This is a genomic window from Bradyrhizobium manausense (assembly GCF_018129685.1).
GTDB classification, from domain to species: domain Bacteria; phylum Pseudomonadota; class Alphaproteobacteria; order Rhizobiales; family Xanthobacteraceae; genus Bradyrhizobium; species Bradyrhizobium manausense_D.
This window is the reverse complement of the sequence record NZ_JAFCLG010000001.1, coordinates 391,487-446,853: the sequence shown is the minus strand read 5'-3', so window position 1 is coordinate 446,853 and position 55,367 is coordinate 391,487. Positions and strand designations below refer to the sequence as shown.

At 64.1% G+C, this 55,367-nt stretch carries 54 protein-coding genes and 1 tRNA gene (2 of these 55 running past the window's edge); 24 read left to right on the top strand and 31 right to left on the bottom strand.

The window, feature by feature from the left end:
- Positions 1–610 carry the 3' end of a tetratricopeptide repeat protein gene (locus JQ621_RS02205; protein ID WP_409334167.1) on the top strand. It extends 1,874 nt beyond the left edge of the window, so the window shows 610 of its 2,484 coding nt (coding positions 1,875–2,484); its start codon lies off the left edge, out of view; it ends in the stop codon at positions 608–610.
- A 402-nt stretch (positions 611–1,012) separates the two neighbouring features.
- On the opposite strand, the gene JQ621_RS02200 is transcribed toward JQ621_RS02205, so the two are convergent.
- Positions 1,013–1,102, bottom strand: a tRNA-Ser gene (locus tag JQ621_RS02200).
- A gap of 356 nt (positions 1,103–1,458) precedes the next feature.
- On the opposite strand from JQ621_RS02200, the gene JQ621_RS02195 reads away from it, so the two are divergent.
- The gene (locus tag JQ621_RS02195; protein WP_212232777.1) at positions 1,459–2,235 is read left to right on the top strand and encodes an outer membrane protein; all 777 of its coding nucleotides are present in this window, start codon (positions 1,459–1,461) and stop codon (positions 2,233–2,235) included.
- A 110-nt stretch (positions 2,236–2,345) separates the two neighbouring features.
- On the opposite strand, the gene JQ621_RS02190 is transcribed toward JQ621_RS02195, so the two are convergent.
- The 12 genes from JQ621_RS02190 to pncA form a co-directional block, all read right to left on the bottom strand.
- Positions 2,346–2,579 (bottom strand): hypothetical protein, encoded by a 234-nt coding sequence (locus JQ621_RS02190; protein WP_212232776.1) that lies wholly within the window; start codon positions 2,577–2,579, stop codon positions 2,346–2,348.
- 379 nt (positions 2,580–2,958) lie between these two features.
- A complete protein-coding gene (locus JQ621_RS02185) occupies positions 2,959–3,285 on the bottom strand; it encodes a hypothetical protein (protein WP_212233772.1) in 327 nt (108 codons plus the stop codon).
- 228 nt (positions 3,286–3,513) lie between these two features.
- On the bottom strand, positions 3,514–5,364 hold the full coding sequence (gene ilvD / locus JQ621_RS02180) for a dihydroxy-acid dehydratase (RefSeq protein ID WP_212232775.1): 1,851 nt from the start codon (positions 5,362–5,364) through the stop codon (positions 3,514–3,516).
- 142 nt (positions 5,365–5,506) lie between these two features.
- The gene (locus JQ621_RS02175) at positions 5,507–6,367 is read right to left on the bottom strand and encodes an ABC transporter permease (protein ID WP_212232774.1); all 861 of its coding nucleotides are present in this window, start codon (positions 6,365–6,367) and stop codon (positions 5,507–5,509) included.
- Positions 6,364–7,293, bottom strand: coding sequence for an ABC transporter permease (locus JQ621_RS02170; protein WP_212232773.1), 930 nt, complete (start codon positions 7,291–7,293; stop codon positions 6,364–6,366). The genes JQ621_RS02175 and JQ621_RS02170 overlap by 4 nt, the downstream gene beginning before the upstream one ends.
- Positions 7,293–8,285, bottom strand: coding sequence for an ABC transporter ATP-binding protein (locus JQ621_RS02165; protein WP_212232772.1), 993 nt, complete (start codon positions 8,283–8,285; stop codon positions 7,293–7,295). The genes JQ621_RS02170 and JQ621_RS02165 overlap by 1 nt, the downstream gene beginning before the upstream one ends.
- Positions 8,282–9,265 (bottom strand): ABC transporter ATP-binding protein, encoded by a 984-nt coding sequence (locus JQ621_RS02160; RefSeq protein WP_212232771.1) that lies wholly within the window; start codon positions 9,263–9,265, stop codon positions 8,282–8,284. The genes JQ621_RS02165 and JQ621_RS02160 overlap by 4 nt, the downstream gene beginning before the upstream one ends.
- Positions 9,266–9,268: 3 nt before the next feature.
- Positions 9,269–10,906 (bottom strand): ABC transporter substrate-binding protein, encoded by a 1,638-nt coding sequence (locus tag JQ621_RS02155; protein ID WP_212232770.1) that lies wholly within the window; start codon positions 10,904–10,906, stop codon positions 9,269–9,271.
- A 28-nt stretch (positions 10,907–10,934) separates the two neighbouring features.
- On the bottom strand, positions 10,935–11,750 hold the full coding sequence (locus JQ621_RS02150) for a sugar phosphate isomerase/epimerase family protein (protein WP_212232769.1): 816 nt from the start codon (positions 11,748–11,750) through the stop codon (positions 10,935–10,937).
- A 481-nt stretch (positions 11,751–12,231) separates the two neighbouring features.
- On the bottom strand, positions 12,232–14,265 hold the full coding sequence (locus JQ621_RS02145) for an NAD(+) synthase (RefSeq protein WP_212232768.1): 2,034 nt from the start codon (positions 14,263–14,265) through the stop codon (positions 12,232–12,234).
- Positions 14,266–14,391: 126 nt separating this feature from the next.
- Positions 14,392–15,510 (bottom strand): alpha/beta fold hydrolase, encoded by a 1,119-nt coding sequence (locus JQ621_RS02140; protein WP_249124594.1) that lies wholly within the window; start codon positions 15,508–15,510, stop codon positions 14,392–14,394.
- A 13-nt stretch (positions 15,511–15,523) separates the two neighbouring features.
- Complete coding sequence (pncA, locus tag JQ621_RS02135) at positions 15,524–16,150, bottom strand: bifunctional nicotinamidase/pyrazinamidase (protein ID WP_212232767.1); 627 nt, start codon at positions 16,148–16,150, stop codon at positions 15,524–15,526.
- Positions 16,151–16,388: 238 nt separating this feature from the next.
- On the opposite strand from pncA, the gene glk reads away from it, so the two are divergent.
- The 3 genes from glk (at position 16,389) to JQ621_RS02120 (ending at position 18,010) form a co-directional block, all read left to right on the top strand.
- On the top strand, positions 16,389–17,357 hold the full coding sequence (gene glk, locus JQ621_RS02130; RefSeq protein ID WP_212233770.1) for a glucokinase: 969 nt from the start codon (positions 16,389–16,391) through the stop codon (positions 17,355–17,357).
- A 147-nt stretch (positions 17,358–17,504) separates the two neighbouring features.
- Positions 17,505–17,708: a hypothetical protein gene (locus JQ621_RS02125; protein WP_212232766.1), complete on the top strand. Its 204-nt coding sequence runs from the start codon at positions 17,505–17,507 to the stop codon at positions 17,706–17,708.
- A gap of 146 nt (positions 17,709–17,854) precedes the next feature.
- The gene (locus JQ621_RS02120; RefSeq protein ID WP_212232765.1) at positions 17,855–18,010 is read left to right on the top strand and encodes a hypothetical protein; all 156 of its coding nucleotides are present in this window, start codon (positions 17,855–17,857) and stop codon (positions 18,008–18,010) included.
- Positions 18,011–18,110: 100 nt separating this feature from the next.
- Here the strand turns inward: JQ621_RS02120 and JQ621_RS02115 are convergent, their stop codons facing one another.
- Together JQ621_RS02115 and JQ621_RS02110 are read right to left on the bottom strand one after the other, a co-directional pair.
- Positions 18,111–18,488 (bottom strand): response regulator, encoded by a 378-nt coding sequence (locus JQ621_RS02115; RefSeq protein ID WP_212232764.1) that lies wholly within the window; start codon positions 18,486–18,488, stop codon positions 18,111–18,113.
- A 124-nt stretch (positions 18,489–18,612) separates the two neighbouring features.
- The gene (locus JQ621_RS02110; RefSeq protein WP_212232763.1) at positions 18,613–19,458 is read right to left on the bottom strand and encodes a Spy/CpxP family protein refolding chaperone; all 846 of its coding nucleotides are present in this window, start codon (positions 19,456–19,458) and stop codon (positions 18,613–18,615) included.
- A 486-nt stretch (positions 19,459–19,944) separates the two neighbouring features.
- On the opposite strand from JQ621_RS02110, the gene JQ621_RS02105 reads away from it, so the two are divergent.
- From JQ621_RS02105 to JQ621_RS02080, 6 genes are all read left to right on the top strand, one after another.
- On the top strand, positions 19,945–21,285 hold the full coding sequence (locus JQ621_RS02105) for an ABC transporter substrate-binding protein (protein WP_212232762.1): 1,341 nt from the start codon (positions 19,945–19,947) through the stop codon (positions 21,283–21,285).
- Positions 21,286–21,427: 142 nt separating this feature from the next.
- Positions 21,428–22,366 (top strand): carbohydrate ABC transporter permease, encoded by a 939-nt coding sequence (locus JQ621_RS02100; RefSeq protein WP_212232761.1) that lies wholly within the window; start codon positions 21,428–21,430, stop codon positions 22,364–22,366.
- A complete protein-coding gene (locus JQ621_RS02095; protein ID WP_212232760.1) occupies positions 22,366–23,271 on the top strand; it encodes a carbohydrate ABC transporter permease in 906 nt (301 codons plus the stop codon). Before JQ621_RS02100 ends, JQ621_RS02095 begins: the two co-directional genes overlap by 1 nt.
- Before the next feature lie 6 nt (positions 23,272–23,277).
- Positions 23,278–24,378 (top strand): ABC transporter ATP-binding protein, encoded by a 1,101-nt coding sequence (locus JQ621_RS02090; protein WP_212232759.1) that lies wholly within the window; start codon positions 23,278–23,280, stop codon positions 24,376–24,378.
- Positions 24,379–24,412: 34 nt separating this feature from the next.
- Positions 24,413–25,402 (top strand): hydroxyacid dehydrogenase, encoded by a 990-nt coding sequence (locus JQ621_RS02085; protein WP_212232758.1) that lies wholly within the window; start codon positions 24,413–24,415, stop codon positions 25,400–25,402.
- A 167-nt stretch (positions 25,403–25,569) separates the two neighbouring features.
- On the top strand, positions 25,570–26,040 hold the full coding sequence (locus tag JQ621_RS02080) for a hypothetical protein (protein ID WP_212232757.1): 471 nt from the start codon (positions 25,570–25,572) through the stop codon (positions 26,038–26,040).
- On the opposite strand, the gene JQ621_RS02075 is transcribed toward JQ621_RS02080, so the two are convergent.
- A complete protein-coding gene (locus JQ621_RS02075; RefSeq protein ID WP_212233769.1) occupies positions 26,041–26,538 on the bottom strand; it encodes a DUF1993 domain-containing protein in 498 nt (165 codons plus the stop codon).
- 129 nt (positions 26,539–26,667) lie between these two features.
- On the opposite strand from JQ621_RS02075, the gene JQ621_RS02070 reads away from it, so the two are divergent.
- The 3 genes from JQ621_RS02070 (at position 26,668) to JQ621_RS02060 (ending at position 29,057) form a co-directional block, all read left to right on the top strand.
- Entirely contained in the window at positions 26,668–27,450 is a 783-nt protein-coding gene (locus tag JQ621_RS02070) for a transporter substrate-binding domain-containing protein (RefSeq protein WP_212232756.1), read from the top strand.
- A gap of 158 nt (positions 27,451–27,608) precedes the next feature.
- Positions 27,609–28,520, top strand: a complete 912-nt coding sequence (locus JQ621_RS02065; protein ID WP_212232755.1) for a DUF2147 domain-containing protein — start codon at positions 27,609–27,611, stop codon at positions 28,518–28,520.
- A 180-nt stretch (positions 28,521–28,700) separates the two neighbouring features.
- Positions 28,701–29,057, top strand: coding sequence for a hypothetical protein (locus JQ621_RS02060; protein ID WP_212232754.1), 357 nt, complete (start codon positions 28,701–28,703; stop codon positions 29,055–29,057).
- Between the two features lie 3 nt (positions 29,058–29,060).
- Here the strand turns inward: JQ621_RS02060 and JQ621_RS02055 are convergent, their stop codons facing one another.
- Both JQ621_RS02055 and JQ621_RS02050 read right to left on the bottom strand, forming a co-directional pair.
- Positions 29,061–29,465 carry a (R)-mandelonitrile lyase gene (locus JQ621_RS02055; protein ID WP_212232753.1) on the bottom strand — a complete coding sequence of 135 codons (405 nt, stop codon included), beginning with the start codon at positions 29,463–29,465 and terminating at the stop codon, positions 29,061–29,063.
- 18 nt (positions 29,466–29,483) lie between these two features.
- The gene (locus tag JQ621_RS02050; RefSeq protein ID WP_212232752.1) at positions 29,484–30,182 is read right to left on the bottom strand and encodes a ribonuclease activity regulator RraA; all 699 of its coding nucleotides are present in this window, start codon (positions 30,180–30,182) and stop codon (positions 29,484–29,486) included.
- 246 nt (positions 30,183–30,428) lie between these two features.
- Between JQ621_RS02050 and pxpB the strand changes: the two genes are divergently transcribed.
- From pxpB to JQ621_RS02035, 3 genes are read left to right on the top strand one after another with little or no spacing between them, the layout of a single operon-like run.
- Positions 30,429–31,160 (top strand): 5-oxoprolinase subunit PxpB, encoded by a 732-nt coding sequence (gene pxpB, locus JQ621_RS02045; RefSeq protein ID WP_212232751.1) that lies wholly within the window; start codon positions 30,429–30,431, stop codon positions 31,158–31,160.
- Positions 31,157–32,194, top strand: a complete 1,038-nt coding sequence (locus JQ621_RS02040; protein WP_212232750.1) for a 5-oxoprolinase subunit C family protein — start codon at positions 31,157–31,159, stop codon at positions 32,192–32,194. The genes pxpB and JQ621_RS02040 overlap by 4 nt, the downstream gene beginning before the upstream one ends.
- 29 nt (positions 32,195–32,223) lie before the next feature.
- Complete coding sequence (locus tag JQ621_RS02035; protein WP_212232749.1) at positions 32,224–32,994, top strand: LamB/YcsF family protein; 771 nt, start codon at positions 32,224–32,226, stop codon at positions 32,992–32,994.
- 543 nt (positions 32,995–33,537) lie between these two features.
- Here the strand turns inward: JQ621_RS02035 and JQ621_RS02030 are convergent.
- The 6 genes from JQ621_RS02030 to JQ621_RS02005 form a co-directional block, all read right to left on the bottom strand.
- Positions 33,538–35,142, bottom strand: coding sequence for a sulfite reductase subunit alpha (locus JQ621_RS02030; protein WP_212232748.1), 1,605 nt, complete (start codon positions 35,140–35,142; stop codon positions 33,538–33,540).
- Positions 35,139–36,920 carry a NirA family protein gene (locus JQ621_RS02025; RefSeq protein WP_212232747.1) on the bottom strand — a complete coding sequence of 594 codons (1,782 nt, stop codon included), beginning with the start codon at positions 36,918–36,920 and terminating at the stop codon, positions 35,139–35,141. The genes JQ621_RS02030 and JQ621_RS02025 overlap by 4 nt, the downstream gene beginning before the upstream one ends.
- A 334-nt stretch (positions 36,921–37,254) precedes the next feature.
- Positions 37,255–38,418 (bottom strand): CmpA/NrtA family ABC transporter substrate-binding protein, encoded by a 1,164-nt coding sequence (locus tag JQ621_RS02020; protein WP_212232746.1) that lies wholly within the window; start codon positions 38,416–38,418, stop codon positions 37,255–37,257.
- On the bottom strand, positions 38,415–39,005 hold the full coding sequence (locus tag JQ621_RS02015) for an ANTAR domain-containing response regulator (RefSeq protein WP_212232745.1): 591 nt from the start codon (positions 39,003–39,005) through the stop codon (positions 38,415–38,417). Before JQ621_RS02015 ends, JQ621_RS02020 begins: the two co-directional genes overlap by 4 nt.
- Before the next feature lie 301 nt (positions 39,006–39,306).
- Entirely contained in the window at positions 39,307–39,951 is a 645-nt protein-coding gene (locus JQ621_RS02010) for a hypothetical protein (RefSeq protein WP_212232744.1), read from the bottom strand.
- A gap of 285 nt (positions 39,952–40,236) precedes the next feature.
- A complete protein-coding gene (locus tag JQ621_RS02005; RefSeq protein ID WP_212232743.1) occupies positions 40,237–40,926 on the bottom strand; it encodes a hypothetical protein in 690 nt (229 codons plus the stop codon).
- Positions 40,927–41,227: 301 nt separating this feature from the next.
- Between JQ621_RS02005 and rimO the strand changes: the two genes are divergently transcribed.
- The gene (gene rimO, locus JQ621_RS02000; RefSeq protein ID WP_212232742.1) at positions 41,228–42,547 is read left to right on the top strand and encodes a 30S ribosomal protein S12 methylthiotransferase RimO; all 1,320 of its coding nucleotides are present in this window, start codon (positions 41,228–41,230) and stop codon (positions 42,545–42,547) included.
- A 21-nt stretch (positions 42,548–42,568) separates the two neighbouring features.
- On the opposite strand, the gene JQ621_RS01995 is transcribed toward rimO, so the two are convergent.
- Together JQ621_RS01995 and JQ621_RS01990 are read right to left on the bottom strand one after the other, a co-directional pair.
- Positions 42,569–43,831, bottom strand: coding sequence for a methyl-accepting chemotaxis protein (locus JQ621_RS01995; protein WP_212232741.1), 1,263 nt, complete (start codon positions 43,829–43,831; stop codon positions 42,569–42,571).
- Positions 43,832–43,916: 85 nt separating this feature from the next.
- Positions 43,917–44,864, bottom strand: coding sequence for a hypothetical protein (locus tag JQ621_RS01990; RefSeq protein ID WP_212232740.1), 948 nt, complete (start codon positions 44,862–44,864; stop codon positions 43,917–43,919).
- A 123-nt stretch (positions 44,865–44,987) separates the two neighbouring features.
- On the opposite strand from JQ621_RS01990, the gene JQ621_RS01985 reads away from it, so the two are divergent.
- From JQ621_RS01985 to JQ621_RS01975, 3 genes are all read left to right on the top strand, one after another.
- Complete coding sequence (locus JQ621_RS01985) at positions 44,988–46,043, top strand: tetratricopeptide repeat protein (RefSeq protein WP_249124589.1); 1,056 nt, start codon at positions 44,988–44,990, stop codon at positions 46,041–46,043.
- A 116-nt stretch (positions 46,044–46,159) separates the two neighbouring features.
- Positions 46,160–46,801, top strand: a complete 642-nt coding sequence (locus tag JQ621_RS01980) for a hypothetical protein (RefSeq protein ID WP_212232739.1) — start codon at positions 46,160–46,162, stop codon at positions 46,799–46,801.
- 266 nt (positions 46,802–47,067) lie between these two features.
- Positions 47,068–48,264: an acetylornithine transaminase gene (locus tag JQ621_RS01975; RefSeq protein WP_212232738.1), complete on the top strand. Its 1,197-nt coding sequence runs from the start codon at positions 47,068–47,070 to the stop codon at positions 48,262–48,264.
- Between the two features lie 108 nt (positions 48,265–48,372).
- Here JQ621_RS01975 and JQ621_RS01970 read toward each other — a convergent pair whose 3' ends face one another.
- From JQ621_RS01970 to pcsA, 3 genes are all read right to left on the bottom strand, one after another.
- Complete coding sequence (locus tag JQ621_RS01970) at positions 48,373–49,347, bottom strand: quinone oxidoreductase family protein (RefSeq protein ID WP_212232737.1); 975 nt, start codon at positions 49,345–49,347, stop codon at positions 48,373–48,375.
- 75 nt (positions 49,348–49,422) lie between these two features.
- Positions 49,423–50,151, bottom strand: a complete 729-nt coding sequence (locus tag JQ621_RS01965) for a TerC family protein (RefSeq protein ID WP_212232736.1) — start codon at positions 50,149–50,151, stop codon at positions 49,423–49,425.
- Positions 50,148–50,873: a phosphatidylcholine synthase gene (gene pcsA, locus JQ621_RS01960; RefSeq protein ID WP_212232735.1), complete on the bottom strand. Its 726-nt coding sequence runs from the start codon at positions 50,871–50,873 to the stop codon at positions 50,148–50,150. Before pcsA ends, JQ621_RS01965 begins: the two co-directional genes overlap by 4 nt.
- Positions 50,874–51,001: 128 nt before the next feature.
- On the opposite strand from pcsA, the gene JQ621_RS01955 reads away from it, so the two are divergent.
- Positions 51,002–52,186 carry a UbiH/UbiF family hydroxylase gene (locus JQ621_RS01955; protein ID WP_212232734.1) on the top strand — a complete coding sequence of 395 codons (1,185 nt, stop codon included), beginning with the start codon at positions 51,002–51,004 and terminating at the stop codon, positions 52,184–52,186.
- Positions 52,187–52,266: 80 nt separating this feature from the next.
- Here the strand turns inward: JQ621_RS01955 and JQ621_RS01950 are convergent, their stop codons facing one another.
- Complete coding sequence (locus JQ621_RS01950) at positions 52,267–53,220, bottom strand: AEC family transporter (RefSeq protein WP_212232733.1); 954 nt, start codon at positions 53,218–53,220, stop codon at positions 52,267–52,269.
- A 106-nt stretch (positions 53,221–53,326) separates the two neighbouring features.
- Between JQ621_RS01950 and hspQ the strand changes: the two genes are divergently transcribed.
- A complete protein-coding gene (gene hspQ / locus JQ621_RS01945; protein WP_212232732.1) occupies positions 53,327–53,659 on the top strand; it encodes a heat shock protein HspQ in 333 nt (110 codons plus the stop codon).
- 96 nt (positions 53,660–53,755) lie between these two features.
- Here hspQ and JQ621_RS01940 read toward each other — a convergent pair whose 3' ends face one another.
- Positions 53,756–54,577 (bottom strand): invasion associated locus B family protein, encoded by an 822-nt coding sequence (locus JQ621_RS01940; RefSeq protein ID WP_212232731.1) that lies wholly within the window; start codon positions 54,575–54,577, stop codon positions 53,756–53,758.
- A 258-nt stretch (positions 54,578–54,835) separates the two neighbouring features.
- Between JQ621_RS01940 and JQ621_RS01935 the strand changes: the two genes are divergently transcribed.
- On the top strand, positions 54,836–55,367 hold the start of the coding sequence (locus JQ621_RS01935; protein WP_212232730.1) for an extracellular solute-binding protein. Its footprint extends 1,349 nt past the window's final position; the window shows 532 of its 1,881 coding nt (coding positions 1–532); the start codon lies at positions 54,836–54,838; the stop codon falls past the right edge of the window.

The following is a 55,367-nucleotide window of genomic DNA, read 5'->3' as shown; positions in this document are numbered from 1 at the left end:
CGATGCGCAACGGGCCAACGCCGAGAGGCCCGAGGCACGGACGACACTGGCAAATTTCCTGACGCAGCGGGGACAATCGGCTGAGGCCGAGGCGGAATACAAGGCCGCCTTGCGGCTGAGCCCGCAATATACAGTCGCAGCCATCAATCTCACGGATCTTTATCGGCAACTCGGCAGGAACGGCGACGGCGAGAATGTGCTGCGTACGGCGATCACGACGTCTCCTCGCGACGCAGCGGTCCGCCATGCGCTCGGGCTAACCTTGACACGGCTGAAACGACCGGACGAAGCTCTTGCCGAATTCCAGAGGGCGACCGAACTGCAGCCGGATAGTTCGCAATACGCCTATGTCTACGCGGTAGCGCTCCATTCAGCCGGCCACGCTGGCGAAGCCATGACGGTCCTTAAACAGGCCCTGACCAGCCATCCCAACGATCGCAGCATCCTCTCCGCGCTCATTGCCTTCAGTCGCACAGACGGCGATGGAGAAGCCGCGCTGACCTATGCGCAGCGCCTCGCCGTCATCACACCGGGGGACCCCAATCTCACCAAGCTGATTGACGACCTTCGGCGCACGACCGTGCCTCGCACCGATGACCCGCCGCGCTGACTGATTTGAAACATCCCGCCCTTTGGAGGAGCGGTGATCCTCCGGCCGTCCCGCTTCTTTCGATCTCGTCCTACTGATTACCCAGGAGTGGAAATCCATCACCAAGAACCGTCAGCGTCCCCTGCCCTCCGGCCGTCGAGGTATAGATCAAAATGCCGAAACGATCGGCTTGGGCCGGGCCAGTGAGTAGATGCGCTCCTTCAGCGACGACAGCGGATAGCCGCACTCCAGCGCGCTAACTCGGCCACGAAGGCACGTGACAGGGAGTGCAACGCCCAATAGGCGATACCGGATGGGTCGGCTCGCGATTGAAATTGGAGGCCCGGCTTCATCGTCCACCCCGGGGGTAGAGCCGGAGGCAAGTACAGAAAAGCGAGAAAACAACAATGAGCTCAATGGTTTTGGCGGAAGGGGTGGGATTCGAACCCACGGTACCCTTGCGGGCACGCCGGTTTTCAAGACCGGTGCCTTAAACCACTCGGCCACCCTTCCAAGCCTCTGATTATACAAAGCTTTGTGGCTTTGCTCGGGAGAACTAAGCGAGTCACTTGCGACCGTTTTGCCGCCCGACGTCGTCGGCGCGCTTGTTTATGGCGGCGCGCAGCACTCCGTCAACAGCCGCCGCCGCGTCCCCCTGCATGTTCGGCATCGGATGGGAATCAATGATCCATCGAGATCGCCATGCTGGCGTGCCCAAGCCGTTCCAGAACCACCTTCGGATGGACGTTTTAGACGAGACGTGACGACTGCGACAACTTGTCCAATTTGCTCGCCACTGTTGCCCTCCGGCGACGGTCAAAGTTGAGAAAAGCTGGTAGCACTCAAGCAGTATTTGCTGGGGAGCAGTCATGAAGCGGATCGGAATCTCGTTAGTTATTCTCTTGACCGGCGCGGGAGCGGCGTTCTCCGCTGATCTTGCCGCCCGTCCGTATACGAAAGCCCCGCCAATGGTTGCGGCAATCTATGATTGGAGCGGCTTCTACATCGGGGCGAACGGTGGTGGCGGTTGGAGCAGGAAGTGCTGGACCAATACCAGCACGCTGGGCGGACCGACCGTCCCGGCTTTCAACGAGGGCTGCCATGATGCGACGGGCGGCCTCGTCGGCGGACAGGTCGGCTATCGTTGGCAATCGGCTGCCTGGGTGTTCGGCGTCGAAGGCCAGGGCGACTGGGCGAACCTGAAGGGATCGAATGCCAGTTTGGCGTCCGTACCAATCTTCGGTTTCGCGGCGACCAATCAGAGCAAGATCGACGCTATTGGTCTGATCACGGGCCAGGTCGGCTATGCCTGGAGCAACATGCTCTGGTATGCGAAGGGTGGCCTGGCGATCGCCCATGATAAATATGAAGGCATCCTGACAGCGACATCGGTCACTTTCGATCGCGCTTCCGAAACCAGATATGGCGGTTCGGTTGGCACGGGTATTGAGTTCGGTTTTGCTCCGAACTGGTCGGTTGGCGTTGAATACGACCATCTCTTCCTCGGAAGGCGGGATTTGACGTTCACCTCCGCGCTTCCTCCGGTTGGAGGCCTCTCGCGAACGGATAGCATTCGTCAAGACGTCGACATGGTCACTGCGCGCATCAACTACAGGTTCGGTGGGCCCGTCATCGCGAAGTACTGATCAATCGCCAACGAGACATCAAAGCCCCGGCTATGCCGGGGCTTTTTTGCATTCGCACCACCTCTTGAATTTGAAAGAGATGAGGCTCCAGCTCGGCCGAGCAGGCTCAACTATCGCGCTGACGAGCCGCTTGGTTCATGCCAGCCTTCAATGTTGCTTCGCATAATTCGCGCGAACATCTTTGCCCAATCGAGTGCTTGCTCACGCGGCATCTGTCCCGGTCGCAGCCGGCGCGAGGGAAGATCGTCGAAATAAAAATAGCGACTCCGGCGCCCATCAGCGAAGCGCACCTCGTAGCTGCCGGTACCGGGTACGGTTTCGTGCTTGATGATGCGGACAATCATGCCGCCATCGAAACGCGAGGTCGGCCAAAGTCAAATTGTCAACAGGTAGGGCCTCAGTGAGCGCGAGAGCTACAGCGCGTCGTGGGTGTGGAAAAACGCAGACTCTTGACGGCACACCGTGTCAGGCGGGCGTCAGGCCGGTCGTCTAGCCTGAAGCAGCACGACGGGGTGATTCATGGGCAACCGGCCCGTCAGCCATCCCAGCCATTGGCAACGCCGCCCAGGGCGTCGCTGGTCGCGAGGCCCGGTTGGATTCGCCTCCATTTCCGGGCCTCGTCTGGCTTCTCCTTGCAAGAGAACGCGCAGCACAGGAAAACGCGGCGCCCTTTCGAACGCCGCGCGAAGACCTGATGTTGCGTTGATGTTCTGTCGCTTCGGCTCAGTAGCCGCAATGGCCGCAAGCCGGCTGCACCGGCGCGTAATAGGAATAGCCCGGCGAGACCATCTCGACGCGCTGGCGCGTCGCATATTGCGGCGGGATCTGCTCGTACTGGACACCAGGCGGCGCTACCATCACGGTCTGCGGAACCATCACGGTGCGATACTGCGCGGGCGTGCGGTGCGCGACGGTTGCGCCTGGAGACACCATCACGGTCTCATCGACGGTGCGGTATTGCGGCGCGACGTATTGCTGCTGATAGCAGGTCTGGCACGGCTGCGGCGGCGCGTAGCAATTGTAGCAGCCGGCAGAGGCCGCGCTCGTCATCGAAATCGCAGCGATGACTGTTCCGAAGACAACAGCAAGAGTACGAGACATTCTATGGCGCCCCAATTGCCCGAAAGGGATTTGCGAAGGTGGCCGCATTATACGCCGCAAATTCGATCTCTGCCGAAGTTCGTCGGGGCATCCTTAATGCGAACGGCCTGATATCACCGGCCGTTCAGAACTTATTGACCATGCGCGAGCGCGAGGCTCGCGATCATACCGACGATCTTACTTCGTGCGCCGCTTCACTTCGCGCACGGCGCCGCGCGCGGCGCTGGTGGTGAGCGCAGCGTAAGCCTGCAGCGCGGTCGAGACGTTGCGCTTGCGCGCGGCCGGCTGCCAGGCGGCATCGCCCTTCGCCTCTTCCGCCGCACGGCGGCTCGCGAGCTCCTCGTCGGAGATCTCGAGGTTGATGCTGCGGTTCGGGATGTCGATGGCGATGCGGTCGCCGGTGCGCACCAGCGCGATGTTGCCGCCCTCGGCCGCCTCAGGCGAGAGATGACCGATCGACAGGCCCGAGGAGCCGCCGGAGAAGCGGCCGTCGGTGACGAGCGCGCAGGCTTTGCCGAGGCCCATCGATTTCAGGTAGCTGGTCGGATACAGCATCTCCTGCATGCCGGGGCCGCCGCGCGGGCCTTCATAGATGATGACCACGATCTCGCCGGCGACGACCTTGCCGCCCAGAATGCCTTCCACAGCCGCGTCCTGGCTCTCGAACACGCGCGCGGGGCCGGAGAATTTCAGGATCGAGCTATCAACGCCGGCGGTCTTCACGATGCAGCCGTCCTGCGCGAGGTTGCCATAGAGCACGGCGAGGCCGCCGTCCTTGCTGAAGGCGTGCGCGAGATCGCGGACAACGCCCTTCTCGCGGTCGGTATCGAGCTCGTCGTAACGGCGCTCCTGGCTGAAGGCGACCTGGGTCGGAATGCCGCCGGGCGAGGCGCGATAGAAGGTGCGCACAGACTCGCTCCTGGAGCGCTTGATGTCCCAGCGCTCCAGCGCCTCGTTCATGGTCGGCGCGTGCACGGTGGTAACAGAGGTGTCGATCAGGCCGGCGCGATCGAGTTCGCCCAAAATGCCCATGATCCCGCCGGCGCGATGCACGTCCTCGACATGCACGTCCGCAACCGACGGGGCGACCTTGCAGAGCACGGGCACGCGGCGGGACAGCCTATCGATGTCCTGCATGGTGAATTTGACCTCGCCTTCATGGGCGGCGGCGAGCAGATGCAGCACGGTGTTGGTCGAGCCGCCCATCGCAATGTCGAGGGTCATCGCGTTCTCGAACGCCTTGAAGTTGGCGACGTTGCGCGGCAGCACGCTTGCGTCGTCCTGCTCGTAATAACGGCGGACGAGATCGACGATGGTGTGGCCGGCCTCGACGAACAGGCGCTTGCGGTCGGCATGGGTGGCCACCACCGTGCCGTTGCCGGGGAGCGCCAGGCCAAGCGCCTCGGTGAGGCAGTTCATCGAATTGGCGGTAAACATGCCCGAGCAGGAACCGCAGGTCGGGCACGCCGAGCGCTCGATCACCTTGACGTCCTCGTCGCTGACCTTGGAGTCGGCGGCGGCCACCATGGCGTCGATGAGGTCGACGGCCTTGGTCTTGCCCTGCAGCTTGACCTTGCCGGCTTCCATCGGCCCGCCGGAGACGAACACGGCGGGGATGTTGAGCCGCAGCGCCGCCATCAGCATGCCGGGCGTGATCTTGTCGCAGTTGGAGATGCAGACGAGGCCGTCGGCGCAATGCGCATTGGCCATGTATTCGACGCTGTCGGCGATCAGCTCGCGCGACGGAAGGCTGTAGAGCATGCCGTCATGACCCATGGCGATGCCGTCGTCGACCGCGATGGTGTTGAATTCCTTGGCGACGCCGCCGGCCTGCTCGATCTCGCGTGCGACCAGCTGGCCGAGGTCCTTGAGGTGGACATGGCCGGGGACGAACTGGGTGAAGGAATTGACGACCGCGATGATCGGCTTGCCGAAATCGCCGTCCTTCATGCCCGTCGCGCGCCAAAGGCCGCGGGCGCCCGCCATGTTGCGGCCGTGGGTGGTGGTGCGGGAGCGATAGGCTGGCATGGCGGTTTCCGTCCTCGGGTTTGACTGGCCTCAGCGGGAAAATATGGAGCCGCCTCAGGCCTTTCCGGCCGGATAGCGCACGGGGTGGGCGCGCGCAACGGGAACTTGGGCCGGACAGGGCTCCCCTGCTCCCGGCGCGGCCCTATTGCAGGGTCGGATCGAGCCGGTCACGCAGCCAGTCGCCGATCACGGAGACGGCCAACGTGGTCACGACGATGGTGGTCGCCGGGGCCAGCATGATCCAGGGCGCCCGGGTCAGGTACTCGCGGCCATAGCCGACCATGTTGCCGAGGCTGGTCATCGGCGGCTGTACGCCGAGGCCGAGGAAGGACAGGCCCGACTCCATCAGGATCACCTCGGGGAAAACCAGCGTGGTCGAGACGATCAGGGTCGAGGCGATGTTGGGCAGGATATGGCGCAGATAGATCCGCGACGGCGTCGCCCCCAACTGGCGCACCGCGGCGGCATAGCCCTGCGCATTGGCGGAGATGGCAAGGCCGCGGGCGATGCGGGCGTAGCGCTCCCAGCCAAAAAATCCCATCAGGCCGATCAGCAGCGGCAGCGAGTTGCCGAAGAAGGCGAGCACGGCGAGCGCCATGATCAGGAACGGCATGCTGGCCTGGAAGTCGGACAGCATCAGCACGAATTGCTCGACGAACCCGCGGAAATGCGCGGCGAGAAAGCCGAGCGTGGTGCCGACGATCGCCGAGATCGCGGTGGCGCCGAAGGCAATCAGCAGCGAGATGCGGATCGAGACGATGAGGCGCGACAGCACGTCGCGGCCGAGCTCGTCAGTGCCGAGCCAGTGGGCGACATTGCCGGGCGCAGCGAGGCGATTGCGCAGGTCGAACTGGGTGTAGCTATAGGGTGCGAACTTCTCCGTGAGCGCGGCGATCAGCAGCATCGCGACGATCCAGGCGAGCGCAAGCGCGACCGACACCGGGATTGCAGGCAAGCTGATGCGGCGGTGAGCGGATGCTTCCTTGAGCGTCGCGTCGGTCATGCATGCGCTCCCTTGGCACGGAGGCGCGGATCGAGAAAGCCGTAGAGGAAGTCGACGATCAGGTTCGACGTGACCATGGTCAGCGCGACCAGCAGCAGGATGCATTGCACGACGGCGAGGTCGCGGTTGGCGACGGCGACGACGAGCAGGCGCCCTACTCCGGGCCATGAAAACACGCTCTCGACCACGACGGCGCCCGCGATCAGCGAGCCCACCATGAAGCCCAGAATCGTCACGGTCGGGATCGCCGCATTCGGCAGCGCGTGCGACGTCACCACCTTGCGCCACGGAACGCCCTTGGCGGAGGCGGTGCGGATATAGGGCTGGCCCAGCACCTCCAGCATGGCGCTGCGGGTGAAACGCGCCAGCACTGCGGCGCCGCCAAGGCTTAGCGTGGCGATGGGCAGGATGGCGTGGCGCCAGCTGTCCTGCCCGCCCGACGGCAGCCAGCCGAGCTGCACGGCAAAGACGAGCACCAGCACCAGCGCGAGGACGAAGCTCGGCACGGTGAAGCCGGCGACCGCGGTCATCATCACGGCCCGGTCGATTCCCGAGCCCCGATGCAGCGCGGCGTAGATGCCGGCGGGAATGCCGAGCGCGACCTTGAAGACAAAGGCCGGCAGCGTCAGCGCCAGCGTGGCCGGGATGCGCTCCAGCACGAGCTGGATCGCCGGTCGTCCGTCGCGCATGGAGCGACCGAGTTCGCCCTTGGCGATGGCGCCGAAGTAATCGAGGTATTGAAACCAGATGGGATCATCGAGGCCCCAGGCCTTGCGGAAGGCAGCCAGAACCTCCGGCGGCGCTTCGGGCCCCAGGATCATCAGCGCGGGATCGCCGGAGAGACGCAGCACGACGAACGCGAAAGTGACGACGAGCACGATCGTCAGCACCGCACGTCCGATGCGAATGGCGAAATAGCGTCCCATCACGCGGCGTCCTGCGTGGCGGCCTGCGGCCCGGTGACGAGATGGCAGGCCACCTGACGGTCGCCGCCGACGGCTGAAAGCGCTGGAACTTCGGCTGCACAACGCGCGATGGCGCGCGGGCAGCGCGGATGGAAGGCACAGCCTTGGGGCCGCGCCGCCGGGTTCGGCGGATCGCCCGCCAGCACGATGCGGCCCGCGCTGCGCCGGCCCGGTGCGGGGGACGCCGAGACCAGCGCCTGCGTGTACGGATGTTCGGGGTGCGCGAACAGATCATCGGCGCTGCCGATCTCGACGATGCGGCCGAGATACATGACGGCGACGGTGTTGCTGATCTGCCTGACGACCCGCAGATCGTGGCTGATGAACAGCAGCGTCAGCGACAGCTGAGCCTGGAGATCGGCGAGCAGGTTCACCACCTGGGCCTGGATCGAGACGTCGAGCGCGCTGACCGGCTCGTCGCAGACGAGGAAATCCGGCTTCGTCGCCAGCGCCCGCGCCAGCACCACGCGCTGGCGCTGCCCGCCGGAGAGCGCGCCGGGATAGCGCGCTCCATGCGCGGGCGTCAGCTCGACGGCGCGCAGCAGTTCACGGACGCGGTCGTCGCGTTCGGCCGGTGTTCCAAGACCGTGAATGTCGAGTGGCTCGCGGATCTGGGTCGCGACCGGCAAGCGACGGTCCAGCGCGCCCAGCGGGTCCTGGAAGATCATCTGCATACGCGACCGCTGCGCGCGCCACGCCTGTGTCCCCGGCGTAGCCATCGGCTTACCGTCGAACCGCACATCGCCCCGATCGGGCGCTTCGAGGCCGAGCACGATGCGTCCCGTGGTGGACTTGCCCGAGCCGGACTCGCCGACCAGGCCCAATGTCTCGCCCTTGGGAATCGTCAGCGAGACGCCATCGACGGCATGCACGGCCGCAGCGCGGCCGAACATCCCGGAGCGCATGCTGTAGCTGCGCGAGATCGAGGATACCTCGACGAGCGGCGCGCTCATTCGGCGGCGATCCCGAGCAGCGCGCGGCGAGACGCCTCTGCGCGGACGCAGGCGACGGCGCGGTCGTCGGCGATGACCGCAAGGCCCGGAACTGCAAGCCGGCATGGCTCGGCCGCCAGCGGACAACGCGGCGCAAAAGCGCAGCCGTCAGGCAGATGCGCTGGATCGGGCACAGTGCCGGGAATGGCGGTGAGGCGACGGCGCGGCCCGTCGAGCGGCGGCAGCGCTCCGATCAGGCCTTGCGCATAGGGATGCATGGGATCGGCGAAGAGCTGGCTGGCTGGCGCCTGCTCGACGATGCGGCCGGCATACATGACGGCGACCCGGTCGCAGTTTTCGGCGACGACGCCGAGATCATGGCTGATCAGGACCATCGCCATGTTCATCTCGCGGCGGATGGTGGAGAGCAATTCGAGGATCTGCGCCTGGATGGTGGCATCGAGCGCGGTTGTCGGCTCGTCCGCGATCAGCACGTCAGGATTTCCGGCCAGCGCCATCGCGATCATGATGCGCTGGACCTGGCCGCCGGAGAATTCGTGCGGATAGGCGGACAGCCGCCGTACCGCATCGGGGATGCCGACGAGATTGAGCAGCCGCAGCGCTTCGGCCTTCACGGCCTCGCCCGAGAGATCGCGATGCAGCGCCAGCGTCTCGCAGAGCTGCTTGCGGATGGTGAGCACCGGATTGAGCGCACTCGCCGGATCCTGGAAGATCATCGCGACGCGCCCGCCCCTGACCTCATCGAGCTCGGAGGCCGGCGCGCCGAGGAGCTCGCGTCCGTCGAGCCGCACCGACCCGGTCACCTTGGCATGCCGCGGCAGCAGGCCGAGTGCGGCAAGCCATGTCACCGACTTGCCCGAACCCGACTCGCCAACGAGGCCCAGGGCCTCGCCCTTGCCAAGAGCAAGATCGACGCCGCGCAGCACCGGCACGCCGCCAAAGGCGACGTTGAGGCCCTGGATGCTGACCAGCGGCGCCACGGATCACGCCTCGTAATTGCCGGCGCGGAAATCCATCGCGAAGGCCGGGGCCGCCTTCCACTTGATCGACTTCGGCTTGGCCGTGAAGGTCGCGTTCTGGTGCAGCACCGTGTAGGCGGGATCCTCGCGCTCGGCGATCTCCAGCATGCGACGGAACGCCTTCTTGCGTGCGGCGCGGTCGGTCGAAGTTTCCAGGAACTCAGAGAGCTTGTTCAGCTCCGCGTTGGTCCACTCGCCGATCTGCTGCTGCTGGCCGTTCGGGCCATGCTGGGCAACCAGCGAGGACACCGGATCGTTGAAGGCAGCCGAGTTCGACCAGTCGCGCACGGCGCGGGTCGGCGCGCGCTCCATGATCTGCGACCAGTTCTCCTTGGTCTCGATCTGGACGTTGAGGCCGACCGACTTCCACATCTCGACCAGAACCTGCGCGGTCGCGACCTGGTTGGTGTAGTAATTGTTGAGCAGGCGATAGGGAATGGGATCGCCCTTGTAATTGGCCTGCTTCAACAGATCCTGGGCGAGCTTGGGATCATAGGCCGGCACGTCCCAGTCGGCGTTGAACATGTCGCCGTAGAATTCCCACTGCAGGCCCTTCGGCACGCGGGTGCGGCCGGCCCAAAGGCTGTCGACGATGGCCTGGCGATCGATCGCGTGGGTGAAGGCGCGCCGCACCAGCGGGTTGGCGAGCACGGCGTGGTTCTTGTCGAACACGGTCAGGCGGTGGTTGAGGATGGTGCCGCCTTGCACTTCGAACGCCGAATTCTTCTCGATGCCGGCGATCTGGTCCGGCGGAATGTCGCAGGCAAACTGGTATTCGCCCGAGAGCAGCCCGTTGATGCGGCTCGCGACCTCAGGCACTTCGAGGAAGCGGATTCGCTTGAGCGGCGGCCGGCCACCCCAATATTCGTCGTGGGCTTCCAGCGTCAGCGACACGTCGGGCTTGAGCTCGACGACCTTGTAGGGACCGGTCGTAACCGGCTTGCGCGCCCAGTCGAGATAGCTTGCAGACTCGTCCCAGGCGCGGCGGTTGGCGATATCAGAGCCATAGCGTGACAGCCGGCCCTCGATGGTGACGTCGGGCGTCGCGTTGGAGAAGCGTACCGTGGACTTGTCGACGGCATCGACGCGGACGAGGTCCGGCCAGATGCGGCGCGCGACCGCGGGCACGTCAGGCGGCAGCTCCTTGCCGGGCTTCGGCATCGGGATCTTCTCGAACGCCTGGATCGTGGTGCGGCTCTTGGCCTCAGTCTCGCCGAACATGCGTTCGCGGCTGAAGGTGAAGACAACGTCGTCCGCCGTGAGCTCGTCGCCATTGTGGAATTTCACGCCCTGGCGCAGCTTCACTTCCACTGTCTGGTCGTCGATGCGGCGCCACTCCGTGGCAAGGCCCGGCACCGCTTCGAGATTGCCGCGCCAGTTCTTGGAGATCAGGCCTTCCCAGATCGAGGAGAAGAACACGCGCTCGCCGACATTGGACTGCTCGCGCAGCACGTCGAGCACGTTCGAGTTGGTCACCTTCTGCACGGCGATCGTTACCGACGGACGATTGTCGCCTTGCGCGATGGCGAAGCGCGGCAGCAGCAGCGTGCCGGCGGCGGCGCCGCCGGATTTGAGGATGGTGCGACGGGTGAGCTTGCTCATGGCGGTGACCCCTGCCCTGTGATGTCGGTTATTCGGCGAGACCGAGCGCGGCGAGATGCGCAGCGCCCTTGCGAACGTCATCATGATTGCGCAGCTCGAGGATCAGCCGCGGATTGGACGTGAGCCGGCTGAGTGCACGAAACACCGCGACCCAGGGAATGTTGCCTTCGCCCGGCGCCCAGTGCCGGTCGGCAAAGCCGTCGGTGTCCTGGAGATGCACATGCGTCAACATGTCACCGGCGGTCTCGACGTAATAGTCAACCGGCGGCGCGCCGGTGGAGATGTGGGCGTAGTTGGCGTGGCCGGTGTCGAGCGACACGCGGACCTTGTTGCTTTCGAGCGCCTTGGCGAGACGGACGCGATCGCGCGGATCCTTGTCCTCGATGTTCTCGATCACGATTTCGCAGCCGATGGTTTCGGCGCGCGCGATCACCTCGGCGAGCGTCGCCTTGACCCGCTCGACGAGATTGGTGCGGTTATCAGGATAGAGATCGAGGTTGTTGTGGTCCCAGGTCGTGAACGGCGAATGCATCACCATCTGCGTCGCGCCGAGGAATTCAGCGGCATCCAGACCCTGAAGCAGGCGCTTGGTCACCGCCTGACGGATCATCGGGTCATGGCTGTCGATCTTGAAACCCCAGAACGGGCCATGGATGCCGAGGCGTCCGGTATGGCCCGAGAGCATCTGCTTGATTTCGGCGGCGGGCGTGCGCCAGTCGCCGTCGAGCAGATCGGCGCGGAAGAAATCCTGAACCTCGAGATCGCGTTGTCGTTCGAGCAGCCAGTCGCGGTGGGCGGGGATCGATTTGATGGATAGCGCAGCGCCCAACACCGGCTTCGACATGGCTTGCTCCCTTGGTCGTCAACGATGACGAGGAGCAGCGCTAGACCAGTTCAATGACAGGCCGGTGAAAAGCGGGTTCCGCGGGTCGCGGGGGGTGTGGACATCCTGTGGCGTGCCTGCATCGATCTTGCATCGATTCCGTGCAGCGGCGCGTGCAAACGCATGCATCCGCGCGCAATATCAAGTGTTTTTCAGTCCGTAGTGATCCGGAATGGAATCCTAATTTGATCTCGCTTACATCGCGGGACATCGATCGGCGGCCTTCCAAGGGCATCACCTTTTGATCGCGCACCACGGGGTTGGGGGACTTCCGAGGCGGGGGGATCAAAGGCTGGGGCAAGGTTACGAGGTCCGGACTCCTAGGCACTCCGGACCTCGTGCTTTCCAGATTGAACGTGAGTTCGCGCCGCCGGCCTGATCAGCCGTGCGGCGCGAAGTCGTTTTGGGCTGCCCTTTCCGATCCAGTGTTTGCCCGATCAGATCATTTCGGCACGTTGAGATCGAGATCCTCGAGCCAGGCAGCCGCGCTCGAATCCGACGGCGCGCGCCAGTCGCCGCGTGGTGACAACGAGCCGCCGGCCGAGACTTTGGGTCCGTTGGGCATCGCCGAGCGCTTGAACTGGCTGAAAGCGAAGAAGCGGCGCAGGAACACCTCGAGCCAGCGGCGGATCTCCGGGAGATCATAGGCGCGCCGCTTGTCGGCCGGAAACGCCGGCGGCCACTCGCCCTCAGCGACATTCTTCCATGCCTGGTACGCCATGAACGCGATCTTGGACGGCCGCATGCCGAAGCGCAGCGTGTAGAACAGGTTGAAATCCTGCAGCTCGTACGGGCCGACGGAGGCCTCGGTGCTTTGCGGCTTCTCGCCCGGCTTGACGGGAACCAGCTCGGGCGAGATTTCGGCCGATAGGATCGAGGCGAGTGTCCCGTTGACATCGCCGCTGAACTGCTTCGAGGCGATCACCCAGCGGATCAGGTGCTGGATCAGCGTCTTCGGCACGCCGGCGTTGACATTATAATGAGCCATCTGGTCGCCGACGCCATAGGTGCACCAGCCGAGCGCGAGCTCGGAGAGATCGCCGGTGCCGATGACGATGCCGCCATGGTGGTTGGCCAGGCGGAACAGATAGTCGGTGCGCAGGCCCGCCTGCACGTTCTCGAAGGTGACGTCGTAGACCTTCTCGCCCTTGCCGAAGGGATGGCCGATGTCCTTGAGCATCTGCGTGGCCGTGGTGCGGATATCGAGTTCCTGCCAGGTGGTCTGCAACGCCTGCATCAGCGCCAGCGCATTGGTCTTGCTCTCGCTGCCGGTGGCAAAGCCCGGCATGGTGTAGGCCAGAATATTCGCGCGCGGCAGGCCGAGCAGGTCGACGGCCTTGGCGGCGACGATCAGGGCGTGGGTGGAATCGAGACCGCCGGAAACGCCGATCACGACACGCTTGGTGCCGGTCGCGCGCATGCGCTGCACGAGGCCCGCGACCTGGATGTTGTAGGCCTCGTAGCAATCCTGCTCGAGCAGGCTTTCGTCGCTCGGCACGAACGGGAAGCGCTCGACCTTGCGCAGGAAGCCGATATCGGTCGCCGGCGGCTTCAAGGCGAAGCTGATCTTGCGATAGAAGCCCTCGCGCTGGCGCGCGTTGTCGTCGAACGTGCCCATCAAGGCGCGCTCCTGCCTGAGCAGGTCGAGATCGACATCGGCCAACTTGATCTGGCCATCCTGCCGGAAGCGCTCGCCCTCGGCCAGCAGTACGCCGTTCTCGTAGATCGAGGTCTGGCCATCCCAGGCGAGGTCCGTGGTCGACTCCCCTGCGCCTGCGGCGCAGTAGACATAGGTCGCAAGGCAGCGCGCGGAGGTCGACTGGCACAGCAGCGCGCGGGAGCGCGCCCGGCCGATGGTGATCGGACTGCCGGAGAGATTGATCAGCACGCTTGCGCCGGCGAGCGCAAGCTCCGAGGCCGGCGTCACCGGGATCCACATATCCTCGCAGATCTCGACGCCGATGGTGAGGCCTGCGACATCCTCGGCCGCGAACAGGAGGTCGGTGCCGAAGGGCGCATGCAACCCGCCGAACGCGATCGTCTCCCCGGCGATGCCGGCGCCGGAAGCAAAATGGCGGCCTTCGTAGAATTCGCGATAGGTCGGCAGATAGCTCTTGGGCACGACGCCGAGAATGCTGCCGCGGTGGATGACGACCGCGGAATTGTAGATCCTGACGCCGAAACGCAGCGGCGCGCCGACAATCAGCACCGTCATCAGCGCCGCCGAAGCCTCGACAATCGAGGCAACGCCGCGCTCGACCGCGTCGAGCAGCGGATCCTGCATGACGAGGTCCTCGATCGCATAGCCGGACAGACACAGCTCGGGAAACACGGCAACCGCGACCGACTGGGCGTCGCAGCTTTTTGCCGCCGCGATGACCGCCTTCGCATTGGCCGCGGGATCGGCCACATGGGAGGTGGTGACGCAGGCGGCAACGCGCGCAAAGCCGTGGGCGTAGATCGAGTGGAAGCTCATCGAGCAAAGAACCCTTAATCCTGTCGCGGCCGCAGCCGGCCGCTCCCAATCCTATGTAGCCCATCGACCGGGCGGCGTGCAGGCCATCCGCCGTCATGCATAACGGATTTGCAGGTTCGTCAGCCGTCAGGCGCGCCGCGCCAGCATGCCGGAGAGGTCGTCGCGGAGCCATTCCGCGATCCGGGGCCATACGTGGACGTGTGTCCGGGCGCCCATGAACAGACCGAGATGATTGCTGGGCTCGGAGCTTGCTGCGACGAAAGCCGGCGGCGTCCCGACGAGCCTCGCCGTGGCGAACGCCTGCGTGGCCGGCACGACGTCGTCATCGAGCCCTGCCAGCAGAAAGACCGGAGCCTTGACGTCCTCCAGGTCGATCGTGCGGCCGAGCGCCGTGAACGTGCCCGACGCGATCCGGTTCTCGCGAAAGATCCAGTTGACGATCTGAAGATAATAGGTGCCCGGCAGATTGAGGGTCTCCGTGTTCCAGCGCTCGAAGCGCGCGAGCAGGGCCGCGCCCTCCTCGCCCGAGAGCTCTCTCTGCAACGCCGCCGCGATGTCGTCGGGGCCAGGCGTCTTCGACCAGACATTCAGCATCTCCTCCCCGCTGACATTGCCGCCGCCACGCGCGACGAGCTGGTCATAGACGATCTCCGGCGCGTTGCGGGCGAGCTGTGCCAGCCTGGATTCGATCGAGAGATCGACCGGTGCGCCGACCAGCACGAGCCGCCGCACCTTGGCAGGAAAGCGTGCTGCATAGAGCAGCGACAGCCAGCCGCCCTGGCAGAGACCAACCAGATCGACGGGAGAACCGATCTCGTCGACCGCGACGTTGAGATCGGACAGATAGCTGTCGATCGAGAGATAGCGCATCTCGGGCAGGGCCGAGCGCCAGTCGGTGAGATAGACCCGATCGATGCCGCCCTGTTGCAGCGACTGAACCACGCTGTGGCCGGGGGCGAAATCGGCGATCAGGGCCCGATGCAGCGCATAGGGCGCGCAGACCAGCGTTGGCTGACCGGACCGCGTCCGCGCGCAATCACGCAGCCGCATGGTGGGAAGCTCCAGCGCCACTGTGCCTGATGTGGTCCAGGGGAGCTCGCTCTCACCTTGCTCCACGGCGCTGCGCTCCAGCCACCAGAAGCAGGCGTCCATGGCCAGCCGTGCCGCCGCAAACGGCCACAGCACGGGCGCGTCGGGACTATGTCCCGCTTCCGCTGGCTGCTGGCCGCTCTTCTTCGTCACCATGACCGTATGATCCTCACAGGAATGCTTCCAGGCTGACGATGGAGATGCCGAGCTCCCGGAAGCTGCGATGGGTCGCCGCGACCGAGCCGTCGAGGTCGATGCCGCGGCAGGCGTCCTCGATCACGGCAACCTGGAAGCCGGCCTTGCGCGCATCCTCTGCCGAGAAGCGGACGCAGAAGTCGAGCGCCAGCCCCGCGATGAAAACGGTCTTCAGCTCGCGCTCGCGCAAATAGCCAAGCAGGCCGGTCGGCGTCTTGTGGTCGTTCTCGAACAGTGCCGAATAGGAGTCGATCTGTCGGCGAAAGCCCTTGCGCACCACCAGGCTCGCTCGCGTGACGTCCAGATCCCCGTGGAATTCGGCGCCTGATGTGCCCTGCACGCAATGCGTCGGCCAGAGCACCTGGGTGCCGTAGTCGAGTTCGATTGTCTGGAACGGCTGGCGTCCCCTGTGGTTCGGCGCGAAGGACACGTGGTCGGCGGGATGCCAGTCCTGTGTCAGCGCCACATTGGTGAATTTCTGGGCAATTCGGTTGATGGCGGGGACGACGTTCTCGCCACCGGGTACGGCGAGCGCCCCGCCGGTGCAAAAATCGTTCTGCACGTCGATCACCAGCAGCACGTCGCGGTCGGATATCATCATCGAGAGGTCTCAAGCCGTCAGCCCGGCGCAGATGGCGCCGGGCGCTCCCCCAATGTCGACCTTCCCAGGCGACTTCGCAACCGCCGAAGCCGCTTGAAGATGCAACGCTTTGGCCTCGTCCGTGTTGACTAGCTACACCCAAGCGCAGAATCTCTGATATCCGCTAGGTGCGGAACGCAGCCAAGGATCGGAGGAGAAGGGTTCCCGGAGCCTGCGAGGCGACGGCAGCCAAATGGTCATGAGTGTCGGCAAGACAGGAAATATTCTTCTCGCCGATATCGGCGGTACCAATGCGCGCTTTGCACTGAGCAATGGCGAGCAGCTCGGACCAATCGACTATGTGAAGGTGGCCGATCATCCCACGGTTCGCGAGGCCATCGTTGATGTGCTTCGGCGGGCCGGCGGCGAGAAGCCTGTTCGGGCGGTCCTCGCCGTTGCCGGTCCAGTCACCAATAACCGCTGCGTCATGACCAACAGTCCGTGGGTGATCGACGGCAACGAGCTCCAGCCGGCGCTCGGCTTCGACAGCGTCCACGTGCTCAATGATTTCGAGGTGGTAGCCTGGTCCCTGCCGGCCCTGCAGCCTGCCGACCTGATTCCGCTCGGCGGCCGGGACGGAATGTCCGGAGAGCCCCTGCTGGTGGTGGGGCCCGGGACCGGTTTTGGCGTCTCCTGCCTGGTCGAGCGCCACGGCGCCCGGCTCGCCGTCGTTACCGAGGCCGGCCATGCCACCTTGCCGGCCGAGAACGAGCGCGAGGAGCGCGTCATCGCCGCGATGCGCCGGCGCTACGGCCATGTCTCGATCGAGCGCGGCGCCCTGTCCGGCTCCGGGCTGCAATCCCTTTACGAGGCGTTGGCCGAGGTCGATGAAGCCCAGGTGCCGCAACGCGATGCCGCAGCGATCACCAGGGCGGCGCTGGACGGGACTTGCGAGCTCAGCCGTGCGACGCTGGAGATGTTTTGCGAGATCCTCGGCTCGGTTGCCGGCAATCTCGCGGTGACCTTCGGCGCCAGGGGCGGCGTCTACATTGCCGGCGGAATCGTGCCGCGCTTTCCGGAGTTCCTCGCGGCCTCCGCGTTCCGCGCGCGGTTCGAGGCCAAGGGACGTTTCCAGGACTATCTTCGCAACATCCCGACGCGCCTCATCGTCAAGCCCGATGCGAGCTTTGTCGGACTGAAGACGTTCGCCGACCACAACCTGGATTGAGGCGCGCCCGCTCCGCGCGCGTCGCCCGCCCGGCAATTCACAGCTCATTGCAGCGCACGCGCGGTTCCACGCAGGATCGTGCTTGCATCGCTATTTCCGATGAGAAACAATTTGCGCGTATGTGGCGTGAGTAGCGGGGGGCGTGACATGCGTAAGCAGGATGTGGGCTTCGACTATCATCGCTATCATCGGCTGCTGACCGAAGCAGATGACGAGAACAAGCGCATGGCGCTGATCCAGCTGTTGATCGAGGAGAAGGCCCGGGACCGGCTCGCCGCGCAGCGCGCCTCGGATCGCGCCGCCATGACGGCCAGCACCATCGCCACCGTGCTGAAGGGCGGCCGCAACTAGGGCTTGCAAGGTCTGCCGCCAAGGGGCCAGGAGTCCGCAATCGATTGCGGTTTCGTTAAGGATCTCTCGCAAGCCTATGTCAAACTTTGTGCTCTAGGGTTCCCCTCACCTGATGCAATTCAGGATTTAACAGAGGGGGAATGAACATGAGCATGATTTCGCTCGCCGAAATGCCGGCTGCCGTCCAGACCCGGTCGCACGATTATTCTTTTAAAGCCATTGTCATCTTCTGCTGCCTGGGCCTCATTGCCTCGTTCAGCCTGATGGCGCAGGGCGTGGATCTCAGCGCCGGCCTGATGTGAAACACTGACGGACCTTCCGTCGCAAAATGGCCGCCCCTTTCGGCGGCCATTGTCGTTTCATGGCATCCCGATCGTTGACAGGGTCGGCCTTGCGTCCGGATCAGTGCGGTACTTTGGCCGCCGCATCCGGAAACAGCGTGTCGATCATGATCTTGAGCTGGTCGATCGCAATCGGCTTGCGCAGGATCGGCCTGCGCCGCAGCAAGGACGGCAGCAATTCGGGGCCATAGCCGGTGGCGAACAGGAACGGCTTGCCGCGACGCTCGATCAGATCGGCGACCGGATCGACGTAGACACCCATCAGATTGATGTCGAGGATCGCGAAATCGTACTGCGCGGTCATCGCGAAGGCGCTCGCATCGCGGACATTGTCCGCTTCCGCGACGACATGGTGGCCAAGCTCTTGCACCATGTCGGCCATCATCATCCGGATCAACGTCTCGTCTTCGACCAGGAAAACGGAGAGCCCGTCCGCCATATCAACCTCGCAGCCACCTTGCGAAGCTAAGCATACTCCAACTGCGAGAAAGATTCACGAATTCGTGGTCATGAAATTCCACGAATACATGCCATCCGATTCAAGCTCGCTCATTTCAGTCAGATCAGTCCAGCCCGCGCTCGTGGCTGAGGCGAACCATCTCTTGGATGAACACCTGCTTCTGCTTGTCATCGAGGCTCGAAAACAGCGGCTCGGCCGCATCGGCGACGCTGCGCTGGTCGGCGGCGCGGTCGATCAGGAACTGCGCCTCGTTGCGCATCTGCTCGATGATGTCGTCGGGCGGATCGCGCTTGGCCCGCTCAATGCGCAGGTTGAGCCGCTCGGCGCCATTGTGCCCGAGATAGTGCATGGCGCTGGAGAAACCGAACCAGTGTTTCTCCTGATCGGGCGTGAGGTTCAGCTCGGACTTGATGCGCTCGATATAGGCATCGCTGTTGGAGACAATCTGGTCGGCGGTCAATTGCGGCGCGCCGGGCTGGGTCAGGACCGTGACATCCTTTTGATTGGCGTCCGCCGCGGGAGCGTTCTTGGCTTCCTTGCTCGCTTTGGCACCCTTGGCGCCTTTCGCCGTCTTGGTGTCCTTGTCCTTGCCGGCGCCCTTGGCGTCCTTCGCATCCTTGTTCGCATCCTTGGATGCGTCCTTGCTGGCATCCTTGCTCGCGTCCTTGCTCGAGTCTTTGGCTGCCGGCGCCTGGCTGTTGTTGTTCCCGACGCCGAGAACCCCGGTGAAGACGCCGACCACGCCCCCGATGGCGCCACCGAGGACACCACCGACGGGACCGGCCGCCTTGTTGCCGGCCGCGGCTCCCTCCTGGACGCCCTTGACCAAACCTTGTGCATTCGCAACTGCGGCCGCGCCAACAAGCAGTGTCAGCACGGACCCTAGCGCGAGCCATCGTCGCAGGCCAAGTCGTAGGCCAAGCCGCGCAGGCGGCGCCGGGGTGATCATTTTGGTCTCCATCTCGATCTGCTTGCCTTCTTACGGAAACGGCAGGCGTCCTGCCGGTTGCAACTCTACCGTTTTCGCCAAGCCTGGGTCTAGGCGTGGACTGTCGCTGTCCCCGCTTGAAAGGCCGTCTGATGCGAAGCGGCAACGCAAGCTCGTTTGGAACTGCGGCACAATTGCGCACGGGTGATCCGTGGCCGTCGCGCTCCGAAGTGTGCGTCGCAATAAGAGCAGCCACAGCCCGCGGGCAACGGTCGCGGTCGCCGCCCCATACACAACGTTAGTTCTAGAGCGCGACGCCTTCGGTTTTCTCGACAGACGCAATCAATCATGATCTGATCGCGCTTCCAATTTGCCGTGTTACGCGCGCGATATCCGGCTAGCGATGACGACGGCGACAAGAAACGTCCAACGACAAGACCAAAAACAAACTCGGAAGAGTCTGAGGAAACGACAGAACAATAAAACACACCAAGGCGAGGAAACGAGATGTCACGCAAGACACTGACGCGACGTCAATTTGTAGCTGCCACTGCAATGTCCTCCACGGCGCTGATCGCGGCGCCCTATGTCCGAGGCGCTTACGCCGCCGGCAAGCTTTCGATCGGATTCTGGGACCACTGGGTGCCCGGCGCCAACGACGCCTCCACCGCGCTCGTCAAGGAATGGGCCGACAAGGAGAAGGTCGAGGTTTCCATCGACTACATCACCAGCAACAACAAGAAGATCGAGCTGACCGCGGCGGCCGAAGCGCAGGCCAAGTCCGGTCACGACATTCTTCAGATGCCGAGCTGGTGGCCGCACGCTTATTCCGAGAATCTCGAGCCGCTCAACGACGTGATGGAGCCGCTCATCAAGCAGAACGGCGAGGTCAACGGCACCGTCAAATATCTGGGACAGCTGGATGGCAAATGGCTTGCCGTGCCGGCCACGCCGGGGAGCCAGATCAAGGGCCCCTGCTCGCGCATCGATCTCATGAAGAAACACGCCGGCATCGACGTCCAGGAAATGTATCCGGCCGGCAGCCCGCCGAAAGATGACAACTGGACGTTGGAGACGTTCCTGAAAGCGGCGGAAGCCTGTCAAAAGGCCGGCGTCCCATTCGGCATCGGACTCGGCGAGACCACCGACAGCGTCGACACGGCAGGTGCAATCTTCCAGTCGTTCGGCGCCGAACTCGTCAATGCCAAGGGCGACGTCACCGTCAAGACCGACGCGGTGCGGCAGGCACTGGAATTCTACAAGAAGCTGATCGCCGTGTTGCCGGCCGATGCGCCGTCCTGGGATGACGCCTCCAACAACAAATGGCTGATCTCGGGCCGCGGCGCGATGATCATGAACCCACCGAGCGCCTGGGCCGTCGCCAAACGCGATGCGCCTCAGGTCGCCGAGCAGTGCTGGACCCACGGCTTCCCGTCCGGGCCGAAGGGCCGCTTCGCGCCGTTCCTGCCCTATTTCTGGGGCGTGTGGAGCTTCGGCAAGAACAAGGAGGCGGCCAAGAGCCTGCTCGTCCATCTGTCCTCGCCCGCAGCGATTGAAAAGTTCGTCGTAGCCAGCGGCGGATATGATCTCCCGGCTTACGCGAACATGACGAAGTTCAAGACCTGGGCCGAGGAAGGGCCGCCGAAGGGGACGCTCTTCCATTATCCGGATCCCTACCATCGTCAGACCTTGTCGATCGCCGCGTCGCCGGCACCGCCGAAGATCGCCCAGCAGATCTACTTCCAGGCGACGCTGACCAAGATGGCGCTGCGCTTTGCGCAGGGCGAGAAGATGGACACGGCGCTCGCCTGGGCGGAGGGCGAGTGCGAGGGCTTCATGCGGACCTGAGCCGGGTGTATGCCATGGCGGTTCATGCTCGTTTGCATGAGCCGCCAAGGCGACCCAATCCGGGCGTCCGCAACATAGCCGCCGATCGCCGGCTTCGCCGTTGAACCATCCGCTTGAAGTTTTGCCTTTGAAGGTCTCTCCCATGGCCGATGTCGTCATTGAGCAAGGTGGTGTCGCCCGTACCGCGCGCCCCCGAAAGGCTCGAAGCCTGCGCAACATGCTGGGTCGGAAGTCGACCGTGGCGTTCTTCTTGACGCTGCCGTTGATCCTGCTGATCGGCCTGCTCGTGCTCTATCCCGCCTTCTATTCGCTCTATCTGGCGACGCTGAACAAGGCGATGACTAAATTCGTCGGGCTCGGCAATTTCACCTTCCTGTTCAAACGCGAGACGTTCTGGATGGTGGTGAAGCAGTCGTGCATCTTCGCCATCACCGCCGTGATCTTCAAGGCGCTGATCGGCTTCATCGTCGCGCATTTCGTCCACAACATTCCCGGCAAGAAGCAACGCAAATGGCGCGGTATGCTGCTGGTACCCTGGGTGATTCCGCCGGCCATGAGCACGCTGGCCTGGCTTTGGCTGTTCGACCCGTCCTACAGCGCCTTCAACTATACCCTCTCCTTCTTCGGTGTCGGGCCGATCCCCTGGCTCGGCGAGACCTTCTGGGCACGGTTCTCCGTCATTCTCGTCAACGTCTGGTACGGCGCGCCGTTTTTCCTGATCATGTATCTGGCGGCGCTGAAATCCGTCCCCGATCAGCTCTACGAAGCTGCATCGATAGACGGCGCCAATTGGTGGCAGAAGATGTGGTACGTCACGCTGCCGATGATGCGCAACATCATCGCCATCACGACGCTGTTCTCGCTGATCGTGACCTTCGCCAATTTCGACATCGTACGCATCCTGACTTCGGGCGGGCCGCTGGATACGACGCATCTGTTCGCCACCTGGGCATTCCAGGTCGGCATCCAGAGCAGCGATATTCCGCTCGGCGCCTGCGTCTCGCTGTTTATGGTCCCGATCCTCGCTGTCGCGGCGATCTTCATCCTGCGCGATGTCAACAAACGTGGGAACGAAGCCTGATGAGCACGCTGGTCATCGACAAGGCTGGACCCACCCGCAAACTCGGCAGCATGAGCCGGGACCGGGCCTGGGCGCTGCGCTGGTCCTATTTCTTCCTGGTGCTGTTTGCGATCTTTTTCCTGACGCCGCCGCTCTACATGATCATCACCTCGCTCAAGAGCAGCGCGGAGATTTCTGCGGCGACCAATCCGTGGTGGGTGTTTCACCCGACCCTGTCGAACTATGTCGAGCTCTTGACCTCGAACCAGTTCCTGCGCTTCTTCTGGAATTCGGCGATCATCTCGATCGTCGTCGTGATCGTGACGATGCTGATCAGCATCCCCGCGGCATTCGCGCTGGCGCGGATGAAGTTCTGGGGCTCGGCGACGCTCGCGACTGGCGTGTTCCTGACCTACCTGATCCCGGACAGCCTGCTGTTCATTCCGCTGTTCAAGATGCTGGCGGTGATCCAGGACTTGACCGGCATCACGCTGCTGAACCGCTGGTACGTGCTGGTGTTCATCTATCCGACGCTGACCGTGCCGTTCTGCACCTGGATCATGATCGGCTACTTCGCCTCGATCCCGAAAGAGCTCGATGAGGCGGCAATCATCGATGGCGCCTCCTGGCTGCAGACCTTGCTGCGCATCTTCATCCCGGTGGCGCTGCCCGGGTTGATCGCGGCAACGATCTTCGCCTTCACGGTGTCCTGGGCCCAGTTCCTCTATCCCCTCGTGTTCACGACATCCGTTGACCAGCTGGTGCTGCCGGTCGGCATCACCACGACGCTGATCAAGGGCGATGTCTTCAACTGGGGTCAGATCATGACCGGCGCGCTGCTCGGCGCGGCGCCCCCGCTGATCATCTACGCCTTCCTGATGGATTACTACATTGCCGGCCTGACCGCCGGCGCGACAAAGGGTTGAATGCTCATGGCTGACGTTGCATTGCGGAAGGTGGTCAAGCGTTACGACGATGTCGAGGCCGTGCGCGGCATCGACCTTGATATCGCCGACCATGAGTTCATCGTTCTCGTCGGCCCTTCCGGCTGCGGCAAGTCGACCACGCTGCGCATGATCGCAGGCCTCGAGGACATCAGCGACGGCGACATCATGATCGGCGGCGACGTCGTCAACGACGTGCCGCCGAAGGACCGCGACATCGCCATGGTATTCCAGAACTACGCCCTCTACCCGCATATGACGGTCGCCGAGAACATGTCGTTCGGGCTGCGCCTGAAGCACTACCCGAAGGCCGAGATCAAGGCGCGGGTGACGGAAGCCGCCCGCCTTCTCGACATCACCGATCTGATCGACCGCAAGCCGAAGCAGCTCTCCGGCGGCCAGCGCCAGCGCGTCGCCATGGGGCGCGCCATCGTGCGCAATCCAAAAGTGTTCCTGTTCGACGAGCCGCTGTCCAATCTCGACGCCAAGCTGCGGGTGCAGATGCGGATCGAGATCAAGAAGGTGCACCAGAAGGTGCGCACCACGACCGTCTACGTCACCCACGACCAGGTCGAGGCCATGACGCTGGCCGACCGCGTCGTGGTGATGAACAAGGGGCGGATCGAGCAGATCGGCACGCCGAACGAGCTCTACCACAAGCCTGCGACGCGTTTTGTCGCGGGCTTTATCGGCTCGCCGGCGATGAATTTTATTCCATGCCGGCTGGAGGAGTCGGGCGGCAAGCTGAACGTTCGTCTCACCGACCGCATCTCGTTCCCGCTGCCGCCCGCCCGCGCCGCCCGCTACGGCGCGCTGCCCCGCAACGACGGTCTGCTGCTCGGCATCCGGCCCGAACATCTCACGGAATCGAATGCGCATCTGGAGCCCGGCGTCGAGACCTTCGACACCGTGCTCGACGTGACCGAGCCGATGGGGATGGAGACGCTGGTCTATTTCAGCCTCGACGGCACGCCGGTCTGCGGCCGCGTCAATCCCAATGCCGGCGCCAAGGACGGGGCTCCCATGCGTTTGGCGATGGACCTCAACAACATGCACCTGCTAAACGAGGAGACCGGCGTCGTGCTGTGACGCCGGCTCAAGAAACGCGAGCAGGCGGGGAGCGATGACGACCAACAAGAAGAAGATTTTCGTTACACAAACTTTGTCGCAAGGGGCACGCGCCCTCCTCACCCAGCGGGACGATATCGAGCTCGTCGAGTTTCCGAACCTGATCTCCGCCCGGGATTTCGAGGCTCTGCTGAAGAGCCATGCGCCAGTTCACGGCGTCGCGCTCGGCGCCACCGCTTTCGGCGAGACTGAGCTCGAGGCAGCCAAGGACATGAAGGTGGTGACCCGCATCGGCGTCGGCTACGACGCCGTCGACGTGCCCGCCCTCTCGCGCCGCAAGGTGCCGCTGATGGTCGCAGGCAGCGCCAACTCGCCGTCGGTCGCCGAGCAGGCCCTGTTCATGATGCTGACGCTCGCCAAGCGCGCCAACGAGATGCATGCCTGCGTCAAGGACGGCAAATGGGCCGAGCGCCTCGGCATGCTGCCGTTCGATCTCTACGGCAAGACGGTTCTCATCATCGGCTTCGGCCGCATCGGCAGCCGCACCGCCAGGCGCTGCCAGGCGATGGAAATGAACGTGCAGGTCTACGATCCCTACAAGCCGGCCGCGGACATCAAGGCCGCCGGCTGCGAGCCGGTCGCCGATCTCGATGCGGCTCTGCCCAACGCCGACTTCGTCACCATCCACTGCCCGAAGACGCCGGAGACCGTCGGCCTGTTCGACGCTGACAGGATCGGCCGGATGAAACCGAAATCCTATCTCATCAACACCGCGCGCGGCGGCATCGTGAAGGAAGCCGCGCTGTACGATGCACTGACCTCCGGAAAGCTCGCCGGCGCCGGCATCGACGTGTTCGAGGTCGAACCGCCCCCGGTCAGCAATGCGCTGTTCGCGCTGCCCAACGTCATCATGGCGCCGCACGTGGCCGGCGTCACGGTCGAGGCCGTGATCCGCATGAGCGAACAGACCGCGCGCAACATCCTGAGTGTGCTGGACGGCGATCCGATCAGGCAGAACATCATCAATCAGGACGTGCTGGGCTGAAAAGTCGAAGGACGGGCGGCATTCCGCCCGCCTTCGGAAGGCCAGAATGCGTCCCATTTTGGTGCAGATCGGGCCCCAACTCAGCCTTAATCAAACCCGCGTAATAGGTCCGGCCGCGGCGGCAGTGGGACAGACTTGCCGGCCGCGTCGAGCTGGAGGATGGACCCTTGTCAGATATCGACCCGACCGACCAGGCGCTGGCGACCATCGCCAGCATTTTCGAGCGTCCCGAGCCTGGGTTCGTCGTTCGCGACACCGAAGTTGAAGCAGTGGCGGCCGACGGATTTGCGGTCGCGGACGAGCATCACGGCACCGACGAGCATCCGGTGGTCGAGGAGCAACCGCTAGTCCCGGAACACCCAGCCGATGCCGATGGCTACAACAAGATCGGCCCTGGGCCGATGGTGGCAATCCGCCTGAAGTGGACGGTCCATCGCGGCGACGATGGCCAGTACTACGTGCACGAAACCATCGGCGAACAGTCCGCGCCCGTGGTCAGCGGCCCGATGTCGAGCGAGGCCGCCGTGCAGTTTGTCGATACCCACGAGGAAGAGGCCCGTCGGCGCTTCGAGCTGCTGCGCAGCGAGATCGCCGGCCGCAGCTCGCTCGCCGACTATGAGCGCAAGGGCGAAGCTTAATTACTTTCTTCCCAGAAAGTCCTTCTTCGCAAGCTCGACGCCCGCGTGCCGCAACAGGTCGTACGCGGTCGTGACGTGAAAGAAGAACTGCGGGATGCTGTTGGTCAGCAGCAGCGTCCGCCCGGTGAAGGGCAGCTCGGTCCCGTTCTTGAGCTTGAAGAAGACCTTCAGCTCCGCAGCCGCATCGATTTCGGCGCGCGGAAGGCTTTCGATGAACTCGATCGAGGTCGCAATCCGCGCCTGAAGCCCGGCCATGTCGTGCTCCAGCGGCGGCAGCGCGACCGGTTCACACTGCGCCAGCAAGGCCGGGGCGACGGTGGCGTGGCGGCAAGCCTCTCCGACCTGCTGCGCCAGGTCGTACATGTTCGGGGCCATGCGCATGCCGAGCAGGACCGTCGGATTGAATTTGCGGGTCTCGGCATAGGCAACGCCCTTGTCGAGTAGGACGGACAGGTTGCGCAAATAGGGCACGAAGAGGCCCACCGAGGCCTCGTACATCGAGATCGTCACGTCGAGATTCCCTTCAATTCCGTCTCGCCAGAAACTGGCATCTGGTCTAAATCCACGTCTGACGGGCTGCACAATGACAGCTCGGGCTTGGTTGGAAAAGACTTGGTTGGAAAAGAGATGATCGTGCGAATCGTGACGGCTTTAGCCGTGATGTTGCTGGCAAACCTTTCGGCTCACGCGCAGCAGGCCGCGCCCTCGCGCCTCGACGAGATCATCAAGCGCGGTACCCTGCGCGTCGGCATGACCGGCGACTACAAGCCCTTCACCTATCTGGACAAGGCCACGCAGCAATTTTCCGGCTTCGACGTCGACATGGCGGAGGCGCTCGGTAAGGCGCTCGGCGTCAAGGTCGAATACGTCGCCACCGCCTGGCCAAAACTGATGAAAGATTTCGAGGCCGACCAGTTCGACATCGCGATGGGCGGCGTCTCGGTGACCCTCGACCGCCAGAAGAAGGGCTTCTTCTCGATGCCGATCATGCGCGAGGGCAAGACGCCGATCGCGCGCTGCGCCGACGCGGCCAAGTATCAGACGCTTGCCGATATCGACAAGAAGGGCACCCGCGTCATCGTCAATCCCGGCGGCACCAACGAGCGGTTCGCGCGCGCCAACGTCAAAGACGCCGAGATCACCGTCTTCCCCGACAACACCGCGATTTTCGACGAGATCGCCAAGGGCAACGCCGACCTGATGATGACGGACGCTTCCGAGACCCGCTATCAGCAGAAGCAGCATGCGGGCGTGCTCTGCGCGGTGCATCCCGAAAAGCCGTTCGACTTCTCGGAGAAGGCCTACTGGCTCCAGCGCGACTTGGCGCTGAAGGCGTTCGTCGACCAGTGGCTGCATCTCTCCATGGAGGACGGCAGCTACAGGAAGATCTACGCCGCCTGGTTCGACTAGCACCTGGAGCGGCTCGTCCAACTCTGGACCGGGTTCGGCGTTGTTGAACCCGGAACCACCGGCAGACGACTCATACGGGTGACAGTGATCTAGATCACTTTTCGGGATTGAACCCGGGCGTAAGCGTCGCTGCGGGACCACCTGTTCGGGAGATGGAAATGAGGAAGCTGTTGGCGACGGCCGCGTTCCTTTTGGCGAGTACCGCAGCGCAGGCGCAGTACACCTTCGAGTATGGCGGGCGCACCATCCGCATCGATCCGGACCGCGGAACGGTCCAGATCCCTGGGGTTTACGACAATACCGGCCAGGGCAAGGCCAAAAAGGCCAAGAAGAACGATACGCCCGCGGCCCAACAACCCCCGCAACAGGCCAAGGTCGATCCGCAAACGCCGGCCGCGCCTGCGCCAGCCCCAGCTCCGGTCGCCGCGCCGCCCGCAGAGCAAGCGCCGGCGCCAGCTGCCCCCGCAGCAGCTGCAGCGCCGCCTCCGGCCCCACCGCCCCCGGTTGCTCCGCCGGCGGCAGCAACCGCCAGCACCGCTCCGGCCGAAGATATGGTGCCGCCCCCTCAACCCGCACCGAGCGCGGCCCCGACGGTGGCGGCCGTACCGCCCGCTCCTCCGCCGCCCGCTCCGCCTCCGCCGCCGGCTCCGGCCGTTGCGGTCGCGCCCCCCGCACCGTCTCAACCGGCTGCACCCGCGCCAGCCGCGGCGCCGGTTCATGCCGCAGCAGTCGCACCGGCCCCTCCCGCAACCGCGCCGACGCGCGACCTCAATTCGCCGCTCGGCGTCTGGCTCACCGAGGAGAAGGAAGGCAGGGTCCGCATCGAGCAGTGCGGCAATAACCTCTGTGGCTATTCGGTCGACAGCAAATCGAACCAGAATGGCGAGCAGATCCTGATCAACATGAAGCCCGGCAAGGACCAGAAATGGTCGGGCCGCATCCTCGATCCCAACTCGGGCTCGACCTACGATTCCACGATCTCGCTGAAGGGCACCGATCGCTTGCGCGTGCAAGGCTGCGCCTTCGGCGGCATGTTCTGCGGCGGCCAGACCTGGACGCGCGTGAATTAGAGGCGCATTCGGCAATCGAGACAAACAGGGGGCCCGGGATTCCGGGCCCCTTTGTTTTTGTCCGCCGTGTTGTCGTGACGTGCGTCAACTCACAGAGAACCTGGCGCACGTGATAGCCGTCACATCGCAGGTTCCAGGTCCGTGACACGATCCCCGCATGGTCAACCACAGGGGCGAGTCATGAACGGATTTCGCAAGAGTCTCTTCGCCAGCCTTATCGCTATCATTGTCCCGCTCGCGCAGGCCGATGCTGCGGGCTCAACCTTCGACGGAACATGGAACGTCCGCATCTCCTCGTCGAGCCAGACCTGCGGCAATGGCGCAACCGTCGCGATCGGCATCAGCAACGGACAGATCGCTTCGAGCAGTTCGGCGGTGACGGCATCAGGCCGCGTCGCCGATGCCGGCAGCATCAGCGTCAGGCTGAGCACCGGCATCAAGAGCGCCGTCGGCTCCGGCCGGCTCAGCGGCACGTCAGGCTCCGGCACATGGCGTGGCGCCATGTGCTCGGGCACCTGGACCGCTGAGCGGATGTAGGCGTCAGCCGAGCGCTGCCCCGTATTCGGCGTCGGTCACTGGCTCCAGCCAGGTCGAGAACACGCCGTCGAGTGCTTCCTGCATGGCGATGTGGCACATCGAGTTGCCCGGCGAGGCGCCGTGCCAGTGCACTTCCCCCGGCGGGATCCACACGGTGTCGCCGGGACGGATCTCCTTGACCGGACCGCCCTTGGTCTGGACCCGGCCGACGCCCGAAATCACATACAGCGTCTGCCCGAGCGGATGGTGATGCCAGTTGGTGCGGGCGCCGGGCTCGAACGAGACACGCGAGACGTTCAGCCGCGCCGGCGCGGGCGCCATGTTGATGGGATCCTGCAACACGGTGCCGGTGAAGTGTTCCTGGGGCGCGCGGCGGGTGGGCCGCGTGCCTGCGAGCGTGATGTCCATGGGAGTCCTCGTTTCCTGTTATTTCTTGCTGGCGGCGTAGCGCGCCTTGGTCTCGGCGTTCATGGGATAGAGGCCCGGCAGCACCGCGCCGTTGTTCACTTCGCCGACGATCCAGGCCTCCATCCGCTCCTGCTCGACGCCCTCGGCGAGCACGTGGTCGAGCATCGCCGCCGGGATCAGCACGCAGCCGTCCTGGTCGGCGACGACGATGTCGTTCGGGAAGACGGCAACGCCGCCGCAGCCGATCGGCTCGCCCCAGCCGACGAAGGTGAGGCCCGCGACCGACGGCGGCGCGGCATAGCCGTCGCACCAGACCGGCAAGTTGGTGCCGAGCACGCCCTCGACGTCACGCACGACGCCGTCGGTGACGAGCGCGGTGACACCGCGCTTCATCATGCGGGCGCAGAGGATGTCACCGAAGATGCCGGCGTCGGTGATGCCCATGGCATCGACCACGGCGATGCAGCCCTCGGGCATGGCCTCGATCGCGGTACGGGTCGAGATCGGCGACGACCATGACTCCGGCGTCGCCAGATCCTCGCGGGCCGGCACGAATCGCAGCGTGAAGGCGGGTCCCACCAGGCGCGGGAGGCCCGGACGCAGCGGACGCGCACCACGCATCCACACATTGCGCAGGCCCTTCTTCAGCAGGACCGTGGTGATGGTGGCAGTGGTGATGCCGGCGAGGGTCTTGCGGGCTTCGGGGGACAGCGACATGGACGAGAACGAGCTCCGGGTGGGCGGGAAAGAACGCGCGCATCTTGCGAGCCGGGCGCTTGGCGTCAAGGGCGAAAGACCCGACACAAACGCGGCCCTGCCGGGCAGTTATGCGACGCGATAACAAGGCTTTATCGCCACCCACGGCATTAATTTATTGGACTTGAGGGCGCATTTACGCGAAGCAGGGCGACGCGGAACTCAAGGACGAGCCCGCGTTTCCCGAGAAGCCGATACCGACAGCTCATGGCCCCGACGCTTCCCCCGCCCCGCCTTCTGCCCAGTGGCGACAGCGCCGTCACGGTCGAGTTCAGCCGCACCATCGACGACGCCGCCAATGAGCGCGTGCTCGCGCTCGACAAGGCGCTCGCAGCGTCGCCCATCGAGGGCATCTGCGAAACGATCCCGACCTATCGCTCGCTCCTGGTGCATTACGACCCCGGCAAGATCGGCTTCGACGCGCTCGGCGAAAAGCTGCTTGCGATCGCCCGCCAGCCGCTGCCGCCGTCGACCAAGGCACGGCGCTGGCGCATTCCCGTCGCCTATGGCGGCGAGCACGGCATCGATCTGGAGGATGTCGCGAAGGCGCTCAAGACCACGCCCGACGACATTGTCGCCCGTCATTCCGGCGGCGACTATCGCGTCGCGATGATCGGCTTCACGCCGGGCTGGTCCTATCTCAGCGGGCTCGACAAATCCCTGCACATGTCGCGGCGGCAGTCGCCGCGGCTGTTCACACCTGCGGGCACGATCTCGATCGGCGGCATCCAGGCCGGTATCCAGTGCCTTGCCGCGCCGAGCGGCTGGCACTTGCTCGGCCGCACCCCCGTCAGAACCTATCAGCTCCACCGCAGTCCGACTTTCCTCACCGAACCCGGCGATCGCGTGACGTTTTTTGCCATCGACCACAAGACGTTCGAGGAGCTCGACCGCGCCGCTGAAGCCGGCGAGATCGTCGCCGAACAGGTCGACGCATGAGCCGGCTCATTGTCGCCAGCATCGGGCCCGCAAGCTCCGTCCAGGACGGCGGCCGCTTTGGCGCGCAGCGCTACGGTCTGACCGTCAGCGGCGCGATGGATCGGCTGGCGCTGGCAGCGGCCAATACCATGGTCGGCAACGATCCGTTCGCAGCCGCTGTCGAGATCGGTCCGTTCGGCGCGACCTTCACGGCCAGGGACGGCGCGGTGCGCGTCGCGATATCGGGCGCGCCGCGCAATGCCGACATTGCCGGCAAACCGGTGGCGATGGACACATCGGTCACGCTGAAGGACGGCGAGACGCTGACGCTGGGCTTTGCCCGCGGTGGCGCGTTCACCTATCTGGCGATCGAAGGCGCCATCAAGGGCGAAGCGGTGTTCGGCAGCCTCGCGGTGAATGCCCGTGCCGGCCTTGGCAGTCCCTACCCGCGCGCCCTGCAGGCCGGCGACGAATTCACGGTCGATGCCGCGAGCGGCGCGCCGGAATTGCGGATCGACCTGCCCAAACCGGCGAGCGGCCCGATCCGCGTGGTGCTGGGACCGCAGGACGACGAGTTCGACGATGCCAACAAGGCGCTGTTCCTGGGGAGCGACTGGAAGATCTCGGCGACATCGGATCGCATGGGCTACCGGCTCGAGGGTCCCGCGATCGAGCATCTGCACGGCCACAACATTGTTTCCGACGGCACGGTGAACGGCAGCATCCAGGTGCCCGGCAACGGCGCACCAATCGTGCTGATGATGGACCGCGGCACCTCCGGCGGCTATCCGAAGATCGCAACCGTGATCACGGCCGATATCGGCCGCCTCGCGCAGACCTCGGCGGGAACGGCATTCCGGTTCAAGGCCGTCAGCATGGCCGAGGCACAGGACGAGGCGCGCAGATTCGCGCAGTTGATCCGCGCCCTGCCCGATCGCCTGCACGCGTCAGATGTGGTCGAGCTCAACGTCGAGGCGCTGAGCGATGCCAACGTCGCAGGTTATGCGGTGAGCGCGATGGATGCCGGGACCTGGCAGGTCACGGCAGAGCCGTAACGACAACAAGACCGGAGGCGGAGAGCACCATGAAGACGATCGATCTCAATTGCGACCTCGGCGAAGGCTTTGGCGCGTGGGAGATGGGCAACGATGCCGCGATGATCGAGCTTGCAAGCTCGGTCAACGTCGCCTGCGGCTTCCATGCCGGCGACCCCGACATCATGCGGCGGACGGTGGAACTGGCGAAGGCGCGCGGCGTCTCGGTCGGCGCGCATCCTGGCTATCGCGACCTGCACGGCTTCGGCCGGCACCCCATCGCCGGCCTGAAATCATCGGAGATCGAAAACCTGGTCGCCTACCAGATCGGCGCGCTGCAGGCGATCGCGACCGCGGCCGGCCACAGGGTGACCCATGTGAAGGCGCATGGCGCGCTCTCCAATGTCGCCTGCGAGGACGACATGACGGCCAAGGCGATCGCGGCCGGCATCAGGGCGGTCGACCCCAGCCTGATCTTCGTCGTGCTCGCCAATTCGAAACTGGTGAAAGCCGGCGAAGAGGCGAACCTGCCGATGGTGCACGAGGTGTTCGCCGACCGCGCCTATGAGGACGACGGCAACCTCGTCTCGCGCAAGAAGCCCGGCGCGGTGCTGCACGACGCCAAGGTTATCGCCGACCGCGTGGTGCGGATGGTGCAGGACGGTGCGGTGGTATCGGTCACCGGCAAGGTCATCAAGATGCGCACGGACACGGTCTGCATCCATGGTGACACGCATGGCGCGGTCGAGATCGCGCGGACCTTGCGTCAGTCCCTGAAGGATGCGGGGATCGAGGTCGCGCCGTTCAAGCGCGGATCGTGAGGCATATCAGGTGCCGTAGGGTGGGCAAAGGCGCAACGCGCCGTGCCCACCATCTCGTCATGATTGAGACAGGTGGTGGGCACGCTTCGCTTTGCCACCCTACGAGAGCTTCAAAATGGATGTACAGACAGCGTGCCGAACACGAGCACGGCGATGAGCGCGCAGGCCCCGTAGATGCCGATGCGGGGTGCGCTCGCCTTTGTCCTGCGCGAGAGCGATCGTGCGTAGAGATGAAGCCTGGCTTGCGCCGACAATTCCCGGATGGTCGATTTCCAACGCACCATGCGGCGAGTATGAACGATCGAACGCGACGGCTGTAAGACCATCGCGCAAATAGCGATGGAAGCACTTTCGCGGCCGGCTTTGCAGGCTAAAATTCTCCGCAATCGCCGGTTCCAGGAATCCTATTCGCTAAAATCCCATCCAGATGGAACGGGTTCCGGTTCCCAACAAACCAGAACCGCAAAACAACCCCATGCACAGTAGAGCGCCGACGCCGGTGCGATGCGCGGCGACGGCGATTCATGGAGATGTCGCCGAGGCTTAGTAGACGTCAGCCTGGAAGCGGCCGGTCTTCTTGAGCTCGGCGACAAAACTGACGGCCTCGTCGGTCGAGCGTGCGCCGAACTGGGCGACGATGTCGACCAGCGCGCGCTCGACGTCTTTGGCCATGCGCTTGGCATCGCCGCAGATGTAGAAATGCGCGCCGTCAGCGAGCCAGGTCCACAATTCGCGGCCGACCTCACGCATGCGGTCCTGCACATAGAACTTCTTCTCGCCGTCGCGCGACCAGGCCAGCGACAACCGTGTCAATTGGCCCGAGGTCTTCATCGCGTTGAGCTCGTCCTGGTAGAAGAAATCGCAATCGCTGCGCTGATGGCCGAAGAACAGCCAGTTCTTGCCGGGCGCGCCGGTGGCCTTGCGGTCGAGCAGGAAGGCGCGGAACGGCGCGATGCCGGTGCCGGGGCCAATCATGATGATGGGCGTCTTCGGATCCTGCGGCAGACCGAAATTGTGCGCCTTCTGCACATAGACCTTGAGCTTGTCGCCTTCGGCGATGCGCTCGCCAAGGAAAGTCGAGGCGACGCCGATGCGCTTGCGCTTGCCGATGACGTAGCGCACGGAATCGACCGTCAGCGACAGCTTTCCGGGTGTCGCATTGTGCGAGGACGAAATCGAGTAGAGTCGCGGCTGCAGCGGCTCCAGCGCCTCGACGAAGGCCTCGGGATGCGGACGCGTGCCCGAAAACTTCTGCAGCGCCGCCATCACGTCGAGGGTGGCAGCATCGCCATCGGGATCCTCGCCCTGCGCCAGCGCCCGCGCCTTCTCGCGCTGCGCGCCGCCGGTGATGAAGGAGATCAACTCGAACAGCGTGTCAGGCGCCGGCGACAGCGAGACGTCATCGATCAGCACTTCGCGCAGCGTCTTGTCGTTGACCTTGGTCGTGTGCGAGGCGCCAAGCAGCGCGATGATCTGGTCGACGAGACCGACATCGTTGCGCGGAAAGACACCAAAGCTGTCCCCGACCACGTAGTCCAGTCTGCTGGCGGAGAGATCGAACTCGATGTGATAGGTCTCCTTCTCGGACTTCCCCTTGTTGAGGAGACGACGCGACAGGAAGGTTGCCTCGACCGGATTGTCGCGCGAGCGGCCGGGCTCGGCGATCGTCACGGTCACGGCGGGCGCCGCCACCGCATCGGCCTTCTCGGGTGCCTTGGCCGCCGGCGCTTTGTCCAGCTCCTCGTAGAGCGATTTCAGCATCCGCGCGGTTTCCTTGCCGCCGGGGACGCAGAGGTTGAGCCGCGCTTCGCTGCGGCTCGCAATCGCTTCCGAATAATCGTGGCAATTGTAGCCGCACTGGCCGCAATCCTGCTGCGCCATCGCTGCCATCATCTTGCGGCGGACGGGGCGTCCTTCCGCAAGCTTCATCCGGTCGGCGATCGGCATGGTCTGGTCGTGCCACGGCGCTTCGCCGTCGCCATCGCCACTTGGCATGACCGCGGCGCCCTGCTCCGCCGACAGCGGCGTCGCCACGTCAGGCGACAAGAGGCCCGCAAAGAAGCCGTTCAGCCAGGAACGCTGCGCGTCCGAGAACGGCGCGCTGGCGGGAATGATATCGAGCTTCGGCGGAGGCGTGATCTGGTTCATGCGGACACCTGTGCATCGGCAAGCCTGCGCAGCGTCTCACCGTCATGGCGGCGCGCAAAGGCAAGGAAGGTTTCATCGGAAGACGTGCGATGGGCGAGATAGGCCTTGAGCAGCGCCTCGACCGTCTTCGGCGCGTCCTCGGCCTTGAGGTCGTGATAGACCTCCTGCCCGACTTCGGCATCGGGGCCAAACCCGCCGCCTGTGAAGAGGTGATAGCCCTCGACGGTGTCCTCCTCGTTGACGGGCACGCGCGCGCCGATCAAGCCGATGTCGCTGATGTAGTGCTGCGCACAGGAATGGTGGCAGCCGGTGACGTGAATGTTGACGGGCTTGTCCATGGCGACGCGGCCCTCGCACCAGTCGCCGATCTCGGCGGCGTTGCGCTTGGTGTTGGAGGCCGCGAAGCGGCAGCCGGCATTGCCGGTACAGGCGATCAGGCCGGCGCGGATGTGCGAGGCCTCGACCGCAAGCCCGATCTCCTTGATGGCGGCGACCGCAAGCGCGACATTCTCGTCGCGCACGCCCGAGATCAGCAGGTTCTGCCAGACGGTCAGGCGAATCTCGCCGTCGCCGAGATCGCGTGCGACCTTGGCAAGGCCCCGCATCTGATCGCAGGTGATCTTGCCGAGCGTCAGCGACACGCCGATCCAGTTCAGGCCATCCTGCTTCTGCTTGTGCACGCCGATATGGGCCATGCGGTCCGCCGCGGGCCGCGGGGCAAATGCCTCTTCGGGGACGCGCGTGAACGGGGTCTTGAGCCGTTCCTCAACCAGCCCAAGGAAGCCGTCATGGCCCATCGCGTCGAGCACGTATTTCAGCCGCGCCTTGTTGCGGTTGGTGCGATCGCCGTGCTCGATGAAGACGCGCACGATCGCGTCGGCAACGGCCGTGGCCTGCTCCGGCTTGACGATAATGCCGGAGTATTTGGCAAAGTCCTTGTGGCCGGTGATGCCGCCGAGGCCGAGGCGAAACCAGATACCGGGCGCGACGCCAAATCCGTCCTTCACCTCATAGGCGGTGAAGGCGATGTCGTTGGTCTCCTCCAGCACCGCGATCCTGCCGGCGCCGTCGAACGCCACATTGAACTTGCGCGGCAGGCCATAGAGCGAGCGGTCGTTGAGAATGTGATAGTGCCACTCGCGCGCGAACGGCCGCGTATCGATCAGCTCCTGCGGATCGATGCCGGCGGTCGGCGTCCCCGTGACGTTGCGGATGTTGTCCGCACCGGAGCCGCGCGAGCACAGGCCGAGGTCCTGGATGCCCTCGATCAGCTTGATCGCATTCTTCGGCGGGATCTCGCGCAGCTGGAGATTGGCGCGCGTGGTGACGTGGCTGTAGGGCCCGCCGGTATCCTCGGCAAGATCGGCAAGTCCCGACAGCTGCCAATGCTTCATGATGCCGTTCGGGATGCGCAGGCGACACATGTAGGAGTCCTGCGTCGGCGCGACGTAGAAGATGCCGTAGTAGCGCCAGCGGAAATTGTCCGCCGGACTCGGGGCTGCGTTGTCCAGCGCCTGCTGGCGCAGCCGCGGATAGGCATCGAAGGGATGCTCCTCGCGCTTGAACTTCTCCTGGTCGGCGAGCTTCTTGCCCGAGGCGATGACCTTGTCCTGGGCCTTGATGTGCGGGGCATCAGGACCAACGGGTTCCGCGATGGCCTTGCCACCGCCGCCGCTCAAGCCGCGACCGACGCGGCTGATCTGAAGACCGGTCGTGAAACCTTCGAGATAGCGTTTCTGCTCGTCGGTGAAGTCGACTGCGAGCGTTTCGATTTTCATGGTCGGTAACGAAGCTCCTGCGGCCACCGGGGTGGCATCGACGGAAGGGAACGATCCGCAAGGAACTCAGCTGGCGCTCACGCCTGCCTGGCCACCCAACGGTCCAATCAGCTTCGTTGCTGTGGGACTTGGCTCAGCAGGCATCTGCGACAAGCTGGCCGCACTGCAACATACAAGTTGCGTGCCAGCTTCCCGCTGGTGAAAACCGTTGTGATTTCAATCGATTATCGGCGCGACCGGAAAAGCACGGGAGCCAGCCTCTCACGAAATTCGAGCAGTCAGCTCAAAATTTAGCCGATGTTCGTGCGCGCTCAAAAAGGATGCAGGCCGAGAATCAGGCCTTCCAGCGACCGACCCCGAAGGCTTCCAGATGTGCCCGAATGTCCTGGGGATCAAACGCTGGCCCGGCAAATGCGCCGAACGGCGCAGGCGCCTCGGCAGGCTGCCGGTGCCCGAGGGCGGCGTCGTAGAGATCGGGCCTGAAGACGGCCATGGCCGTGTTGGCGCCGTCAGGCGCCAGCGGCGCCTGCCCCCAGCGCACCATCTGGGCGTAGAGCCAGGCGGCCTGGACAGGATCAGGACGCCCTGCCCCTTCGCGACCGACCAGCAGATAGCGGTCGCTTTCGCGGAAGGTGCCGTCGGGCGAGATCTTCAGTCGCCCGTCCAGTGTGCGCTGGATGACCTCGGCATCGACGCCGATCCGCTCAGGCTGCGCCAGGATACGCGCGGCCTCGGTCCGGTTTTCCGGATGCTCGATGAACTCGGCGGCCTTCGCGGCGGCGCGCACCAGCGCTGCGACCAGGTCCGGATTCTTGTCCGCCCAGCTTTGGCGCACGGCCAAAACCTTCTCCGCCGCGCGCGCGAGAATGTCGGAGACGAAATGCAGGATGTGACCGATGCCAAGATCGACCGCGATCGAATTCCAGGGCGCGCCGACGCAGAAGGCATCGACATGGCCGCTTCTGAGGCTATCCACCATGTAGGGCGGCGGCAGCACCACGAGACGCACGTCCTCATCGGGATCGACGCCCGCGGCCGCCATCCAGAACCGCAATTGGTAATTGTGGGTCGAGAACGGAAAGGTCATGCCGAAGGTCAAGGGATCGGCGCCCGCCTTGCGCCTGACGGCAACGACCTTCGCCAGCGCCTTTGCGGTGGCGAGCGGATCGAAGCGGTCGCCGTCGATCTCTTCCATCAGCGCGGCATGCAGCGCCGGCGAGACCGTGATCGCATTGCCGTTGATGCCGAGGTTGAAGGGCGCCGCGATCGGCACCTTGACATGGCCGAGCCCGAGCGAGGACGCGATCGCGACCGGCGCGAGCAGATGCGCGGCGTCGAACAGACCGATGTTCAGCTTGTCGCGGACGTTCGACCACGACACCTCGCGCACCAGCTCGACCTCGAGCCCTTCGGCGGCCGCAAATCCCTTGTCGACGGCGACGATCAGGGCGGCGGCATCGACCAGGGGGATGAACCCGATGCGGAGGGGAGCGGTCATTTCAGCATCTCCGAGGCGGTGATGATCGACTGCGCGATCTCGCCGATTTTCTTCTTCTCGCGCATCGCCGTGGAGCGCATCAGCACATAGGCCTCCTCCTCGTTGAGGCCCTTGACCTTCATCAGAATGCCCTTGGCCTTCTCGATGATCTTGCGGTCCTCGAGCTGCGACTTGGTCCGCTCCAGCTCCTCCTGAAGCTTGGCGAAGGCGTTGAAGCGCGACACGCAGAGATCGAGGATCGGCTTGATGCGCTCCTTCTTCAGACCGTCGACGATGTAGGCCGACACCCCGGCCTCGACCGAGGCCTGGATCGAGGCGGAGTCGCTCTGGTCGACGAACATCGCGATCGGTCGCTTCACCGCGCGGCTGACCTGGAACATCGCCTCGAGCACGTCGCGGCTGGGGTTTTCCAGATCGATCAGGATGATGTCGGGATCGACAGCATAAATGCGGGCCAGCAGGCTCTGCATTTCCCTGATATGGGCGACTTGCGTGAATCCGGCCTCCCGCAACCCCTCCTCGAGGATCGCGGCCCGAACAGGGCTTTCGTCGACGATCACAATTTTGGGCGACGGTTCGGCGCTCATGTCTCACTCACGGCAGGCGATGCATCCATAGCATGCCGGACGGCCCTGCAAAGGGTTGTAATTATGGGCAATTGGGACTAGCTCAAGCCTGTCAATCAGGCAGATTTGGATATGGATCAGACGGCTGCGCCCAAGGTCAGCTTCGTGTCGCTCGGGTGCCCCTGAGACAACGAATGTCCACTTCCGAAGAAAAATTGCGCCGGAAGGCAGTTGTGATCTGGACTATCAACCCGTCAATGAGGGCGTGTGCGCATTAAGGCGCGAGATGCCGGTTTTCAAATGCGAAGCAGAGCTCATATGCTCAATGGAGCCTGACTCGCGATGCAACTACGGCGCCGACGCCAGCTATCAAAATCGCAACAAAGCTCATCGCCGCCAACGAGGTCATCGAGAACTCCCATTGAAAGACAGCATAGGCAGATAGGAAAAGCCCGAGCATGCTGGTCATGTTGCGAATATGCGCTAAATTCGTCCAGAGCGCGAAACGCCAATCGTACCGTACGGCCGAATGAATCATAATCGCCGTGCACGCGAGGATCAGGGGGATTACTCCAAGTAATAAAGATTCACGCCCTACCCTCCGGGTAACGACCTCGACGCTACCCACCTCTATGTGACGCCGTTCTGTATCTAGAGCCGCAATCACCCGGTGTGCCAGCTGCTGTGCCTGCTCCAGTGTGAGGTCAGCGTCTCTTGTTGGCAAGACGATGTAGAAATCGAACGGGTTGACCTCCGTTACAGAAACGCTGCCAAAACCTGTCCGGACCAACGTATCCGTTATCGATTGAGCGCTTGCGGCTTCGGGATAGCGCGCTTCGATGATCATCCCGCCGACGAATTCCACAGCAAAATTCAGGCCTCTGGTGGCAAGCAACGATATTGCCAGCAGTATCGTGACCAGCGCGAAGACAGTGATTGTTCGGGCAACAAATTCCGATCTGAACAAGGCCCTCCCCTCCAAGTTGCTCGTTCCTTCATTTAGCCGAGGAAAACTTGCCGTGAAAGCTCCGAACTCCAGCAAAGTGGACGACGACGGAGGGTCGTCACTCATTGCGGTCACTGGCATGTCCGAACCAACCATCGCCGATGGTTAGTCTGTTTCTCGTCCAATGAAACAGATTCAAAGACATTCGCTTATGAAGCCATGCCGTTCGTCAGGACCCAACGTTGTCAACCTGGGTCGGCACCGGGGATGTCGAAAACGAAAAGGCTCCACGGTGTCCGCGAAAAACTAGGCCAGTCGCCAATAGCTGCTCGGAATCGCGAGATCCTGAAACGGCAGCATCTGGATGACCGGTTCGACCAGAAGTTCGTCGTTGTTATACATCCTGACCTGGCAGCCCATGCTGGATGTTACCATTTCTGCGACCGTCGTCGGTACCGGCGTCATCTCGGCGCCATCCTTGAGCGGAGGCATAGACATGCCCCCTTCAAACGTTGCTTTCTGCCATCCCCAATTCCGAGCGCTTGAATCATACAAACGGAGCCGGATTGAATTGCAAGCGTCAGCTTCCACGAAGCCTTCACTGCGCGGTGGCCAGAAGTAGATACCTTGCAGGTTGGAACGATATCGCGATCTCGCGATGAGCATATCTCGGAGGGTTAGCTGCCGTGCCGGCCCGCCAGTGCCAAGCTGATAGCGGACCAGGTCGATCGCGCGATGGCGGAGAAATGCAGGACAGTTTCCGAAATTCTCTTCGAACCAACCCGCGTAGCGGCCCGATCTTCGGGAATCAAAAAGTTGGTCCCACTCTGGACAGCAAACCAGTCCCCCCTCGCGAGAAAGAACCAAGTGCCGCATGTTCTCCCAATCCAAGGCTATAATTGCTTCGAGCGCGGCCTGAAGCTGGCGATAGCGCATTACTGTGTCGGGGATCAGCCTCTGCGTGACACTGCCCATAAAAAGCTGCTGCCGCTTCATCTTACTCTCGAATGACTGGCCACTGAGGATAGCTCGTCCGGCAGGCTCAATAAAGATCGCCAGTTGACCTCGACATCTTGCCAATCAGATCGCGTGCGATTCCCCTTTCGCTTCTATCAAGAGCATGGTTCCACTTCCGTTCCCGTTGCTTCGAGCCAAGCATGGTTCGTCAGCTTTCGGCGCAACAATTCTGAGTCCTACTTTACAGCGTAAGAGGCTGCGTAGCGGTTGAATTTTCAGGCCGGATCAATTACTTAGTTCACATATCCGAACAATTCAGACGTAGGTCCCGGGCGACTATATGGACAGAGCGCCACGCATTTCATTCACATCGCTCGGGTGCCCCAAGGCATTGGTGGATTCCGAGCGCATCATCACGCGCCTGCGGGCGGAGGGCTACGAGCTCGCGCGCAAGCATGACGGGGCCGACATCGTCATCGTCAACACCTGCGGCTTCCTCGACAGCGCGAAGCAGGAATCGCTCTCGGCGATCGGCGAGGCCATGGCCGAGAACGGCAAGGTGATCGTGACGGGCTGCATGGGCGCGGAACCGGAAGCGATCGAGCAGGCCTATCCCGGCGTGCTCTCAATCACCGGCCCGCAGCAATATGAGAGCGTGCTGGACGCCGTGCACCGCGCGCTGCCGCCGGCGCACAATCCGCATCTCGACCTGGTGCCGCCGCAGGGCATCAAGCTGACGCCGCGCCACTACGCTTACCTGAAGATCTCCGAAGGCTGCAACAACCGCTGCACCTTCTGCATCATCCCGAAGCTGCGCGGCGACCTCGTCTCGCGTCCGGCCAATGACGTGCTGCGCGAGGCCGAGCGTCTCGTCGGCGCCGGCGTCAAGGAGCTGCTCGTCATCTCGCAGGACACCTCGGCCTATGGCGTCGATCTCAAATACGCCGAGAGCCCGTGGAAGGATCGCCAGGTCCGCGCCAAATTCCTCGATCTCGCGCGCGAGCTCGGCGAGCTCGGGGCCTGGGTCCGCCTGCAATATGTCTACCCCTACCCGCATGTCGACGAAGTCATCGCGCTGATGAATGAGGGCAAGGTGCTGCCCTATCTCGACATCCCGTTCCAGCATGCGAGCCCCGAGGTGCTGAAGGCGATGAAGCGCCCGGCGGCGCAGGACAAGACGCTGGCGCGCATCAAGCGCTGGCGCGAGGAATGTCCTGACCTTGCGCTGCGCTCGACCTTCATAGTCGGCTTCCCCGGCGAGACCGATGCCGACTTCGCCTATCTGCTCGACTGGCTCGATGAAGCCGAGATCGACCGCCTCGGCTGCTTCAAATATGAGCCAGTTGCCGGCGCGACGGCGAACGCGATCGAGAACCCGGTGCCGGAAGAGGTCAAGCAGGAGCGCTACAACGCGCTGATGGCGCGCCAGCAGAAGATCTCGGCTCGCCGGCTCAAGCGCAAGGTCGGCACGCGCCAGCAGATTATCATCGACGAGGTCGGGCCGACGGTGGCCAAGGGCCGCTCCAAGGCCGATGCGCCGGAGATCGACGGCGCGGTGTACCTCTCGAGCCGCCGTCCCTTGCGCGTCGGCGAGATCGTCACCGCCAAGATAGAGCGCGCGGACCAGTACGATCTGCACGGCAGCGTCGCGGGATTCTGACGATCAACCGAGCGCCGTGCGCTATGCGGCGCGCACGGCCTTAAGGAAACCGGACACCTTGTCGCGCAACGCATCGGCATGGCGCGACAACTGGCCCGCCGCGCCATGCATGTTAATGGCGGATGCGCCAGCGGCGTCGATCGTCTGCGTTACGGCGTTGATGTTGCTGGCGACTTCGCTGGTGCCCGTAGCGGCCTGATTGACAGAGCGCGCGATCTCCTGGGTCGCCTGCCCTTGCTGCTCGACAGCAATGGCAATCGTCTTGGCAATGTCACTGATCTGCCCGATCGTCGTGCCGACCCCCTGGATCGCGGCAACGGTGTCGTCGGTCGCCCGCTGCATGGCACTGATGTGCGCGCTAATCTCTTCGGTGGCCTTGGCCGTCTGGCTTGAGAGGCTTTTGACTTCGGCGGCAACGACGGCGAAACCGCGACCGGCATCGCCAGCTCGCGCCGCCTCGATCGTAGCGTTCAAGGCCAGAAGATTGGTCTGGCTCGCGATCGCATTGATCATTTCGGTGACCGCACCGATCCTGCCTGCGGCTTCCGACAGACTCCTCACGAGATCATTGGTGCGCGCGGATGCCTGCACCGCCTCGCCAGCAATGCTCGAGGAAGTCGCGACCTGACGGTTGATCTCGGCAACGGAGCTCGACAGCTCTTCGGTCGCGCCCGCGACCGACTGGACGTTGGCAGATGCTTCGGACGAAGCGGCGGCGACGGTCGAGACGCGTTGCGCGGCGTTCTCGGCGGTCGAGCTCAGCGAGCCGGCCGTCGCCTCCACGTCCTTGGCAGCCGACGACACGGCGTTGGCAATCGAGCCGATGGTTTCCTCGAATTCGCCGGCAAGTTTGGCGATGGCGCGCTTCTTCTCTTCCCGCGCGGCAATCAGCTCCGACAAATCCCGGCGAAAGCTGATGACGACGGGCTGGCCATCGATCTCCGCGGGAACAAGGGTGACCTGCACCGGGACCATCTGCCCGTCCGCTCGGCGCGTGATCCATTCGAAGCGGGCGTAGCCCTCCTTCTTCGCCCGCGCGAGCGTCTCCTGGACGCAGTCCGACGAGCGACGGCCGTCTGCCTGGAATTCAGGAGCCATATCGGCCGGCGACCGGGACAGCAGATCGGCCTTGCTGCGATAGCCGCCAAACCTGACCGCCGCCTCGTTACAGGCGATGATCTTGGGTCCCGCCAGCACCATGATCGCATCAACCGAATGTTCGAAGACCGCTTGCCCGATCTGACAATCGCGGTCCTGGCTTGTCCGTCGCCCGAAGAATCTCATGGGCTCCCCCAAATTCGAAGCGGCCCAGTGAGTAGCAAGGAAACATTAACCAAACACTTACTGGTTGCCTGCCGTTCGGGGGAGATCAGCCAGCAGCCAGCCATTTCGGCACCCACCGCTCCGGGCGCGGGGCGCGGGCGAGATCGGCCTGGGCCTCAGCGAGCAGTGCCGGCTCGCCGGCGATGATCGGGCGCACATCGTATTCGAAGTTCGGCATGACGCGGCCGTCGGCATAGAGGCCGAACTTCATCGCGTACCACAGCCCGAGTTCGGGCTGCGCCTTCAGCATCTCCTCGCGCAGGTCGCGCAGCAGGGATTCGATCGAGGCCGCTTCCTCGAACGGCTGCGGTCCGCGCGACAGCACCCGTGCTTCATACTGCTTGCCTGATATGGCGACCTCGAAATGCGTCTTGTCCCAGGCGTTCTTGCCCTTGGGCAGATGCGCGGCGAGCCGCCAGCCGAGCTCGGCCATCAGGCGGTGATTGGCCCAGTATTCCTCCCGATCCCGGCTCCACTTCTCGACGAAGCCGCGGAAATCCGGCAGTTCCGACGCGCCGTCTTCGCATGCAACGGGCTCCCCGGCCGGCCGCCGCGCGAGCCATTGCGCGAGCTCGACCGTCTGAGGCTCGACCTCGCCATGCGGCCGCAAATCGTGCCAGGCCTTGTCGAATTGCTGCGAGGTGAGTTTTGTCAGCAGCGCGTCGAGGGATGGCGCCAGCAGCTCGTAATCGCCCTCCGAGCCGAGGCCTACGATCGGGGGATCGTCGCGATCGAGACCAGCGCCGTACCAGCCGCCGACGGCCGAGCCATCAGGCAGGCGCATGAACAACGCGAAGCGATCGCGCAAGGGGCTGCCGTCGAAGATCGGCGCCTGGTCGGAAAACTGGCCCTGCAGGGAGAAGCAGCCGACGCTGCCCCAAGGACGCCCGTTCAGCCAGCCGGCAAAATCCAGCAACAGAGGCGGCGCCTCGACGCCCGGCGGAAACGCGCCTCTGATGCTGTCGAGGTCGATCGGGTATGAGGTGTCGGACAAGGCTGCAATAATCTCGATGGTCCCGCCCTGTTGGTCTGAACCGACAGGCAACCGGTTCGAACCAATTCGCGTCCTTCGATCACAAACGCGCTAGAGCTGCAATGGTTGCGACCGGGCCGACAAATGAAACTCGACGAAACATCAGGAATTTGCGTCAAGCTGTCCATAGCCGGCCTGGTGATGGCCCTGCTTGCGCTGTCCGCTCCCGCCGCCGCCCGATCCCCGTCGGCCGCGCAATTGCGCCAATGGTGCTACAGCGAGGACAACGGGGTCAGCGAGGACCAGCGTATCGAAGGTTGCTCGGCGGTGCTGCAGTCCGATCCGTCGAACGCGGTCGCTCTCGCCAACCGCGGCGAGATGTTCCGGCGCAAGGGCGAGGCCGAGCGCGCGTTGGCCGATCTCAACCGCGCGATCGATCTCGACGGGGACAGCGCCGCCGCCTGGTTCAATCGCGGCATCACCTATGACGATCTCGGCGACCGCGACCACGCCATCATGGATTACACGCGCGCGATCAGACTCGATCCGAATGACGCGTGGTACTACAACAATCGCGGCAATTCCTACCTCGGCAAGAACGACTACGCCCATGCGCTCGCGGACTACGATCGCGCGATCAAGCTCGATCCGACCTATGGCCCGGCCTACGGCAACCGCGCACGAATCTTCCGCGACCGTGGCGATCGGGACCGCGCGCTGGCCGATTTTGCCAAGTCGATCGAGCTCGGCCGACACAACGACCGCGATTTCTATGCGCGCGCCAACATGTATTTCGACGCGCAAAATTATGCACTGGCGCTCGAGGATTACGATCGCGCCATCAAGGCCAATGCGAGCAATCCCGCATTGTTCAATTCGCGCTGCATGACGCGCGCGATTCTCGGGCGTTTGCCGGAGGCGCTGGAGGATTGCGAGCAGTCGCTGCGAATGGCCCCGAATGATCCCTACACGCTGGACAGCCGCGCCCTCACCTATCTCAAGCTCGGCGATCTCGATGCGGCGGTGGCCGACTACGACGCCGCGCTGGGCGCCAAGCCTGAGCTCGACAGTTCGCTCTACGGACGCGGGCTTGCCAAACGGAAGAAGGGCGACACCGCCGGCGCCGACCGCGATATCGCGGCGGCGAAGGCCATCAACGCCGGGATCGCCGATCTGTTTGCCTCATATGGAGTCGACTAGCCGTCGCCCGCACAGTCAGGTGCAGCGCCGGAAATGTGACACTATAATGCATTCACGCAGAGGTCACGGACTCGTCCTAGTTCTCGCTCGCTTTCAAACGCGAGCGAGGATTTTTGATGAGCCGTCTCCCGGACATGCTGCGCACACAGCGCTTCGACGATTACCGCTTCTACCACCAGAGCACCGTCAATCAGACGCTGCACCTGATCAGCGCGATCATCTTCCTTGGCTGCTACGCGCTGCTGTTCACGGATCCTGCCCTCGCCGGTATCATCGGCTGGGTCGCGATGCTGACGCGACAGACCGGGCATTTCTTCTTCGAGCCGAACGGCTATGACGCCGTCAACGACGTCAGCAACGAGTACAAGGAAGCGGTCAAGGTCGGCTACAACCAGACGCGCAAGATCATCCTGCTGCTGGTCTGGGGCAGCGCGCCGATTGCGCTCTACGTGTTCCCTTCCCTGTTCGGACTGTTCGATCCCCCGGCCAGCCGTCTCGACTTCTTGCGCCATGTCGGTACGCTGTGGCTCGCGATCGGCATCGGCGGCGGGCTGGCGCGCACGCTGCAGCTGTTCGCGACGCGCGGCGTCACGACCGGGCTGGTGTGGGCGTTCAAGGTGCTGACCGATCCCTTCCACAACATCGCGCTGTACTGGAAATCGCCGCTCAAGCTGATGCGCGGCGAGCTGATCGACACCGAGATCGCAGACGCGGACTGGGGCGACGAGGACGCCGAAGAGGCCGCGCATCTGACCTGACCGATACACGCCAGGCGGGTGTTGGGCAAAACGCCCGCTTGACAAGCCCTGCCAATCGGCTGTACGCACCCGCCCCATGATCAACCGGACCCACCAGCGCACCGAAATGCTCCGTCGTCGCTCCCGCGACGATGAGAGGGTGCGCCATGTCCAACGACGCCGCTGAACCACTGAATTCAGCCAGGTTTTCGACAAGGCCGCACCCGCAAGGTGCGGCCTTTTTGCTTTTGCGCCCACGCTTTCACCCGCCCCAACAGGAGTTCGACATGACCACCGCCACCCATCCGTATGACGCGCTGATGGACATCACCGCACGGCCCAAGGCCGTGTTCGTCCGTGGCGCCGGCTCATACCTCTGGGACGACAGCCGCAAGCGCTATCTCGATTTCGTGCAGGGCTGGGCCGTGAACTGCCTCGGGCATTCCCCGCCTGCGGTTGCGGAAGCGCTCGCGTCACAGGCCAAGCGGCTGCTGACGCCGAGCCCTGCCTTCTACAACGAGCCGAGTCTCAAGCTCGCGCAGGCGCTCGTCGAGAACAGCGCGTTCGACCAGGTGTTCTTCGCCAATTCCGGCGCGGATGCCAATGAGGGCGCGATCAAGCTCGCGCGCAAATATGGCAGCCTGCACAAAGGCGGCGCGTTCGAGATCATCACGTTCGAAAGCGGCTTCCACGGACGGACGCTGGCGACGATGTCGGCCTCGGGCAAGAAGGCGTTCGAGCCGCTGTTCGAGCCGAAAGTCGCCGGCTTCAAGAAGGCGAAACTCAACGACATCGCCTCGGTGGAGAAACTGATCAACGGCAACACGGTCGCCGTCATGCTCGAGCCGATCCAGGGTGAATCAGGCGTGTGGCCGGCAACCGATGCGTTCCTGCGTGAGCTGCGTGCGCTGACCGAGGCGCATGGCCTGCTGCTCATCTTCGACGAGATCCAGACCGGCATGGGCCGGACCGGACAGCTGTTCCACTACGAGCACACCGGGATTGCGCCCGACATCATGACGCTCGGCAAGGGCATCGGCGGCGGCGTGCCGCTCGCAGCGCTGCTTGCGACCGAGCGCGCCTCCTGCTTCGAGCATGGCGATCAGGGCGGCACGTTCAACGGCAACCCGGTAATGTGCGCGGCCGGCCTCGCCGTGCTCGAAGAGGTCGGCAAGCCGGAGTTTCTGAAGCAGGTGGCCGAGACCGGCCTGCTGCTCGAAAGCGAACTGCAGAAAGTCTCGGCACGGCACGGCCTCGGCGGCGTGCGGGGGCGCGGCCTGCTGCTCGCGCTCGACCTCAAGCTGCCGATCGCGCCCGGTATCGTCGCGCAGGCCTTCGAGGCCGGCGTGCTGTTGAACGCGCCGCAGCTCGACAGCTTGCGCTTCATGCCGGCGCTGAACGTCACGAAGGGAGAGATCGCGGAGATGATCGGCTGTCTCGATACGATCTTGACGAAGGCCGGCGCGGCAAGGAGAGTCGCGTAGGGTGGGCAAAGCGAAGCGTGCCCACCATCTGTTGCCTTCGATGAAGAAATGGTGGGCACGGCGCTGCGCGCCTTTGCCCACCCTACCAAACCGTCGATGACGGCAGAGCTACGGCTTCAAGATCGACGCGCCCGTGGTCTTGCGGCCTTCCAGGTCGATATGCGCCTTCGCGGCGTCCTTGAGCGCGTAGGCGTGATTAATCGGCACGTGCAGCTTGCCGTTGATGACGGCCGAGAACAGCGTGTCGGCGCCTTCCAGCAGCTCCTTGCGCGTGCCGACATAGTCGTTGAGCTTCGGCCGGGTCGCAAACAGCGAGCCGTGAGTGTTCAGCTCCGCGATCGAGAATGGCGGCACCGGGCCTGAGGCGTTGCCGAAGGAGACGAACATGCCGCGCGGCTTCAGGCACGACAGCGAGCCCGGGAAGGTCGATTTGCCGACGCCGTCATAGACGACGTCGCAGCCCTCGTTGCGGCTGATCTGTTTGACGCGCGCGACAAAGTCTTCCTCGTTGTAGAGGATGACATGGTCGCAGCCATTGGCCTCAGCCAGCTCCGCCTTCTCGCGCGAGCCGACCGTGCCGATGACATGGGCCCCTAACGCCCTCGCCCATTGGCAGGCGAGCAGGCCGATGCCGCCGGCGGCGGCATGGATCAGAACGCGGTGATGCGGCTCGACCTTGAAGGTCTTGTGCAGGAGATACCATACGGTCAGGCCCTTGAGCATCAGCACCGCGCCCTGCTCGTGCGTGATGTGATCGGGCAGCTTGACCAGCCTATCCCAGGGGATGTTGCGCTCGCTCGTATACGCGCCGAGATTGTGGTAGTAGGCGACGCGGTCGCCGGGATGGAAATTCGTCACGCCCGGCCCGACCGCGACGACCTCGCCCGAGGCCTCGTTCCCCGCGATGAAGGGCAGCTCGGGCGCCTTGTACAGACCGGTGCGGTAATAGACGTCGATGAAATTCAGGCCGACCGCGTGCTGGCGGATGCGCACCTCACCAGGTCCGGGCGCCGGCAGCTCGACGCTCTCATAGACCAGGACTTCGGGGCCTCCGACCTTGTGCACACGGACCGCTTTGGTCATCGCCTGACCTCCTCATCGCTGCAGCCAGCGAAAGACATCGCGACCGCCTTGTCAACTTGCCCCAACCTGGAACGGCTACCGCTTGGTTGCTTTCTTGCGGTTGCGCTTGGCGAGCACATTGAAGAATTCCACCGCCGCCGAGAACGCAATTGCGAAATAGATGTAGCCGCGCGGGATGTGGAATTTGAATCCATCCGCAACGAGGGCGACGCCGATCAGCACCAGAAATGCCAGTGCCAGCATTTTGGTGGTCGGATGCTCCGCGACGAATCGTGCGACGGGTCCGGAGGAAATGTACATGATCGCGCAGGCGATCACGACAGCCGCGATCATGATCTCGAGGTCCTGCGCCATGCCGATCGCGGTGATGATCGAGTCGAGCGAGAACACGATGTCGATGACGATGATCTGGGCGATCACCCAGAACAAGGCGCTGCCGCCCGACTTCTGGTTCCCCTCGCCGTCATCGGCCTCGACCTCGGCATGAATCTCGTGCGTCGCCTTGGCGATCAGGAACAGGCCGCCGCCGATCAGGATGAGGTCGCGCCACGAGAAATCGTAGCTGAGAAGCGAGAACACCGGCGCGGTCAGGCCGATCAGCCAGACCAGGGCGCTGAGCAGGACGATGCGAAAGACCAGCGCCAGCGCCAGCCCGATCTGACGGGCGCGGCTGGCCTGCGGTTCGGGGATCCGCGAGACGATCACGGACAGGAAGATGACGTTGTCGATGCCGAGCACGATCTCGAGCGAGGTCAAGGTCAGCAGCGCAGCCCAGGCCTCGGGGCTGGTCAACAGATGCATCATGCGAAGGACCTTGCCAGGCGGATCAATGCGTCGCTGAAGGCGATCCAGAGCGCGATCGCGCAGAGTGCGACGGTGACGCCGGTGCCGGCCCGGAAATCCATCTCCAGCGCATAGAATCCAAGCAGGCCCCACACGACGATCAGCGACATCGTCAGCCAGCGCAACCGCACGACGCGAACGGGATGCAACACGTGGAACGGCACGAAGGTCAGCACCACCAGCGCGGCAACCAGCAGCGTCGACCACAGCGGCGGCCAGTGCAGCAGGAACAGATAAAACGCCGCCGCATTCCACAGCGCCGGAAAGCCGCGAAAATGATTGTCGTCCGCCTTCATGCGCAGATCGGCGAAATAGAGCGCGCTGGTGACGATGATGGCAATGCCGAGCAAGGGCGCTGCGACCGGCAGCAACAGGCCGCTCGCCACGATCGCATAGGCGGGGACGAAGACATAGGTGACGAAGTCGACCACGAGATCGAGCACATCGCCCGACCAGTTCGGCTGCACGTTCTTGACGTCGAGCAGGCGCGCAATCGGCCCGTCGATGGCGTCGATGATCAGGGCAACGCCCAGCCATCCGAACATCGCCGCCCAGTGCTCGCGCACGGCCTCCATCATGGCCAGCAGCGCGATCGCCGCGCCGAAGGCGGTGAAGATGTGAACCGAAAACGCCGCGGCACGGATCGCAGGCGTCGGCTCGAGGGAATCCCCTTGGCTATCCATGGCCTCTGCTACCAGAACGGGGCCGGTTTGCACATCCGCCGTCGCGGCGTTCCGCCGTGCAATTCGCCATAGGATCAGGCAAGATAGGTGGGCTTGTATTTGCCGCGAGGCGTGCCAAATGTGCTGTCATGACAGACGCATCCACAGTCTTCGACGCGGCCATTGTCGGCGGTGGCCCGGCGGGCCTTGCAGCCGCAATCGCGCTGGCGCAGCGAGGCGCGAGGACCGCGCTGGTGGCGCGGCGCCTGCCCTACGCCGATAACAGGACCACCGCGCTGCTGGGGGCCTCCGTCGATCTGCTGGAGAGCCTCGACGTCTGGTCGCATTGCAAGGACAAGGCGGCCGCGCTCGAAATCATGCGCCTCGTCGACGACACCAACAGGCTGTTCCGCAGCCCCGAGGTCCGATTCTCCTGCCACGAAATCGCGCGCGATGCCTTCGGCTACAATATCGACAACCGTTCGCTGATGCTGGCGCTGGAAGCGCGCGCGGCCGAACTGCCCAATGTCTTCCGTTTCGACGACGAGGCCGAGAGCGTCGTCATCGAGGCCGAGGATGTCGCCATTCGCACTGCCGCCGGACAATTCCTGACCGCGCGACTGGTGGTCGGCGCCGACGGCCGGCATTCGCTGTGCCGCGAGGCCGCCGGCATTGCGGTGACGCGGCGTGACCTGACGCAGACGGCGCTGACCTTCAACGTCAGCCATACCAGGCCGCACCGGAACATCTCCACCGAGTTCCATACGCCGCACGGTCCGTGCGTGTTCGTGCCCCTGCCCGGAAACCGCTGCAGCGTCGTTTGGGTTTCGGCCCCCGCCGAGGCCGAACGGCTGCGCGGCTTGAGCGACGAGGAGTTGTCTGCCGCCGTCGAGAAGCAGTCGCATTCCATCCTCGGCCGCATGACGGTCGAGCCCGGCCGCAACCTGTTTCCGCTGGCGATCGAGCGGCCGCAATCGTTCGCCCGCGACCGGATCGCGCTGGTCGGCGAAGCCGCCCATGTGATACCTCCGATCGGCGCCCAGGGCCTCAATCTCGGCCTGCGGGATGCGGCCGACATTGCTCGGCTCGCCGGCGAGGCCATCGCGTCAGGACAGGACCCGGGCGCCGACGAGGTGCTCAGGCGCTACGACCGGGCGCGGCGTCCGGACATTCTGAGCCGGACCTTTGCGATCGACATCGCCAACCGTTCGCTGCTCAACGATTTCCTGCCGCTCCAGCCCATCCGCGCCGTCGGCATGCATTTGCTGGGGGCCATCGGCCCGCTCCGGCGTTTTGCCATGCGCGAGGGTCTGACGCCGACCTGGCGGCGGTAACCGCGAATTGACGGTCAACTGGAGCGCTCGAACACCTATCCCGTAGGGAGAGGTAAACATCGAGCCGCGCTGGTCGCCGCTTACGGAAACACCAATCGCCCGGTCTGGAGCAGCCACATCACGCTGGTCAGCGTGACCACCGAGGCGAATGTGCCGAGCAGCACGGCAACGGATGCGGATTCGATCCAGGCATCGTTTTGGCGCGCGATCACGAACACATTCAGCGCCGGCGGCAGCGAGGCCATCAGGATGGCCGTTGCGGCCCAGGGCTGCGCGAACGGACCGAATGCCAGCATCAGGCCGAACGCCGCGAGCGGATGGATCAGCAGCTTCACCGCGATCACACCAGGCACTTCCCAGGGCACGCGGTCAAACGGGCGCAGTGCCACGGTCACGCCGAGCACGAACAGCGCGGTGGGCGCGGCCGCGTTCTGCAGGAACGTGATTGTGCGGTCGAGCGCGACCGGCAGCTCGATGTGGAGCGCAGCAACCGCCGCGCCAAAGCAGGCCGACATGATCAGCGGGTTGAGCACGATCTGCTTCAGCACGACGCCGAAGGCGTGCACGATCGAGGGATGGTCGCGGTCTGACAGCTCGATCAGCAGCGGCACGATCGTGAACAGGAAGATGCTGTCGCAGCAGAAGATCAGGGCGGTCGGCGCGGACGCCTTCGATCCGAGCACGGCGAGCGCCAGCCCAGGGCCCATGTAGCCGATATTGCCGTAGCCGCCGGACAGGCCCGCGAGCGTCGCCTCACGCAGTGTCAACCCGCCAAGCGCCTTGCCGACCACCAGCGCGATGGTGAACGCCGCTACCGTCGACAGCGTGGTCGCGACCAGGAATGGCGGGTTGTTCAGCTCCGCGAACGGCGTCTTCGACATGATCGCAAACAGCAGCGCCGGCAACGACACGTAGAGCAGGAAGAAATTCATCCAGGCGAGGCCCGATTCCGGCAGCGACTTGGCCTTGCCGCAGGCGAAGCCGACGAAGATCAAGCCGAAATAAGGTAGCGCCAGATTAAGGATATCGACCATTGATGAAGTGATTTCTGAGGATTGTCGGCCTGTCCGGCCGAGTACTGCGGGCCAATTCGAAATGAGGGCACTAGCATCGGCCACAATCCTGGTCTATCGACGGAGGATGATTAAAGCGCGGACCGCCAAGTTTCAGATCGGTCAGGTCGTTCGCCACCGGATCTTCTCGTTCCGGGGGGTGATCTTCGACATCGATCCGGAATTCAACAACACCGAGGAGTGGTGGCTCTCCATCCCCGAGGAGGTGCGGCCGCACAAGGACCAGCCGTTCTACCATTTGCTCGCGGAGAACGCGGAGTCCGAGTACGTCGCCTATGTCTCGGAGCAGAACCTGCTGCCCGACGAGTCCGGTGAGCCGATCCGGCATTCCCAGGTCGCCGAGATCTTCGTCAAGAACAAGGATGGCGGCTACCGCCCGCGCAATCCCTCGCTGAACTAGGCGATCCCCCGCTCCAGTTTTTTTCGCTGCCACCAAGCGGCCAGCAAAAAAGGCGCCCGATCGGGCGCCTTTTTCATGTCCGGGATTCGAGCCCGATTACTTCTGAGCGGTCGGAGGTGCGCCGGGCGCGCCGCCCTGCTGCTCGAGCTTCTTGCGCTGCTCTTCGGCCTTCTTCTGCAGCTCTTCCTGCAGCTTCTTCTGGGTTTCCTCGAACACCTTCGGATCGGTCGGCGGACCGTCATAGGCCTTCTGGAATTCGCCGGTGAGCGGCAGCGGCAGGGTCAGCGGCTGGCCGTTGGCGTTGATCGCCTGGACCACGAGGTTCTGGCCCTTCTTCAAATTGGCAATGAGCTCTGGGGTCGCCTCGTAGTCCGACATGCAGCCGTTCTGGAAGCAGATCACATACGGGCTCTGCAGCGGCGCGTTGTTGTCGACGATGATGCGGGTGCCGTGCACGAGCTGCATGCCCAGCGGCAGCGTCACGCGCAGGATCTTCTTGGGCTCGCCTTCCGGCTCGATGATGACGGCGGCGATGACCGGCTGGCCCGATTCGATGCGGCCGTCCTTGCCGGTGAAGCAGACCTGCTTGGCGTTGGCGTCCTGGCCCTTGAGGCAGAACTTGGTCCAGGGCGCGTAGATCAGCTGGATCTGCTGATCCGCGGGCTGACCGCCCTGCGCAGCCGGCGCGCCGGGCTGGGCCGCAGGGGCCTGTTGGGCCTGGGGAGCTGGCGCCGGGGCCGCAGCCGGAGCTTTGGGAGCAGCCTTTGGCGCGGCTTTCGGGGCAGCCTTGGGGGCGCCCGGAGCCGGTGCGGGGGTCTGGGCTTCGGCGGCAAACGGAATGGCCAATGCCGTCGCCGTCAACAGGGCGAGAACTCGCCCGCGCGGCCGGACGGACGCGGCCAAATAACGGAAATTCATTGCAGAAAACCCTTTCTGAACGGGAAGTGCCCGAACCGCTCGGTCACACCGAACAAGCCGCCTTGGGTGCGGCTCTCTCCCCGTCAATTGAGGCAGATACGTGACGGGCTCGGCGCTCTTGCGCGATTGCGTGCCTTCTTAACGTGGTCGACGGAAAGATCAATGCCGACAAGCATCTTTGGCTGCATCCAGGCGGGCTCCCGGTGAAATCCCTGTGATAGGCTTCGACCCCGGCGGCCCTCGAATCAACGTGTCCGAATGTTCATGTTCCAGTGCCTGCGCGAGGGCCCAAGCGTCCGCGGCCTTGTCCGCCTTTGCCATCTCGCCTCGACCTGCACGACCCTGGCTTTCACGACCCTCACCCTCTGCCTATGGACCAGCGGTAGCCAGGCGGAGGAAGCGTATGCCATCGCCATGCACGGCAAGCCGGCGATGCCGGCCGATTTCACCCACATGCCCTACGCCAATCCGGACGCGCCCAAGGGCGGCCGGCTGACCTGGGGCCTGCTCGGCACGTTCGACAGCCTCAATCCGTTCATCGTGAAGGGGTTGGCCGTGCAGCCAATCCGCGCCTACGTGGTCGAGAGCCTGCTGGCACGCGGCCAGGATGAGCCGTTCACGCTCTACGGCCTGCTCGCCCGGACCGTCGAGACGGATGAGGCGCGAAGCTATGTCACCTTCCACATCGATCCCCGCGCCCGCTTCTCCGATGGCAAGCCCGTGCAAGCCGAGGACGTGCTGTTCTCCTGGCAGCTGTTGCGCGACCATGGCCGGCCCAACCTCAGGCAAT

What these genes read in the sequence shown, in the direction of transcription:
- JQ621_RS01980 (WP_212232739.1), top strand. Translation starts at nt 46,160, where the DNA reads ATGAGCCGTCTCCCGGACATGCTGCGCACACAGCGCTTCGACGATTAC.
- JQ621_RS02035 (WP_212232749.1), top strand. Translation starts at nt 32,224, where the DNA reads ATGAAGACGATCGATCTCAATTGCGACCTCGGCGAAGGCTTTGGCGCG.
- JQ621_RS02140 (WP_249124594.1), bottom strand. Translation starts at nt 15,510, where the DNA reads ATGGTGACGAAGAAGAGCGGCCAGCAGCCAGCGGAAGCGGGACATAGT.
- JQ621_RS02050 (WP_212232752.1), bottom strand. Translation starts at nt 30,182, where the DNA reads ATGTCGCTGTCCCCCGAAGCCCGCAAGACCCTCGCCGGCATCACCACT.
- JQ621_RS02110 (WP_212232763.1), bottom strand. Translation starts at nt 19,458, where the DNA reads ATGATCACCCCGGCGCCGCCTGCGCGGCTTGGCCTACGACTTGGCCTG.
- JQ621_RS01970 (WP_212232737.1), bottom strand. Translation starts at nt 49,347, where the DNA reads ATGACCAAAGCGGTCCGTGTGCACAAGGTCGGAGGCCCCGAAGTCCTG.
- JQ621_RS02005 (WP_212232743.1), bottom strand. Translation starts at nt 40,926, where the DNA reads ATGAAGCGGCAGCAGCTTTTTATGGGCAGTGTCACGCAGAGGCTGATC.
- JQ621_RS02150 (WP_212232769.1), bottom strand. Translation starts at nt 11,750, where the DNA reads ATGTCGAAGCCGGTGTTGGGCGCTGCGCTATCCATCAAATCGATCCCC.
- JQ621_RS01975 (WP_212232738.1), top strand. Translation starts at nt 47,068, where the DNA reads ATGACCACCGCCACCCATCCGTATGACGCGCTGATGGACATCACCGCA.
- JQ621_RS01965 (WP_212232736.1), bottom strand. Translation starts at nt 50,151, where the DNA reads ATGATGCATCTGTTGACCAGCCCCGAGGCCTGGGCTGCGCTGCTGACC.
- JQ621_RS01940 (WP_212232731.1), bottom strand. Translation starts at nt 54,577, where the DNA reads ATGAATTTCCGTTATTTGGCCGCGTCCGTCCGGCCGCGCGGGCGAGTT.
- JQ621_RS02190 (WP_212232776.1), bottom strand. Translation starts at nt 2,579, where the DNA reads ATGATTGTCCGCATCATCAAGCACGAAACCGTACCCGGTACCGGCAGC.
- JQ621_RS01995 (WP_212232741.1), bottom strand. Translation starts at nt 43,831, where the DNA reads ATGAGATTCTTCGGGCGACGGACAAGCCAGGACCGCGATTGTCAGATC.
- JQ621_RS02145 (WP_212232768.1), bottom strand. Translation starts at nt 14,265, where the DNA reads ATGAGCTTCCACTCGATCTACGCCCACGGCTTTGCGCGCGTTGCCGCC.
- JQ621_RS02185 (WP_212233772.1), bottom strand. Translation starts at nt 3,285, where the DNA reads ATGACGAGCGCGGCCTCTGCCGGCTGCTACAATTGCTACGCGCCGCCG.
- JQ621_RS02195 (WP_212232777.1), top strand. Translation starts at nt 1,459, where the DNA reads ATGAAGCGGATCGGAATCTCGTTAGTTATTCTCTTGACCGGCGCGGGA.
- JQ621_RS02015 (WP_212232745.1), bottom strand. Translation starts at nt 39,005, where the DNA reads ATGAGCGCCGAACCGTCGCCCAAAATTGTGATCGTCGACGAAAGCCCT.
- JQ621_RS02120 (WP_212232765.1), top strand. Translation starts at nt 17,855, where the DNA reads ATGAGCATGATTTCGCTCGCCGAAATGCCGGCTGCCGTCCAGACCCGG.
- JQ621_RS02155 (WP_212232770.1), bottom strand. Translation starts at nt 10,906, where the DNA reads ATGAGCAAGCTCACCCGTCGCACCATCCTCAAATCCGGCGGCGCCGCC.
- JQ621_RS02175 (WP_212232774.1), bottom strand. Translation starts at nt 6,367, where the DNA reads ATGACCGACGCGACGCTCAAGGAAGCATCCGCTCACCGCCGCATCAGC.
- JQ621_RS02020 (WP_212232746.1), bottom strand. Translation starts at nt 38,418, where the DNA reads ATGACCGCTCCCCTCCGCATCGGGTTCATCCCCCTGGTCGATGCCGCC.
- JQ621_RS02100 (WP_212232761.1), top strand. Translation starts at nt 21,428, where the DNA reads ATGGCCGATGTCGTCATTGAGCAAGGTGGTGTCGCCCGTACCGCGCGC.
- JQ621_RS02125 (WP_212232766.1), top strand. Translation starts at nt 17,505, where the DNA reads ATGCGTAAGCAGGATGTGGGCTTCGACTATCATCGCTATCATCGGCTG.
- JQ621_RS02085 (WP_212232758.1), top strand. Translation starts at nt 24,413, where the DNA reads ATGACGACCAACAAGAAGAAGATTTTCGTTACACAAACTTTGTCGCAA.
- pncA (WP_212232767.1), bottom strand. Translation starts at nt 16,150, where the DNA reads ATGATGATATCCGACCGCGACGTGCTGCTGGTGATCGACGTGCAGAAC.
- pcsA (WP_212232735.1), bottom strand. Translation starts at nt 50,873, where the DNA reads ATGGATAGCCAAGGGGATTCCCTCGAGCCGACGCCTGCGATCCGTGCC.
- JQ621_RS02075 (WP_212233769.1), bottom strand. Translation starts at nt 26,538, where the DNA reads ATGTACGAGGCCTCGGTGGGCCTCTTCGTGCCCTATTTGCGCAACCTG.
- pxpB (WP_212232751.1), top strand. Translation starts at nt 30,429, where the DNA reads ATGGCCCCGACGCTTCCCCCGCCCCGCCTTCTGCCCAGTGGCGACAGC.
- JQ621_RS02065 (WP_212232755.1), top strand. Translation starts at nt 27,609, where the DNA reads ATGAGGAAGCTGTTGGCGACGGCCGCGTTCCTTTTGGCGAGTACCGCA.
- rimO (WP_212232742.1), top strand. Translation starts at nt 41,228, where the DNA reads ATGGACAGAGCGCCACGCATTTCATTCACATCGCTCGGGTGCCCCAAG.
- JQ621_RS02055 (WP_212232753.1), bottom strand. Translation starts at nt 29,465, where the DNA reads ATGGACATCACGCTCGCAGGCACGCGGCCCACCCGCCGCGCGCCCCAG.
- JQ621_RS02115 (WP_212232764.1), bottom strand. Translation starts at nt 18,488, where the DNA reads ATGGCGGACGGGCTCTCCGTTTTCCTGGTCGAAGACGAGACGTTGATC.
- JQ621_RS02040 (WP_212232750.1), top strand. Translation starts at nt 31,157, where the DNA reads ATGAGCCGGCTCATTGTCGCCAGCATCGGGCCCGCAAGCTCCGTCCAG.
- JQ621_RS02025 (WP_212232747.1), bottom strand. Translation starts at nt 36,920, where the DNA reads ATGAAAATCGAAACGCTCGCAGTCGACTTCACCGACGAGCAGAAACGC.
- JQ621_RS02105 (WP_212232762.1), top strand. Translation starts at nt 19,945, where the DNA reads ATGTCACGCAAGACACTGACGCGACGTCAATTTGTAGCTGCCACTGCA.
- JQ621_RS01950 (WP_212232733.1), bottom strand. Translation starts at nt 53,220, where the DNA reads ATGGTCGATATCCTTAATCTGGCGCTACCTTATTTCGGCTTGATCTTC.
- ilvD (WP_212232775.1), bottom strand. Translation starts at nt 5,364, where the DNA reads ATGCCAGCCTATCGCTCCCGCACCACCACCCACGGCCGCAACATGGCG.
- JQ621_RS02090 (WP_212232759.1), top strand. Translation starts at nt 23,278, where the DNA reads ATGGCTGACGTTGCATTGCGGAAGGTGGTCAAGCGTTACGACGATGTC.
- hspQ (WP_212232732.1), top strand. Translation starts at nt 53,327, where the DNA reads ATGATTAAAGCGCGGACCGCCAAGTTTCAGATCGGTCAGGTCGTTCGC.
- JQ621_RS02095 (WP_212232760.1), top strand. Translation starts at nt 22,366, where the DNA reads ATGAGCACGCTGGTCATCGACAAGGCTGGACCCACCCGCAAACTCGGC.
- JQ621_RS01955 (WP_212232734.1), top strand. Translation starts at nt 51,002, where the DNA reads ATGACAGACGCATCCACAGTCTTCGACGCGGCCATTGTCGGCGGTGGC.
- JQ621_RS02030 (WP_212232748.1), bottom strand. Translation starts at nt 35,142, where the DNA reads ATGAACCAGATCACGCCTCCGCCGAAGCTCGATATCATTCCCGCCAGC.
- JQ621_RS02165 (WP_212232772.1), bottom strand. Translation starts at nt 8,285, where the DNA reads ATGAGCGCGCCGCTCGTCGAGGTATCCTCGATCTCGCGCAGCTACAGC.
- JQ621_RS02170 (WP_212232773.1), bottom strand. Translation starts at nt 7,293, where the DNA reads ATGGGACGCTATTTCGCCATTCGCATCGGACGTGCGGTGCTGACGATC.
- glk (WP_212233770.1), top strand. Translation starts at nt 16,389, where the DNA reads ATGAGTGTCGGCAAGACAGGAAATATTCTTCTCGCCGATATCGGCGGT.
- JQ621_RS02060 (WP_212232754.1), top strand. Translation starts at nt 28,701, where the DNA reads ATGAACGGATTTCGCAAGAGTCTCTTCGCCAGCCTTATCGCTATCATT.
- JQ621_RS02070 (WP_212232756.1), top strand. Translation starts at nt 26,668, where the DNA reads ATGATCGTGCGAATCGTGACGGCTTTAGCCGTGATGTTGCTGGCAAAC.
- JQ621_RS01985 (WP_249124589.1), top strand. Translation starts at nt 44,988, where the DNA reads ATGAAACTCGACGAAACATCAGGAATTTGCGTCAAGCTGTCCATAGCC.